This is a genomic window from Clostridium sp. AF36-4 (assembly GCF_003435975.1).
Lineage (GTDB): Bacteria > Bacillota > Clostridia > Lachnospirales > Lachnospiraceae > Eubacterium_F.
Genome location: NZ_QTVH01000012.1, coordinates 1 through 57,671 on the forward strand (window position 1 = coordinate 1; position 57,671 = coordinate 57,671).

Genomic DNA, 57,671 nt, shown 5'->3' on the forward strand with positions numbered 1-57,671 from the left:
TTGGGAACACACCTGCATAGCAGGTGGTTTATTTTTATTGCCAATACAAAAAAAGCCACAAGCCGGCTTTCACCAGCTTGCAGCTTACAATACCTAATATTTCTTATCTTATTCTTCCGGAACATCCTTAATACTGAAACTAATACGTCCCATCTTATCTTTGCCAAGGCAGATTACTTTCACTTTATCACCAAGTGTAAGCTCGTCCTCTACATGATTGATGCGGCGATTTGCAATATTTGAAATGTGAACCATTCCCTCTTTGCCAGGCGCAAACTCGATGAAAGCACCAAAATCTTTAATGCTGACAACGGTTCCCTCAAGGATCTGGCCCTTTTCAAAATCCGTTACAATAATCTCAATGAGGCGAAGTGCTTCGTCCATTGCCTCTTTGTCTGTTCCGCAAACCGAAACAGCACCATCATCCGTAATATCGATTTTAACACCGGTACGCTCAATCAATGCGTTGATTGTCTTACCTCTCTGACCAACAACTTCACCAATCTTAGCCGGATCAATCATAATCTGTTTAATCTTTGGAGCGTAAGCATTTACTTCTTTTCTAGGCTCTGCAATTGCTTTTGCCATAACCTCATCTAAGATGTAAAGGCGGGCTTCTCTTGTTCTTGCAATAGCCTGCTCCACGATTTCTCTTGTCAAACCATGAATCTTAATATCCATCTGGATGGCAGTAATACCTTTTTTCGTACCGGCAACTTTAAAGTCCATATCGCCGAAGAAATCTTCAAGCCCCTGAATATCTGTCAAAATCAAGTAATCATCATCGGTATCACCGGTTACCAAACCAACGGAAATACCAGCAACTGGTGCTTTAATCGGAACACCGGCAGCCATCAATGATAAGGTAGATGCACAAATACTACCCTGAGATGTAGAACCATTGGATTCCAAAATTTCGGATACGGTACGGATTGCGTATGGGAACTCTTCTTCGCTAGGAAGAACAGGAACCAAAGCACGCTCTGCCAAAGCACCATGTCCGATTTCACGACGTCCCGGTCCTCTGGATGGTCTTGTCTCACCAACGGACCATGATGGGAAGTTGTAGTGATGCATATATCTCTTGGATGTTTTTGTAATATCCAAACCATCTAATTTCTGTTTCTCTGAAAGGGGAGCCAATGTTGTAACATTCAGCACCTGTGTCTGTCCACGGGAGAACAAACCGGAGCCATGTACAGTCGGAAGTACATCAACTTCAGCATGAAGTGGACGAATCTGTTTTACCTCACGGCCATCCGGACGTTTGTGGTCTTTCAGAATCATCTTGCGGACTGTAACTTTCTGGAATTTATAAACAGCCTCATCAATAAAGGAAATCCAGTCCTCATGCTCCTCTGCATAACGCTCTTCCAAACGGTCTTTAATACCGCGGATATTTTCTTCACGAACCTGTTTTACATCAGTAAATACAGCTTCTTCCATAGCTTCCGGTGTAATGAAATTAACCATGTCATTCCACATATCTTCCGGAATATCGAAATGCTCATACTCGTGTTTTTCTTTACCACACTCAGCAACAATCTTGTCAAAGAACTCGATAATCTGTCCATTCAACTCATGGGCACCATAAATTGCCTGAATCATCGTCGCTTCATCAACTTCATTTGCACCGGCTTCAATCATGATAACTTTATCTCTTGTGGAAGCAACAGTAAGTGCTAAGTCAGAAACCTCACGCTGTGCGCTTGTCGGATTATAAACAAGTTCACCGTCAACCAAACCAACCTGTGTTGCTGCGGTCGGACCATCAAACGGAATATCCGAAATACTGGTAGCCAGTGCAGAACCAAGCATAGCAACAAGTTCTGGTGCACAATCCTGGTCAACATCCATAACTAAGTTTTCCAGTGTTACATCATTTCGATAATCTTTTGGGAACAATGGACGCATCGGGCGGTCAATTACACGACAAGTCAAAATTGAGTTATCGCTTGGTTTCCCTTCACGTCTTGTAAATCCTCCCGGAATCTTTCCGATGGAATACATCTTTTCATGATATTCTACGCTTAATGGGAAGAAATCAATTCCCTCTCTTGGTTTCTCGGATGCTGTTGCCGTAGAAAGGACAACTGTATCACCATAGCGCATAAATGCAGCGCCATTTGCCTGAGCAGCTACACGTCCAATGTCAACTGACAAAGTACGTCCTGCAAGCTCCATTGAAAATGTCTTGTACATACTTTTTCTCCTTTATTTTTATTTCGAGATGCCGAAACCACTGAAAAACCCACTGTATCAATGAGCTTTTCAGAAGTCTCGGTGTCATCTCAATTTACATACAAAATTCATTATACACAATCTTTGCAAAAAAAGCAACTTTCCTTATTCCGGATAACTGATAGCGTCATCGGGCCACTTTAAAACCTCATCGTGAAACAGCGGCACACGCATCAGACCGGCTCCAAATAAGTACGCACGGTCACGCTCCGCAATCTCTTCTAATGTACGCCATGTCACACCGACAATCGTTTGTTCCGACTCCGATAATTCCGGGTCAATTCCCTTGTGTGGAACCGCATCATCCGGAATTTCTACCAAAAATGTAAAAATCCGACTTTCCAAATCCGGTTTATATTCAATGGCAAGCGGACGCACAATTTTTCCACTCACGCCTGCTTCTTCGTTTAACTCACGCAAAGCTGCTTCTTCCGGTGTCTCATTTTCCTCAATTCCGCCACCTGGCAGATTAAAGAAATCTCTTCCTTTCATTCTGTGTTCTACAAGCAGTAATTTGCCATCCCGGCAAACCATAGCCTGACTGCGATTTCGTTTCATTTTCTCACCTTTTTAAGAAAAATTTTTTTCATAGAAAGAGTGCCTTCAATCAAACAATATCCATTTGACGAAAGCACTCAACTCATACAAATTATTTACGCAAACCAAGTTTTTCAATCAGCGCACGATAACCTTCCAAATCTGTCTTCTTCAGATAATCCAAAAGGCCTCTTCTCTTACCAATCATTTTGTACATACCACGACGAGAATGATGATCTTTCTTATTCTCTTTCAAGTGCTCTGTCAAAGTGTTAATACGCTCAGTAAGAAGCGCTACCTGAACTTCCGGTGAACCTGTATCATCCGGTGTTCTTCCATAAGCTGCAATAATTTCTTTTTTCTTTTCTGTAGTCATCATTGTGACGTACCTCCTAAATATTTTCTTATCACCATTTACTAAGATCCGGTCGGAGTTTCCGTAATCTGAGTAATGGCTATTTGCTATCATAACACAATTTAAGTTCGTTGTAAACCTTTATTTCGTGTCAATCGTAGCAATATCTACTAATGTCAATTCATTTTTCTCAGAATCCTCTAACGCAGTCAAAAGTGCATTTGCCGTATCTAAAGAAGTCAGACAGGTAACACCGGTCTCAATAGAAGTACGGCGGATGAGGAAACCATCGTGGGAATGTTCACCCTGTTTTGGAATATCAATTACCAAATCAATCTCATGACCAAGCAGCAAATCCATCAGTGTCGGGGATTCCTGCTCAATCTTGTTGACACCGATAACCGAAACGCCATTCTCGCCTAAGAACTTAGCTGTTCCGCGTGTCGCATAGATTTCATAACCAAGTGCCTGGAAACGTCTGGCAACGGAAATTGCTTCGTCTTTCGAGTTATCATTTACCGTAAGAATCATCTTCTTGTATTTCGGAAGATTGATTCCGGCTCCCATAAAGGCTTTGTGAAGTGCCTCATTAAATGTTTTTGCGATACCTAAGCACTCACCGGTTGACTTCATCTCAGGTCCTAAGCTGATTTCTGCACCGCGCAGTTTCTCAAAGGAGAATACCGGCATCTTAATTGCGATGTAATCCGATTTTTTCGCAAGTCCCGGTGTGTAACCCATATCCGTGATTTTTTCACCAAGGATTACGCGGGAAGCCAGTTTTACAATCGGAATTCCGGTTACTTTGCTGATATATGGTACCGTTCTTGACGAACGAGGGTTTACTTCAATCACATAAACTTCATCGTTATAAACAATAAACTGAATGTTAATCAAGCCGATTACATGAAGGGATTTTGCAAGTTTTGCCGTATAATCGACTAAAACTTCCTGAACTTCAGGTTTAATGCTCATGGCAGGATAAACAGAGATACTATCACCGGAGTGAATACCGGCACGCTCTACGTGCTCCATAATACCAGGAATCAAAATATTCTCGCCATCACATACAGCATCAACCTCAACCTCTTTACCCATGAGGTACTTATCAACAAGAATTGGATGTTCCTGCACATGGCGGTTGATAATTGACATAAATTCACGAATATCATCATCATTAATCGCAATCTGCATGCCCTGTCCACCAAGTACATAAGATGGACGGACAAGAACCGGATACCCAAGTTCATTTGCTGCCGCTAATGCCTCTTCTGTTGTAAATACGGTTTTTCCTGCCGGTCTCGGAATCTTACACTGCTCTAAGATTTCATCAAACAGCTCACGGTCTTCGGCCGCATCTACATTCTCTGCACTTGTTCCCAAAATCGGAACTCCCATTTTGAGAAGTGCTTCTGTCAGTTTGATTGCTGTCTGTCCACCAAACTGGACAACCGCACCATCCGGTTTCTCAATATCCACGATATTTTCTACATCTTCCGGTGTCAATGGCTCAAAGTACAATTTATCTGCCACATCAAAGTCCGTACTTACCGTCTCCGGATTGTTATTTACAATAATTGTCTCATAGCCGCTCTGCGCCAGTGACCACACACTGTGAACCGAACAGAAGTCAAACTCGATACCCTGACCGATTCGGATTGGACCGGAACCAAGAACCATGATTCGTTTTCTGCCCTTATCTTTGGAAACTTCCGTTTCGCTGCCAAACACGCTGTAATAATATGGCGTACTTGCCTCAAACTCAGCCGCACAGGTATCAACCATCTTAAACGAAGCAACGATTCCATTTTCATGGCGCATATCGTGAATCTCACGCTCTGTCATGCCGGTATAGTTAGCAATAACAACATCCGGGAATTCCATTCGTTTTGCTTCTGCCAAAATTTCCGGTGTCAATTTTTCGTTTTTCAAAGTCTGTTCCATCTCTACCAGATGGGCAATTTTATCAATGAACCACAAATCGATTTTTGTAATGTCATGAATTTCTTCATAGGTAGCACCCTTGCGAATCAGCTCGGCAATAATAAAGATACGGCGGTCATCAACAATGTGGATACGCTCTAGCAGTTCTTCTTTGGAGCGGTCACTGTAACGCCCGATATCCAGACTGTCAATATGCTGCTCCAGTGAACGGAGTGCTTTCATCAACGCACCTTCAAAGTTATCACAGATACTCATAACCTCTCCGGTTGCTTTCATCTGTGTCGTCAAAGTACGTTTTGCCTTGATAAATTTATCAAATGGCAGTCTCGGAATTTTTACAACACAGTAATCCAGTGCCGGCTCAAAACTTGCAAAGGTTTTCTTCGTAATGGCATTTGGAATTTCATCCAGTGTATATCCTAACGCAATCTTTGCTGCTACTTTTGCAATCGGATATCCGGTCGCCTTAGAAGCAAGTGCGGAAGAACGGCTGACACGAGGGTTTACCTCGATAACACAGTATTCAAAACTGTCCGGATGAAGTGCAAACTGCACATTACATCCACCGGTAATACCAAGTTCTGTAATAATATTTAATGCTGAAGTACGAAGCATCTGATACTCTTTGTCACCTAATGTCTGAGACGGTGCTACTACAATACTGTCACCGGTATGCACACCAACCGGGTCAATATTTTCCATGTTACAAACGGTAATACAGTTTCCTGCCGCATCACGCATTACCTCGTACTCAATCTCTTTCCATCCGGCGATACAGCGCTCAATCAAACACTGTCCGACACGGCTCAGACGAAGACCATTGGAGCAGATATCATGCAGTTCTTCTTCGTTATGTGCGATACCGCCGCCGCTTCCGCCAAGGGTATATGCCGGGCGGATAACAACCGGATAACCGATTTCGTTGGCAAATGCAATCGCATCATCCACATGTTCCACGACAATACTTGCAGCAATCGGCTCGTGGATTTTTTCCATTGTCTCTTTAAATTCCAAACGGTCTTCTGCACGCTTAATTGTCTGTGCAGTCGTACCAATCAGACGAACATTTTCCTGCTTTAAAAAGCCGGATTCCTCTAATTCCATCGCAATATTTAACGCAGCCTGTCCACCCAGTGTTGGGAGCACGCTGTCCGGTCTTTCCTTGCGAATCAGTTTCTGAACCACTTCAACGGTCAATGGCTCAATGTAAACACGGTCAGCAATATCTTTATCGGTCATAATGGTAGCAGGATTGGAATTAATAAGCACTACTTCCATTCCTTCTTCTTTCAGAGAACGACAAGCCTGCGTACCGGCATAATCAAATTCGGCAGCCTGTCCAATAACGATTGGGCCTGAACCGATTACTAAAACTTTTTTGATTTCATCCATTTTTGGCATTGTATGTATCCTCCTTACTCTTCCATCATCTTGATAAATTCATCAAACAAAACTTCCGAATCCTTCGGTCCGGCACAAGCTTCCGGATGAAACTGAACCGTGAAGATATTTTTCTGTAAATAACGAAGTCCTTCAACTGTGCCATCGTTGACATTTACAAAGGCAACCTCGGCAATCTCTTTTGGCACCGAAGATTCTTTTACCATGTAGCCATGGTTCTGGGAAGAAATGTATACGCGTCCGGTTTTTAAGTCCTTGACCGGATGATTTGCTCCGCGGTGGCCATACTTCATTTTCTCCGTGTCACAGCCACAGGCAAGTGCCATTAACTGGTGTCCCAAGCAAATTGCAAAAATCGGAATATCCGATGCATACAGTTTTTTCAACTCTTCAATGACTTCTGTGCATTCTTTCGGATCCCCCGGTCCATTCGTCAGCATAATGCCGTCCGGATGGGAAGCAAGAATCGTTTCTGCTTTCGTTTTTGCCGGATAAATTGTAACTTCACAGCCACGTTTTAACAAACATCTGGCAATGTTAAATTTCGTTCCAACGTCAAGAATAGCAACCTTCTTTGTAATAGAAATGTTGCTATCGGTATCTAAATCGCCCGGTTTATAGGAAACAATTTCCTTTGTAGTTACTTTGTCAACTACACCGCGAACGGAATATTTTTTAATTTTTTCAAGAACGGCAGATAAATCCTCAGGTTTTTCTGTGGTAATCATGCCATTCATTGTTCCTTTTTCTCTGAGTCGTTTGGTGAGGGCTCTTGTATCAATTCCTTCAATTCCCGGAATGTCCTGCTCTACAAGAAACTGCTGAATACTTTCTTCTTTTCTGAAGTTGCTTCCAAGTCTTGCCAGTTCTCTTACAATAAATGCATCGGTATTTGACTTTTTCGCCTCTTTGTCTTGATTACAAATACCATAATTACCAATTAACGGATAGGTCATTACTACTGCCTGTCCGGCATAACTTGGGTCCGTGAGCACTTCAAGATATCCTGTCATTGACGTATTAAAAACAATTTCGCTAATGACTTCTTTTTTACTGCCTATGCTTTTTCCGGTAAACACAGTTCCGTCTTCCAGTATCAGATATGCGTTCATGTTATCCTCCTTTAATCGAATGCCAGAATCATCTCCGCAGTTTCCACAAGATTGTTTCCGCTGTCCATACTAAGTTTCTGGATATATTTATGGGCTTCTTCTTCAGACAAATGGTTTCGCTCCATCAGAAGAGCCTTGGCATCATCAATTGATTTTTGTTCTTTTTCGGATCGTTTCCTTGGCTGGTATCTTCTCTTTCTTTTCTCCGCTGCGTAAAGTTCCATTGCCATTGTTTCAATGGTACTTACTAATTCATGCGAATGAATCGGCATAGACAAACACATAATGCTGCCAATTGAGCATTCCTGCAATTTGGCAGGCGATGCTACTAAAAGCATCTGAAATTCCCGCGGCAGATAGCCATACAATTCACTGTAATGCATGTCTGTTAAACGATATCCGCACAACACAATACCGCCGTCACATTCATTGGCGGCTGCAATCACTTGCGATGCACTATTAAATGCTAGTATATCATCATATCCGCTCCGATTCAAAACATTTTTTATTTTTTTCGCATCATCCAGCTTAGGAAACGCTACTATAATGCGCAGAATCGTTCACACCTCCCCGTAGAAAAGTATCAAAATAAGCGGTATCCGGACTAAATTCGGTCCAGATACTTCTCAACTTCCCATGCGGTTACCTGTTCGCAAAATTCATCCCATTCCTGTTTTTTCTTCTGGATGATTATGCGTGACAACTCTTCTCCATATACTTTATGGAAAAATTCGTCTTTTTCAAATGCCTGTACCGCCTCAATCAAAGTTCTTGGCAGAATGTCAAATTCCTGTGCCCCCTCTAAATCATCAATACAGGTTGGTGGCTCGATTTTATTTCGGATGCCGTCTAATCCGGCAGCTAAACATCCTGCTAAAACCAAATATGGATTACAGGAGCCATCCGGACTTCTCAATGCTACACGCGGTCCCATCTCACCGGTACTTGTCATACGCATAAGCGGAGTACGGTTTTTACGTGACCATGTAATATTAACCGGTGCATTGTATCCCGGCACCAAACGTTTATAAGAATTGATAATCGGATTGTTAATTAAAGTAAGCCCTTTAATATGGCGCATAATTCCACCCATGAAATAGTATGCTGTTTTGCTCAGACCATACTCTTCATCCGGGTCACTGAAAATGTTCTCACCATCTTTGCTCAAGAACATGTTAAAGAACATCGCAGAACCTTTTTTACCATAATTTGGCTTTGGCATAAATGTAGCATGAAGTCCATGTCTCTTTGCTACGGTACGAACAGTAAGTTTAAACGTCATAATATTATCGGCTGTCTGAATTCCATCATCAAATTTGAAATCGATATGATGCTGGCACACTTCATTGGAGTGATATGAAGATTCCATCTCAAATCCCATCTCGGACAAAGAAAGCACGATATCACGTCTTGCATTTTCTCCGGCATCAACCGGTCCGATGTCAAAAAATCCACCTTTTTCACTGGTATTTGTCGTTGGCTGTCCATCTTCCGACATATCAAAGAGGAAAAATTCCGATTCTGGTCCGACATTTAACGTATAGCCGTCTTTTGCCGCTTCTTCAATTACTTGTTTTAAAATATAACGGGAATCTCCCATGAAAGGAGTTCCATCCGTATGACGCACATCACAAATAAAACGTGCTACACGGCCTCTCTGCGGTCTCCAAGGGAAAATTGTAAAAGTATCCAAATCCGGAACTAAAACAAGTTCATCCACATGCATCGTATCAAACCCATTAATCGCAGCGGCATCAAACGTGCATCGGTTATTCAAAATAGAGTCCAACTGTTTGGCTGTTACTGCCATGTTTTTCAAAATTCCAAAAATATCCACAAATTGCAGACGGATAAATTCTACATCCTCCTCTTCTACAATACGAATGATATCTTCCTTTGTGTAATGCGACATAGTTTATTCTCCTTTCCATATGAAATCCGGCAGCAGTTCTCTGCCACCGGATAATTGTACCCTTTAATTGAGGTTGGTATAACCCATCAAATCTTTATCAACTTCACGGGCTGCCTCTCTTCCCTCGCGGATTGCCCAGACAACCAAGGACTGTCCACGGTGCATATCGCCCGCTGTAAAGATTCCTTTCTGGCTGGTGCTGTATTCGCCCTGCTTCGTCTGCACATTTGTGCGGTCCGTACATTTTACGGCAAATTCTTTTGTAACATACTCCTCGGAGCCTAAAAATCCTGCCGCAATAAAGACGAGGTCAACATCTAAAATTTGTTCACTCCCCGGAATTTCGCTCATCTGCATGCGTCCGGTCTTTTCATCTTTCTGCCAGTTAAGCTTCACGATTTTGACCTGTTTCAAATCACCTTTATTATCCTTGATAAATTCTTTTACCGTGGTCTCATAGATTCGCGGGTCACTGCCAAAGACAGCGATTGCTTCCTGCTGACCGTAATCGGTCTTAAGAATTTTCGGCCACTCCGGCCAAGGATTGCTTGCCAAACGGCAAACCGGCGGTTTTGGCATCATTTCTAGCTGAACGACACTTTTAGCCCCCTGACGAATTGAGGAACCAACGCAGTCATTTCCGGTATCACCGCCTCCGATAACGAGTACATTTTTATCTTTGGCATTGATATAATCCGTATACTGCGGATTGCGTAAATGCTTGGTTACTCGTTTCAAATAATCAACGGCAAAATAAATACCTTTGGCATCTCTGCCGGGAGCATTGATGTTACGAGGGTTTGAAGCGCCACAAGTCAAAATGACGCGGTCAAATTCTTTTTTCAACTCATCGGCTTTTACATCCACACCGACATTCACACCGGTACGGAAAACAACCCCTTCTGCTTTCATTACTTCTATTTTACGTTCTATTACCGATTTGTCAAGTTTCATATTCGGGATTCCATACATCAAAAGTCCGCCCGGATAATCCTCGCGTTCAAATACGGTCACGCTGTGTCCACGTTTATTCAACTGGTCAGCGGCCGCAAGTCCGGATGGACCGGAACCTACAATCGCTACTTTTTTGCCTGTACGGACTTTTGGAGGTTTTGGTCCCATCAATCCGTGTTCATAACCATATTCGATAATGGCATTTTCATTTTCCTTAATCGTTACCGGTGAATCATTCAATCCACAGGTACATGCAGCCTCACAAGGAGATGGACAGACACGGGAAGTAAATTCCGGAAAATTATTTGTCTTAAGCAGTCTGCCAAGTGCCTGTTCGTATCCGTTACGATAAACCATATCATTCCACTCAGGAATTAAGTTGTTTAACGGACAGCCGCTTGCCATACCACCAATCATCATGCCTGACTGACAGAACGGAACACCGCAGTCCATACATCTGGAAGCCTGCACACTGCGCTCCTCTTCACTCATCGGTACATGAAATTCATTGAAGTTTTTAATGCGTTCAAGTGGCTTTATCTCAAGGTTGTTCTCTCGTTTATATTCCATAAATCCGGTTGGTTTACCCATTGTAATCATCCTTTCTTTCTTCGTTTTCAAAAAATCTTAGCGTGCTTTTTTCAACTGGTAAAATGCTTCAATCTGTGCCTGCTCATTGCTCAGTCCCTTTTCTTCCATCTGGGCAATTGCCTGTAACATTGCCTGATAATCATGAGGAATGATTTTCTTGAATTTTGGCAGGTACTCACTAAAGTTTGCTAAAATTTCTTTACCACGTTCCGAATCGGTTGCTTCTACATGCTCACGAATCATATCTTTCAACTGCATAACGTCGTATTTATCCGTTACTGCATTGGATGATACCAGCTCTTTATTCAGTTTGAGATACAAGTCACTATTTTCATCCAGTACATAAGCGATACCACCGCTCATACCGGCTGCAAAGTTCTTTCCGGTCGGACCTAAGACAACGACACAGCCGCCTGTCATATATTCACAGCCGTGGTCGCCAACACCTTCTACAACAGCGTGTGCACCGGAGTTTCTGACACAGAAACGCTCGCCTGCCATACCGTTGATATAAGCCTCACCGCTTGTCGCACCATACAAAGCAACATTACCGATGATAATGTTATCTTCTGCTTTGTACTGTACATTTTCCGGTGGAAAGACAACCAGTTTACCACCGGAAAGTCCTTTTCCGAAGTAATCATTGCTGTCACCTTCCAACGTAAGCGTAAGTCCTTTTGGAATAAAGGCACCAAAACTTTGTCCGCCGCTTCCGATACATTCTACCGTAAAGGTATCGGCCGGTACATCGTCTCCTAAGTTCTTTGTGATTTCAGAACCAAGAATTGTGCCAAGTGCACGATCCACATTGCTGATTCTTGCACTAATTTTTGCCTTTTCTCCGGTTTCCAGCGCATGCTTAAATTTCTTTAAGAATACTTTCTCATCCATTGTCTTTGACAATTTAAAATCATACGCATCTTTCGGATTATATAAATGTTTTTTATCTTTTGCAAATGGATTATCAATAATTGCGGACAAATCCAGTTTCTTCGTTCTTTCATCATCCTGAATGTCATCACGCACTTTCAATAAATCCGTACGTCCAATCAACTCATCAAGCTGTCTTACTCCAAGTTTTGCCATCAGCTCACGAACTTCTTCTGCGATAAAACACATGAAGTTTTCAACGTATTCCGGTTTTCCTTTGAATCGTTTTCTCAGTTCCGGATTCTGGGTTGCCACACCAACCGGGCAGGTATCCAGATTACATACACGCATCATCACGCATCCCATCGTAACAAGCGGTGCGGTTGCAAAACCATACTCTTCAGCACCAAGCAATGCTGCTACCATAACATCACGGCCGGTCATCAGTTTACCATCTGTCTCAATCACAACTTTTGAGCGGAGTCCGTTCATCATCAGTGTCTGGTGTGTCTCGGCAAGACCAAGCTCCCAAGGAAGTCCGGCATTGTGAATCGAACTTGCCGGAGCTGCACCGGTACCACCATCGTAACCGGAAATCAGGATGACGCCTGCACCGGCTTTTGCTACGCCGGCAGCGACTGTACCAACACCTGCTTCCGATACCAGTTTTACGGAAATTCTGGCATTGGTATTTGCACATTTCAAGTCGTAAATCAACTGTGCCAAATCCTCAATCGAGTAAATATCATGATGAGGCGGCGGGGAAATAAGGGATACACCCGGTGTTGAAAGTCTTGTTTTTGCAATCCAAGGATAAACTTTTCCACCCGGCAGATGTCCGCCTTCACCCGGTTTTGCTCCCTGTGCCATCTTAATCTGAATTTCTTTTGCACTTACTAAATAATGAGAGGTGACACCAAATCGTCCGCTTGCTACCTGTTTAATTGCGGAGCAGCGGTTCAAACCGTCTTTTCCAATGGATAGACGCTCTAAACTCTCACCGCCCTCACCACTGTTGGATTTACCGTGTAAGCGGTTCATCGCAATCGCTAATGTCTCATGTGCTTCCTGTGAAATAGAACCATAAGACATCGCACCGGTTTTGAATCGTTTGACAATGCTTTCAACCGGCTCAACCTGCGAAAGCGGAATTCCCTTTTTCGGGAATTTGAAGTCTAACAAACTTCTCAAATTCATGAAGCGGTCTTCATTATCGATTTCTCTTGAATATTCTTTAAATAATTTATAGTCTTTCTGCCAGGTTGCCTGCTGTAAAAGATGAATCGTCTTTGGATTATAAAGATGATCTTCTTTTCCACTGCGCGACTTGTGCATACCCAGACTATCAAGTGTCGTATCGTTACCAAGATCCAATGGGTCAAAAGCACGCGTATGAAGGTTCTCTACTTGTGTCTCAATATCCTGAAGCGAAATACCACCGATTCTGGATACCGTGTCGGTGAAGTACACATCTGTCACTTCCTTGGAAATGCCAATCGCCTCAAAAATCTTGGATCCCTGATAAGACTGAATTGTTGAAATACCCATCTTTGATGCAATTTTTACGATACCGTGAAGGATGGCTGAATTGTAATCATCCACAGCAGCATAGTAATCTTTGTCAAGCATGTTGCAGTCAATCAAGCGTTTGATGGTATCCAGCGCCAGATATGGGTTTACGGCGCAGGCACCATAACCTAATAAGGTGGCAAAGTGATGAACTTCTCTTGGCTCTGCACTCTCTAAAATCATAGCAACACTCGTTCTTTTCTTTGTGCGTACCAAATGCTGCTGCATTGCGGACACCGCCAACAAAGAAGGAATTGCCACATGGTTTTCATCGACACCACGGTCTGAAAGAATCAATACATTAACACCATCTTTGTAAGCTCTGTCTGCTTCCAAAAACAGTCGGTCAATTGCCTTTTTCAAAGAAGTATTTTTATAATAAGTAATCGGAATAACACCAACTTTGAATCCCGGCACATCCATGTTTTTAATTTTCAACAAATCCGTATCGGTCAAAATCGGATTCTTAATACGAAGCACACGGCAGTTTTCCGGCTGCTCATGTAACAGGTTTCCATCCTCGCCAATGTAAGTTGATGTTGATGTTACTACTTCCTCACGAATCGCATCAATTGGTGGGTTTGTTACCTGTGCGAAACGCTGCCTGAAATAGTTAAACAACGGCTGTGGCTGTTTGCTAAGCATCGGAAGCGGTGTGTCATGTCCCATGGCTGCAATCGGCTCGCCACCATTTTGAGCCATTGGAAGAATGGAATTTTTCACTTCTTCATATGTGTAACCGAATGCTTTCTGAAGTTTTCTCCGCTCCTCATTGCTGTAGTGCTCCACACGGTGGTTCGGAATGTGAATGTCTTTTAATTCTACCAGGTTGCTGTCTAACCACTCACCATAAGGACGGCGGGATGCATATGTCTCTTTCAAAACATCATCATCCACTAATTCTCCTTTTACCGTATCAACCAAAAGCATTTTACCCGGTCTTAAGCGGTCTTTTTTAATGACATGTTCTTCACTGATTGGCATAACACCGACCTCGGAAGAAAGAATCAATTCATCCTCATCCGTAATATAATAACGGGAAGGACGCAGACCGTTTCGGTCGAGCACGGCACCAACCAAATCACCATCTGAGAACAAAATGGAAGCCGGGCCATCCCATGGCTCCATCATCGTTGCATAATATTGATAAAAGTCTTTTTTCTTCTCACTGATATAACGGTTGTTTGCCCAAGGCTCCGGAATTGTAATCATTACGGCAAGTGGCAGTTCCATACCACTCATTACCAGAAATTCCAGTGTGTTATCAAGCATCGCCGAGTCTGAACCGCTGGCATTGATAACCGGAAGTACTTTGTGAAGTTCTCCTTTTAACTGCTCGGATTCCATCGTCTCCTCACGGGCAAGCATCTTATCTGCATTACCGAGAATGGTATTAATCTCACCGTTGTGTACGATAAAACGGTTTGGATGAGCACGCTGCCAGCTCGGCTGTGTGTTTGTCGAGAAGCGGGAATGTACAATCGCAATCGCGGATTCATAATCGACATCCTGCAAATCATCGAAGAATAAGCGAAGCTGCGAAACCAAAAACATTCCTTTATATACAATTGTACGGGAAGAAAGTGAAACTACATAAGTATTTTCATTGGACTGCTCAAAGACACGTCTTGCAATGTATAATTTACGGTCAAAATCCAGTCCCTTTTCGACTTTCTTTGGTTTCTTTACGAAACACTGCATGATATACGGCATACATTCCACGGCACGTTTTCCAAGAATATCCGGTGCAATCGGTACTTCACGCCATGCAAGAAATTCCATTCCCTCTTTGGCAATGATATTTTCAAACATTTTCTTTGCCTGATTTCTTTTTAACTCATCCTGTGGGAAAAAGAACATACCGACACCATATTCACGCTCTCCTCCGATGTCAATACCAAGCTTTTCTGCCACTTTACTGAAAAACTTATGAGAAATCTGTAAGAGAATACCAACACCATCTCCTGTTTTTCCTTCGCCGTCTTTTCCTGCGCGGTGTTCAAGATTGGCAACAATCTCTAACGCATTTTTTACGGTACTATGCGTTTTCTTTCCTTTAATATTGACAATTGCGCCAATACCGCAGTTATCATGTTCAAACCGAGGGTCATACAAGCCAATCGGTTTCCGTTTACATTCTTCTACATATTCACTCATCGAAATTCCTCCTTGTATTTGACGTATGGAATAGTCACTCGTGTTCCCGTCTGTCAAAAATATTTTTTGACTACAAAAGGCGTCAAAAGAGTATAGTTCAATACTCTTTTGACGCCTTTGTCTTTTCACATTATATAACAGGAAAAGTAAAAACGCAAGAAAAATTTTTCAATAAGCAGTAAATAACCGAAAAACGTTTATTCACCTTGTTCTTCTTCCAGTTCCTGCATCACTTCTTTTTCCGCTTCGTCCTTAAAGGTCTCGATTGTTTCCTGATTTAAAATTGGCAAATCATCCAGTGATTCCAAGCTAAAGTAGCGAAGGAATTCTTCTGTCGTACCAAATAAAATCGGCTTTCCCGGGGCATCCAGTCTTCCGGCTTCTGCAATCAAGCCATATTCTACTAATTTATTTACCGCATGACTGCACGATACCCCGCGGATTTTTTCAATTTCCAAACGGGTAATCGGCTGCTTATAGGCAACAATAGATAACGTTTCCAAAAGCACATCCGTCAAAACATGTTTTTTCGGAATATGAGCTACCTTAATCAGATACTCATACATTTCCGGCTTTGTACACAACTGGAAAGAACCATCTAACTCAATGAGATGAATTCCTCTGTCTTCTTCATCATACCTAGTCATCATACTGCGGATAATTTTGCGCACGGTATCTTCATCATGGTCTACGGCAGCAGCCAGACGTTCAATCTCGACAGCCTCTCCCATGGAAAATAATATTGCCTCCACAACGGCTTCTAACTTTTTTATATTCACTGTTCTTCCTCCTGCTCCTTGCCGGGATTATATGTAATGATAATGTCATCAAATAACTTGTCCTGTTCAATCGTAAACTTCCCGGTTTTCATCATTTCCAATATACCTAGAAATGTGACAATCACATAACTTTTTCCGGAACCGTTTTCCAGCACTTTACGAAAGCTGAACTTTTTATGCAGCATCGCATATTCCTCCAAAAAAATCATGTGGTCTTCTATGTTAATTTCTTCTTTTTCAATCTTGCCAAACTCACTTCGGATTGGATCGATTTTGTCCACCTGCTTCTGCATCACGGAATCAAAAATGGTTTGCAGTTTGCGAAGCGTTACATCGGAAAGCAATTCCTCATAATCGACTTCATCTTTATAGTTTTTTATCTCGTCCGGAATCGTAGGTTCTTTAAAAAACACTTTTCCGGCATCTACCTGTCTGTCCTTTAGTTCAAAGGATGCATATTTGTACATTTTATATTCTAAGAGCCGTTCCACAAGTTCTTGCCTTGGATCTTCTTCCTCTTCCTGTTCCTCTTCTTCTGCAGGCAAAAGCATCTTGGATTTGATTTTTACAAGCGTCGCCGCCATCACAAGGAACTCGCTCATGACATCCATATCTTTGGTGTCCATTTTTCTGACATAATCAAGATATTGCTCCGTAATGAGAACAATCGGAATGTCGAAAATATCTACTTTATTCTTTTCAATCAAGTGAAGAAGTAAGTCCAACGGACCATCAAACACTTCTAACTTTACTTGCAGTTCCATCTGTTTTGCCCCCTTAGCAAATGTACACTTTTTTTAGCGTTACCTATCTATAATACCCTATTTAGACTTATCTTGGCAAGTGATTTTTATGACGCTTATCTCCGGGCGGTTAAAAAAACGAAGTTTAATATGGTGAAGTCCCATCCCCCGGCTGAGTATCATCTTTTTCCCGTTTTCCTCAAACTCACCGGAATCATACTTTGGAAAAAATCGAAGGCTCGGCGAAATCACGCCACCAAGCCACGGCAGCCTCATAATGCCACCATGGATATGTCCGCTTACCGTAAGGTCAGCTCCCCATTTTGCATAACTTTTAAAATATTCCGGATTATGTGCAAGCAGAATTGAAAATTTGTCTTTCTTTACACTGCCTAACAATTTTTCTACTTTCTCTTTGGAAAATTCTCTTTTTTGCCAAACTTTATGATACCAATATTCCGGCAAGTCAAGTCCATAAATATCGACTTCACCACAAGACACTGCCTCATTTTTTAGATACTTTATTCCCATTTGTTTTAAGTTCTGCTGATACACTTCATACTCCGGCATACGAATTTCATGATTGCCGGGTGCATAAAAAATAGGTGCCACGGAAATGATTTCTTTCAAAAACGCTGTCACGCTCTCCGTATGGTTTCCGTTTTTCACCGTCATGTCTCCCGCAATCAAAAGAATATCGGGATTCTGTCTCTGTATCATCTGCACATATTTATCTTTTTTGCGCCCCCGGCAGCAGGCATGTAAATCTGTAAGCAGGAGTGCTGTTGTGTCTTCTTTGATTTTTTCTGATTGTATGTGATACTCTTTCGTTATTGGAAAATGATTTTCCAGAATACCATCCAGTAGTAAAAGGACTGCTATCCCAAGCAGAATCATAATAACTGTTAGCATATGGCTGCTCCTAAATTTGTTTTTAAGAGTATTATAACATATTTTAGGAGGATGCGGTGATAGTTTTTTTGAGGTTTGTTTGTATCAAGTGTTTGTTGGCACTTTTTTGTTTTCCGTAATTCCGTAGAAAAGCTTTGCGTCTCGTGGGCGCTTTCGCTCGTTGAGTGCGTAGCGGTATGGGCACTGAAACTACCAGTGCCGCATACCGACGTACTCAAAACCCACGAGTCACAAAGTTTTTCTACGGAATTACTGGAACCCAAAGAAACTGGCAGCGAACGCTTAACACAAACAACAAAAAAACTGGCAGCGAATATTTGTCCCAGTTTTTCTAACAATCAAGTTTCAAAATTATATGTAACAAACGATATTAGTGCTTAGTTAAAAAGAAATTCAATTCGTGAGAGACTATAACGCGAAGCGTTATCCTGTCTCGACACGAATTGAATTTCTTTTATATTTTTATCGTATCTCTTTCGCAGCGGCTACCATGTTCCGCAGGCTGGCGTCTGTTTCTTTGACTCCTCTGGTTTTCAAACCACAATCCGGATTTACCCAGAGTTTATCCGGCTCAATCTTTTCAAGCATTCCTTTTAATGCCGTCACAATTTCCTCGACTGACGGTACACGTGCCGAATGGATATCGTATACGCCCGGTCCAACCTCTGTTTCAAAATGATTGTCACGGAGAGCATCCAAAATCTGCAAATCAGACCGGGATGCCTCAAATGTAATTACGTCCGCATCCATATCGTCAATCGCCTTGATAATATCATTAAACTCACTATAGCACATATGTGTATGAATCTGTGTTTCCGGTTTTACCCCGCTGTGCGTGAGACGAAAAGCAGGGATTGCAAAATCCAGATATTCCGAGTACCAATCCGATTTACGAAGCGGCAGTTTTTCGCGAAGAGCTGCCTCATCAATCTGAATCATACGAATACCATTCTTCTCCAAATCAAGCACTTCATCCCGGATTACAAAGGCAATCTGCATCATGGATTCTTCGATGGAAATATCTTCTCTAGGGAAGGACCAATTTAAAATCGTAACCGGTCCGGTCAACATTCCTTTCATAATTTTATCGGTCTGTGACTGTGCAAATACGGACCAGTCCACGGTTATCGGTTTGTCGCGGTACACATCGCCCCAGATAATCGGCGGTTTTACACAGCGTGTGCCGTATGACTGCACCCATCCGAATTTGGTAAACAAAAATCCCCCTAAAGACTCACCAAAGTATTCCACCATGTCATTTCTTTCATATTCACCATGGACAAGTACATCCAATCCAATCTCTTCCTGCCAGCGGATACATTCTGAAATCTTTTCACGGTTAAAAGCTACATATTCTTCTTTCATTTTCTCGCCTCTACGGTAAGCCGAACGGTTTGCTTTTACATCTTTGGTCTGCGGGAAGGAACCAATTGTTGTCGTTGGGAAAATCGGAAGACCGAGAACCTCTTTCTGTCTCTTCTGACGTTCCTTTCTCGCAGGCGTTCTCACATAATCTTCATCCTTCACTTGTTTTAGGCGATTTTTCACTTCTTCCTTTACGCAGTCTCTTCCTGCCAAAAAAAGACTTTCATTTACCTTTAACAAAACGGAATCTAAAAAGTTCTCATTCTCTGCAAGTACCTTCAAATCACGCAGTTCCGATAATTTTTCTTTTGCAAAAGCAAAGTGCTTTTTATATTCATCGGACAATTCTTTCTCCTGTTCTATTGTGTAAGGAACATGAAGTAAAGAACATGAAGTCGACAACACCGTGTGAATCCCTTTTTCCTTCAACTCTTGCAGTGCCCGGAGTGTTTCTTTATAATGATTTTTCCAAATATTTTTACCATTAACCAATCCGGCAAACAATATTTTATCCTTTGGAAATCCATACTGTTCAATCAATTTTTTCGTCTGTTTTCCTTCCACAAAGTCCAGACCAACTCCTGCAAATGGCAATTGAATCAAATCATGATATACATCACGGACATCACCAAAATAGGTCTGTACCAATACCTGACAGGACTGTGCCGATGGCAGAATTTCAGAATAAATCTTACGAAACAGTGCTAAATCCTGTTCTGTCATATCAAAAACCAAGGACGGCTCATCGAACTGAATCCACGAAACCTCATTTTTATCGCAAAGTTTCAGTAATTCCTTATATGCCAAAATGACATCATCGACAAAATCCTCTGCCGTTTTTGTACCGGTATAACGGCATAATTTCAATAACGTATATGCTCCCGGCACAACCGGTTTTACCAAAATTCCGAGTTCTTTTGCTTCCTCAAACTCACTTAGAAGTTTTTTCCCGGAAAAAGAAATGACCGTATCATCCTCAACCTCCGGAACAATATAATGGTAATTTGTATTAAACCATTTTTTCATTGCCAGTGCCTTTACATCTCCCGCTTCCCCCTGATAGCCACGTGCCATAGCAAAATATGTGTCAAGCTCTGACAAATTCAACTTCTGATAACGCTTTGGGATAATTCCGCACATAACAGCGGCATCCAAGATACCATCATAATAGGAAAAATCATTGCAGGAAATATAATCAATTCCTGCCTCTTTTTGTATTTTCCAGTGTGTTTTTCGCAAGGTTCTCCCTGTTTCTAACAATTCTTCTTCTGTTATTTCATTTCGGAAATATTTTTCCGATGAAAATTTTAATTCGCGCAATGCCCCAATCCTTGGGAATCCAATAACGGCTGTTTTCATAATATCCTCCTTCAAATCATTTTTTCAATCCTAGAATTTAAATTCATTATAACCTCTCATGTTTTGTTTGTATAATACCGAAAACAAGCGCTTTTATATAGTTTCAAACTATAGTCATATTTTTTCCTTCCACGCCATAGGATGTAACAGATTCTTTGAAGACAGGATGAAAAACCAACATGAAACAACTTTTTGGAATTTTTATATTGGCAGTTTTATCACTATTTTTTGCGGTTCCATTTTCCTATGCCCATTCTAAAGCTCCTGCCGGGAGCACCGAATCTTCCAGTGGTCAAGCTGTAAATCTTACTGCCAAAGCGGCTGTTTTGATTGAAGGAAATTCCGGACAAATTATTCTGGAAAAAAATAAGGATACCGAGCTTGTACCAGCCAGCATCACAAAGATTATGACGTTGACCTTGATTATGGAAGCTTTGGAAAAAGGAAAAATTCAACTCACCGATTCTGTCAGTGTAAGCGAATATGCTGCCAGCATGGGTGGCTCACAAGTATTTTTAGAACCAAATGAAACCCAGACAGTAGACACCATGATTAAATGTATCAGCATCGCCAGTGCAAATGATGCCGCTGTTGCCATGGCAGAAAAAATTGCCGGTTCAGAGCCAAATTTTGTAAGGAAAATGAACGAAAAAGCAAAAGAACTTGGCATGAAACACACACAATTCAAAAACTGTACCGGTCTCGATGACGATATCAAATCCGGGCATTTTTCCAGTGCCTATGACGTAGGTCTTATGTCCCGCGAGTTAATTATGAAACATCCCGGCATTTCCAAATATTCAACCGTATGGATGGACACAATTATCCACAAAACCAAAAAGGGTGAATCGCAGTTTGGTTTAACAAATACAAACAAACTTGTACGTTTTTATGATGGAATAACAGGATTAAAAACCGGATCAACCAGCAAAGCAAAATACTGTCTCAGTGCAACAGCAAAGCGAAATGGATTAAATCTGATTGCTGTTATAATGGCTGCACCGGACCATAAAGTCCGTTTTTCAGAAGCCCAGTCATTATTAGATTATGGATTTGCCAACTGTTCTCTCTATCAGGACGATTATTCCGGCATGAAGTTTGACTCTCCTTCTGTCCGTGGTGGAATCCCTGAAAAATTAACGGTGTATCCAAAACAATCATTTTCACATACTTTTTCCGCTGCTTATGAAAAAAATAAAATCAAGAAGAAGATAACATATCAGGAATTAAAGGCTCCAATCAAAAAAGGAACTGCCGTGGGATTTATCACTTATTCCTATCAGGGAAAAACGCTTGGCAAAGTTCCCCTCCTTGCTATGCAGGACATAAAAAAAGCCGGCTACACCGACTATTTACTGATGGCACTTGACCGGCTGCTGATGGCGGGGTGATGGAAAAAAAATCAATTTGTGAGAGACGGGATAACGCTTCGCGTTATAGTCTCCCACAAATTGATTTCTTTATTTCTAATAATCTATTATATTCTTTTGCTGTTGTTATAATATTTTTGAGTTTTCCCTACATCTGCTCAATATATTTGTCATGGCCAAGTTTATCCAGTTTCTCTGCCTTTGCCATAACGCCATCTTTCATTTCTTTCTTATAATCTTTTAACTTAGCCCGCAAATCTTTATCCGAAATTGAAAGCATTTTAGCTGCTAAAATAGCGGCATTTGCTGCTCCATCGATAGCGACAGTAGCAACCGGAATACCGGATGGCATCTGTACAATCGAATACAAACTGTCGACACCGCCAAGGCTCTTTGTATGAATCGGGATACCAATAACCGGAAGGTCAAATAACGCCGCACACATACCCGGAAGATGAGCAGCACCACCGGCTCCTGCGATAATCACTTCAACGCCACGCTCTTCTGCTTTTGTTGCGTAGTCAACAAATACATCCGGCATACGGTGAGCCGAAATAATCGTCATCTCATATTCAATTCCAAATTTCTCAAGCATATCTGCTGCTTTTTTCATAACCGGAAGGTCTGAATCACTTCCCATTAAGATACCTACTTTTGCCATCTTGCAATTCCTCCTGCATTCATTCATTTTAATCTAAAACTTCATTCAGACGTTCTGTTCCCGGAAGAACAAACCGTCCATTCCTTATCAGTGTAACGGTTTCACCCGTTTTTGTAAAGACAATTATATCACCAAGTTCATCATACGGAATCGTAACATCTGTGTGGCAGTTAAAATATGCCTTGGAAATATCCGTATTTCTGAGAGCCGAGCACTCGTTTTCTTTTGCAATAATTTCTTTTCCGTCCGGGTTGTGCAAAACCACATCTTCACTCATAGAATAACAGGTATCACCAAGAGCAAAATGCGGTCCTGTCTTTTCTGCAATCAAAATCGGCAGTTTTGCCTCAATGCCAAACTTTCTTCCCATCACATAGGCTGTCGTATTCGTACCAATGGCAAACTCGCCAATTGGCAGTGTCTCACGGTTATGAAGAATATTTTCCTTGATATATTTTCTGCCCTCTTCTTCCTCTTCGTAATTCGAACAGGAATACGAAGTAACCATACCATCGGTAAAGGAAAACTCCAAATTTTCATAACGCAATTCATTTAGATAAACCTGTGTCACATGAAGTACGCCATTCGTTCCGGCCAGTTGAGGCGAAGTAAACACCTCGCCAACCGGAATATTTACATCTGCGAGACAATTTTCAAAATTTGTCTGTTTCGCAGGCTCCGTCAATTCATGTAGAGAAATCCAAATATCCGTGTGGTTTTTACCTCGTCCTGTCACATGAACTTTTTCGCCCAAATCCAGTGCATCAATTAAGTGCTGCTGAATTTGTTTGTATTCTTCCATGTCCAGTGTATTGACCTTTACTGTTTCCTCAAAAATATCTTCGAAATCCTCACCAATTTCCGGAATCGGATAGGCGATAATCGTGAAGCTGTAAGAGTCTTGAGGAATATACCGGTTTTGGAGCAAAGAATAATCTCTGCGGTAAGAAACCGAAAGCTCCTCCTGCTCTTTTTTATACGCCGGACTTTCCTTTTTCACTTTCGGAGAAAATAATTTCTCCCCAAACACTTCAATCACTGCCGGTCCGGCATACAAAGAAGCCTCTTCCCGATACGATTCAAATACTTTCTCAGAGATTTTTAATCTTTCCTGCACCAGTGCATGATTCAGATATAAAGCATCGTCAAAACGATGATCATACTGATACTGTTTATTCGGCGATGTGCTGACAACACCAACAGCCTGCGTATTTGTCTTTCTTGTAAATACTGGCTTTAATCCCATTTTCTCAAACTGTAAAACCGCCTGTCTTACCATTGGCTCAAAACCAATATGATAACGAATCTGCACGGTCTTTTTCTTCATCAAATCAATCCCCGCAATTTCAAAGCCCTTGCGATAGCCTTCCGTATAAGTAGACGCCATGGCTGAAAGTTTTTCGATTGGCATTTTCCCTAAGAACTCCGCCATCCGAATTTCATTCTCCGTAACGTATTCCCCATAGCGGTACAAATAATCGGTATTTGCAAAATCACTTTTCATCACAATATTGTAAATCAGAGTTTCCTCCGGGCAAAGCAAATCATGAATGTTTTTCTCAATGCGGTCCTCTGCATAATCATGAACATCGTAGTAAATCGTCTCTTTCAGGTAGCGCTCGGTTTCCTCCTCCAAAGATAATACAGAAACCACCTGCAAAAACAACTCCATGCATCTTGTTACTTCTTCTTCGTCCTCTTCAAACGCCGCTACAATACTGTCACGGAATCTGGCATAAAACCAGCACAAATACTGTCCGGTCTTTTCGCCGAATTTCTTAACACAATATGCCGGATTTGCGTACGAAGTTTCATAATTATCCCCCGCTATTTCTTCGTAAAGACTGTCTGTCCATTCTTTTCGCTGTTTTGCGTCTTCTGTACCATCCATTACATGAAAAATCGTCACAAATAAATGTGCCGCTTCCTTGATATAATTGCCAAATGCGCCGTCAATCTCCGTCTCCAGTTCCATAATACGATTTTTTGCAAGTTCGTATCGCTCCATCTTTTTATTCTCCTTTATTCCAATAATTCAAAATTCAAATTCAGCAAATGCTCATTAATTTCCATAACACTCATTTTTCTGCTGATTCCGTATAAAATAATGCTGTCCCGCTGATTACGCGGATACAGGACCGGCAGTTTCCATGACCGAAGCAGCCTCTGCGTCTGCTCCACGGTAAGTTCAAATGCAATGCAGAGTGCTATCACTTTGCCCTGCGACGGATTTTTCCGCTCACCATTTAAAATATGATACACATAAGAGCGTTCCAAACCACTCCGCCTGATAATATCCGTAGGCTGTAAATTTTTCATGTTCAAAAGACGATTCAAATAGTCTCTACTATCAAACTCGTCAAACTCATCCTTGTTTTCATTGGCAAACGACTCAAAATCCTGTTTCGTCGTCGCAATTTCATGTAACAGTTCTCCTGTCGATTTCTTCGATTTCACCTTGGTATTCTCCCCAATTCTTCCACAATTTAACAAACAAATTATAGTACACAAATGAGAAATAGTCTATAGTTATAATTTTTTTTTGCCGAAATGTGTTTTTTGTGATAAAATATATATAAAATTTTTAAGTAATGAAATGAAGGGAATGGTTTTTATGGAACTTAAAGAATTTATGGACGTATCCAAACTGCAAAAAATTCAGGACAATTTTTCCGACGCTACCGGCCTTGCTGCAATTGCTGTCGGAAATGACGGACAATATTTAACAGAGGGCAGCAATTTTACTGAGTTCTGCATGAAGTACACACGTGGTTCAAAAGAAGGAAACCGCCGCTGTGTCAAGTGTGACAACGAAGGCAGTGGAACTTACTTCTGCCATGCGGGACTTATGGACTTCTCAGTCGATATTAAAGTAGGCGATGAAAAAGTGGGTGCAATTATCGGAGGACAGATTCTTCCGGAAGCCCCGGATGAAGAAGCTTTCCGCAAAACAGCAAGAGAACTTGGCATTGATGAGGACGAGTATATCGCCGCACTTAATAAAGTGACAATCAGTTCCGAGGAAAAAATCCGAGCTGCCGCCAATCTTTTAGAATTAATTGTAAACCAGTTAGTCAATCTGGAATACTACAAATACACAAATGCTTCCATGCTTCATGCATTGCAGAAAAAAACACAGGAGTCAGCCTCCTTTGTCGATGTCATTAACAAGGACACCAGCCAGTTGAAAGCAATTTCCAGCAAACAGCGTATGCTTTCTCTGAATGCAAGTATTGAAGCTGCCAGAAATGGCGAAGCCGGTGCCGGATTTGCCGTTGTTGCAAACAGCATGCAGGATTTAGCCGAACAGTCCGCTGCCATTTACAATAACATTGAAGAATCCGTTCAGGGAATCACAGACACATTCTCTGAGTTAATTAACATTTTTAACGACTAATCGTGAAAAAGTACATAATCCGGCAAGCAGTAATACCGGAAAAACAATTGCAGTTAATATTCCCAGGCGCAGATTACCGGAAAACGCACTGGAAACAAATCCAACGAGGGTCGGTCCTCCGGAGCATCCTAAGTCTCCGGCAAGTGCAAGCATTGCAAACAGGATCGTCCCTCCTCTTTTTATGGCTGCCGATGCCTTACTGAAAGTTCCCGGCCACATAATTCCCACAGAAAATCCACAGATAGCACAGCCAATCAGTCCAACTATCGGAACCGGCACAAGAGAAATGCACAAATACGAAGCAACACACAATACACAGCTTCCTTTCATAAATCGGTCTAAATTAAGTTTTTCACCGTATTTTCCATAAATCAAACGCGACAATCCCATCAAAACAGAAAACATCATCGGTCCGACCAAATCCCCCACTGTCTTCTGGATATGAAGTCCTTTTTCAGCAAATGTGGATGCCCACTGGCTCACTGCCTGTTCTGATGCACCGGCGCAGAGCATCATCGCCATCAAAAGCCAAAACACCTTTACTCGAAACAGTTCAGAAATTGACATCCCACTCTCCCCTTCTTCATGAAGGCTGTAAATAGGAACTTTCGTAAACAAAATTAAATTAGCTGCCGGCAAAAACACCCAGATTAGGGCAAGAATCTTCCAATGCGATGTTCCAAACAAAGCAAAAAAAAGTGTGGACAACAAAACAACACCGGTACATCCCCAACAGTAAAATGAATGTAACAAACTCATGGCTGATTCTTTATTATCCGTCGGACACGCTTCCAAAATCGGACTAATCAAAACTTCAATCAAACCGCCACCGATGGCATAAACCATAACGGCAAGCAAAATGCCGTAAAATTGATTTGAAAACAATTCCGGTAAAATCGTAAGCAGAAAAATACCGGTTCCCGCACAAGCGTGCGCAATAATAGCCGATGCCCGATATCCGATTTTATCAACAAAACCGGCTGACAATAGATCAACCACTAATTGAATCACGAAATTCACCGTGATTAACAGCGTAATTTGTGTCAGTGGAATATGATACTCCGTCTGAAAGGTCACAAATAAAAGCGGGACAAAGCTATTCACCACCGCTTGCACGATATAACCAATAAAGCAGGCATACATTGTCATTTTATAATTATTTTTCATTCCACACACCTCATTTATCATCTGAACTAATTAAACCATTTACACTCGATTTTTGCAACCATTGATTGACGTGTTCCTGCAAATTATGAGATAATACAAGAGCTGAATAAAATAATACAAATACGACAATAGGGAGTTTTTTATGGAAACAAAAAAAACGGCAAACGAAATCGTCATCGCGAAATTAAATACCGCCTCTGACCGCCTGACAGAACTTGTAGAACAGGACGGGTTTTATTATGTGCGAAAGGAAATCACGCCAGAACAGTATCCTGTCATAAAACAGTTCTATGAGTACCAGCAGCACTCCCCCTCTCCTGCCATTGTTACAATTTACTCCGTCTACGAAAAAGAGGGACACTTCTATATCAATGAAGAATGGATTCGTGGGGAAAGCGTGGAAGAACATCTTTATCTGCAAGGTCCATTTTCAAAAGATGAAGTAATCCGTTATGCAATGGATTTATGCCAGGGTTTGCAGTGGTTTCACAAGCACAATATGATTCACCGCGATGTCACCCCCGCAAATGTTATCATTTCAGATGACAAAAAGGCATACCTCATTGACCCTGGAATTTTACGCGAACTAAAAAAAGACAAACCAAGTGACACACAGATACTTGGCACTCCCGGATATGCAGCCCCAGAGCAGTTTGGCTTCACGCAATCGGATGCCCGCACCGACATCTATGCACTCGGTGTACTCATCAATCAGATGACAACCGGAAAAATGCCAAAAGAGGCGCTTCCAAAAGACAGACGTCTGCGAAAAATTGTAACCAAGTGCACACAGATTTCTGCCAAAAAACGATATGTAAACTGTCATCAGATTTACAAACAACTCGATGCCGTTTTACCGGAATACACCCCTGCTGACATCCGTTTTCTCAGAAAAATTCCGGGATTTCGCAGCGCTACTTTGTGGAAAATGATTCTGGCAGTGTGCCTCTATCTTTTTGCCCTGCTCGCCTTTTTATCACTTGCCTAATAAAAGTCGACTGTCAGGACACCACAGACGAAAGAAAATTTCATATCCTTATTCTTGTAAAATACATGGTTCTTTGCAAGGAAATTTATGTTGTATTTTTCAAGGAAATATTCTCATGTAAATACTCATGCAAATGTGCTACTCTATGTTACATGGGATAATAAGGAGGAAAAAAATGGAATATGCAACAGAAGCACTTTCCGATGAGGCGAGCGAAATTACACCAAATGACCTTGCCGGCGATTATGCGTGTATCGCCGAAATCATTGGAATTGAAAATACGATTTTATTACATAAGCACTATCGCGGTCAGCAAATCACACTTCCTCAACGTCTATATTCTGTTCAATATGTCGTAAAAGAAGTGGAACGGCAGCTCGGCACTCATTCACTCTCTGATTTGGCGAAGAAATACGGATATACTGAACGCCGGTTGAGACAATTAATTAAGGAGGATTCAAAATTATGATGTGGATTTATTGTTTTTTAGCTTTTATTGTTTTTCTTATCTTACTGATCATTTACTTGTTCCGTCACAAACGAAAAAAAAACATTTCAAAACCACTTCGTATAATTGTGTGGGGTACGGGCATTTTGACACTAGCTCTTTTGGCAATTTCCTGTTTCTTGCCACAAGATACGCAATCGAATGAAATCAATCAGAAAGAACAAACGGAATTTTTCCGTATTTCCAACGCCATAAACAATGGCAAATTTGACCATATTCTTTCTGACATTGATACGCTGTTTCCACCTACCAAAAATTTGGATTCTACCAGACAAGACAATCGCTTTATTCTTCTTCGTTTGTATTACGAAAAAACCGGTGATACAAAGAAAGAAAAACAGTTGCTTGAGGAAACCCAAAAAGACACATCCATGATGAGTGATGAAGTGATTAAAAAAATCGTAGAAAACCGATTGAACGAACTTCAATAATAAAAGAGGAAGCGCCTTGCGGGGTTGCTTCCTCTCTTTCTATTACTGCACTGCCTCACCTTTAATAATGCTTTTTACAAGTTCATCTTCTTTATCAATTTCAGGATTGTTTTTAGCTTCATTGATTAATTCTTTTGCCTTCCTTGTATCACCAATCTTTTTATAATAATTCCATAGAAGTACAAAACGGTTACTTACGTCCATTCCTTTCACTTCATCCTTCTTCGGATAAAGTTTATCAATATCCTCAAGCACATGGTCAACTTTATTGTTTTGTATGTTTTCTGCTATTCTGGCTTGTTCTTTTGCTTGATTTAAGTCAATTTTTTCTGATTCAACACCAAAGAAATGACCTAATATAAAAAATCCAATTGTTGCTAAAACAAATATTCCGGAAATCACCAATAATATAATTGGTTTTCTCTTTTTTACCTTATACCTAATCAAAGTAATAACGATAAAAATAATTGCTAAAACTAGCATTAATATCGCAAACGATGAATAGTCAAAAACGTATTGAATTGTTGATTGTTCATTCATATTATTTTACTTCCTTTTTATTCTTTAATTAAGATGTGAAAATTGTATCCAAAATAGATGGCCAATCGTTTAAATCCTGTTCATTTCCATCAAATTCATAATACTTAACTTCAAACGTTCCCTCTTGCATATCTAGTTTGAACATAATCTCACAATTTACATCTTCACCATCATAAGTACACTGACCTGTGAAATCAATAATTTGTTCTCCGTCCATTTCTACATATGCCCAATGCGGATTATTAAAGAAATCCTCAAATGCTTCCCCATAAGTTTTATCCAGATAATCCGTCGGAGTTGCTGTTTTGATTAATTGAACATAGTAATCCTCGTCCTTTTTTTGCGTGCTATCTTCTGACGATGTTGTCGCGTCCTCACTTGTTGGTTCTTCTGTCACTTCTGGCGTTGCTGTTGCTTCATCCGATGAATGACTATTATACTTCTCCTTATACGCCTGATTATATAAAATATCCTCTTTCTGTGTCTCATCTAATGTAATCCCATTTTGAGAAGCATATTTCTCGAACATAGTAAATAAAATTTCTTTCATTGTTGATTCTTGTTCTTCTTGTGATTTTCCAAATCCAAGAAAGCTGACCTCCATCGGTGAGTTTACATCAATGTCAGAGATTGGAGCATACGAATCCGGATAATTAAACTGAATGGTAATGTCGTTTTCTACATCTCTATAGGTATATTTCGCATTAACTTCAACAATTAAATGTTGACCATCCTTATTTGAAAATGAATTAAAATACCCCCAATTGACATCTGTACATGCAGCCTCTATTGCCTGACCATACGTAATATTGGGAATACTAGCCGGTGCTGATATCATCGTATCAGATGATAAGTCATTTGCCGTTTTTTCATAAACAATAGGAATTGCACATGCAATTATTGTAACTATAATAGATTCCACAATTGTAGTAATAATACGGAACGTAGAATAATTCAATTTTATTCTATGTCTTACAAAAAGAACACCAAATATAGCAAATCCTACTGGCAAAAACCTAAGCAACCATTTTATCCAAGTCATATTTTTCCTCCTAAAACTATGTGCACGACTAACAGAAATATAGCCCAGCATACATATTCATTTTACTCACTCTTCCATTCAACTTCGTATTCATCCATTAATCTATCACGTTCTTTTTCGTATTTATCATAAACAGAATCTGCATCTTCAATAAGTTCATTTGCTTTTGATATTCTATCTTCATCCTGAGTATCAACAGCATCTACCATTTTATTATATGCTTCTAATTTTTTTGTCAAATATTGAATAAGTAATGACTTCATCTCATTAAATTCAGTATATTCACCAAAATCCACATTGCTTGCCTGTTTAACCATCTTTTCGTAATTCGGAATAACTGTATCCTGCAAAACCTGCTTAAATTCAGCATCCCCACTATTTTCATCTTCTTTCACCTTGGTATACGCATCATTTGCTTCTGTCTCTAGTTCCTTTGCTTCTGACAAATCCACGTTAATAAACTGAAGTAACCGGTCCTGTTTATCCGAATCCACACAACCGGTAACACCAACCATCACAACAAGTGTCATACACATCACTAATATTTTCTTTAAAGTTTTCATATAAAGTCATCTCCATTTTCTTTGTTAAAATTATAATTTTGTTTTCTAGTAAGAACCAAATTTGTCATTTGCCGACATTATAACAATCTTATGACCTCGAATTGATTTTTCATCACTAAATCTACTAATCAACGCAAGGATTAATCCCATAATATCGGCACCATACGTACCCGAACCCATCATAAACATTTCTTCACTATTTGGCGGAAAACTGTTTACATACCACGAATTTGGTGGCGACATAAAAGATAATTTATAAACATCTTCATATGCCACACTATGAATACGCTTGTTATAATAAAAAATAATTCGTTCTGAAGTTAATGCAACAAACTTTTTAGGCGGATTTGCACAACGCAATGCAGAATTAATCGCCAAAATTATTTTTTCATCTGCTCCTATTGCATTTGACAAAACCTGACACACACCGGAATAAAACGTATTATTCTTTTCCGGATAGGTAAAATCACTATTACTGCTGCATTTTTCATACAAACTGTTTATTAACTCGTCTGTTGTCTTTCCACTGCATAGTTCATCTACCATGATGTTCCAGCTTTCTTTACAGGTTTTACTCATATCCATGTCACGTTGAATAAACAAACGCTCCACAATGTTTTCGCTTTCTCTCTCATCCGCAACTAAAAACTCTCCGGAATTTGCCCGTTCAACGGTTTGACGGAGCGCATCCGTAAAATCCTGAAAAGTCTTTGGTGCCATCAGTGTAACAAAAGAATATTCAGCTCCTGATTTTGTTGTGATAACCAGTTTACTGCCAAAAACACTCCAAAAAAGAATTAAGTCAATAATCAAAGTAGCACCCACAGTAAAAAATGATGCAATCGCAAGCAAGCTGAGTAAAATAATATTACAAACACTCATATGACGTTTTACATTAACAGACGCTATATCCTTGTAACGAATCTCCCTTACCTTTTCATAGTTTTGTGGAGCCGTTCGTATAATCAATCTATCCTCTGCAAAATCTAACATACTTGCAATTCTAGTATTAAGAAAACCAAACTTTTCTCCTGTTGCTGAACGAAATAAAATTTGTTGACCTAATAAATCATTGTCAACATAAATTTCCTGTTCATTCATAATTTACACCTCCTCTTTTTATATTTGTAAATAAAATTACTAAATACACTTTAATTGATAGGAACAGAAATATCATTGGAAAAATACAAGATTATTTTCCTTTTCAACTCCGCACCCACACAAAAAAAACACCCTTCCGGGTGCTCTCCATCTACCTTCAAATCCATTGATTCAATTCATATGAGCAGCACGATAAGCCGAGTTCTGTCGTTGAGTGACCATCTATCTGGACCTGCTGTTGCCAACAGGCTCTAGCGACCTACCCGGAAACACGACGGGCCGCCGTATTGCTTCCTGTTCGGTCTTGCTTCGGATGGGGTTTACATATGCCCTCCCTGTTACCAGAGAGGCGGTGAGCTCTTACCTCGCCATTCCAACCTTACCACGGGCAAAGCCGTGGCGGTATATTTCTGTTGCACTAGCCTGGGAGTCGCCTCCACCGGACGTTATCCGGCATCCTGCCCTGCGAAGCTCGGACTTTCCTCACCCATTCCCTTTCGTCTGAATGGGCGCGGTCACTTGTGCTGCTCATAATGAAATCACCCTAATAATATACCACCACCGATAAATTCGCGCAAGATGGAATTCAGTGGAACATCATGTGGGTCAATTGGCAAGAAATAATCCAAAAACTTAAGCAGACGCTGTGCCTCCGCATATTCCGGACAATCCTTAGTCACCTGGAACAGTAACGGATCTGCATAAAGTTTCATAGCGGCCAGTTCGTAAATCAGTGCCGAGTTAAACATCGCGTCTGCCTCTTCCTGATAAGGGAAAATATTCTGGCTCTCGCCGCGGCGGACGGAATCCCACATAGAAATCGTTTTCTGAGCTGTATTACCACGGGTTCTTGCGTCTCTGATAATTCGGCGCAAAAGCCGTCCTTCCGTCGTTGGAATACGATTGTGGTGATCGATATTTAATGTCGTCAGTGCACTGATATAAATCTTGTATTTATCCTTTTTCGGGATGGAATATGTCAGTTTATCATTCAAGCCATGGATTCCCTCTATAACAAGGATATCCTCACTGCCAAGCTGCATAACCGGTTTATCGTATTCTCTCATACCGCTGATAAAATTATATGTTGGCAGCTGAACCGGTTTGCCGGCTAAAAGATTTGTCAAATCTTCATTAAACTGCTTCGTATCAATGGCACCAAGGCACTCATAGTCGTATTTTCCATTGGCATCTCTTGGTGTATCTTCACGATTTACAAAATAATCGTCTAAACCAATCGGATGAGGTTTCAGACCAAGGGTGCGAAGCTGAGTCGACAAACGATAAGAAAATGTTGTTTTACCGGATGACGAAGGTCCTGCGATTGTCACGATACGGCAGCCGCGCTCCGCAATCTGCACCGCAATATCTCCAATCCGTTTTTCGTGCAGTGCCTCCTGTGTCAGCATCAACTCCTGAAAACCACCATTCACAATGATTTCATTTAACTCGCCAACTGTAGAAACCTGCATTTTTTCACTCCACTCATTTGCCATCTGCATCGTGTGGTACTGTTTTATGCTTGGTTTAAATTCAGGCATTGTAACAGGTGCCTCTTTTTTCGGAACCACAAAGACAAAACCATCTTCAAAAAGTTCCAGACGAAAATGAGTCAAAATACCGGTACTGTATGGCATGGCACCATAATAATAATCTGTAAAATCGCCTAAATGATATACCGTCATGCGTGAATTTCTGCGGTATTTTAACAGATTGCTCTTATCTGACATATGCTTTTTTTCAAACATCCGTCTGGCATCTCTGGTTCGCATCACAACTTTTTCAAAACGGATATCTTTTTTTACATCTTCACGCATCCGCTTTTCCAAACGGTTAAGCAGTTCCTTTGTCGGTTTTTCTTTTGAATTTAAATGGCAGTAATAACCACTGTCTAAACAAAAATCAATCGTTATCCGGTCCTCTTCCTTAAATGCCTTTTCTTCCTGAATTGCCTTCAGCAAAAGCATTGACATACCACGTATGTAAGCACGCTTGCCATCACTGTCTTTTGTTGTACAAAAGGAAACCGTCGTTCCATCAATCACTTCATGGTATAATTCCTGAATCACACCATCCACTTTTGCGACAATAATCGGAAACTCATATTCTTTTTCCACCTGTTTACTTATATCAAACAGCGTAGTTCCTTCTTCGCATGTTATTGTTTTATCTCTCCATGTGATTTCCATGGCAATTCCTCCCTTCCGTTAGGAAAACAAATTAGAATTTGTTTAAAATCCAGTTAAGCCCCGTAATCTCTTCTGTCAATTCTTCCACACGGGCACCGGCACCGGATGTCTTTTGCATATTTAATGTTTCCTGCAATTTCATTTTTTTATCTCGTTCATCCAGTAAAAACTTACGATAAGCGGTATCGCTCACTTCCGGCAAAAGCCGTCCGTATTCATACTCAGCCGGCTCATAAGGAGTTTTTTCCTCTCCTCTTACTGCACGCATCGCAAGATACGGTTTACCGGCATCCATACAAAACTTTTCCTTTTCAATGAAAAAGCCTATCTTATGAATCATCTTTCTGACTTCGTATAAATCGGACTGCGCCTGAATTACAAGCGTGGAAACCTCCTGCATAACTTCCGGCGACTGCTCAAGAATCCGGCAGACTAACATACCGCCCATACCGGCAATCAAAACGGTATCGACCTCTCCTTGATTTAACGCCTGCATGCCATCACTCAAACGGCAGTCAATGCAATCACTAAGACCTGCCTTTTCAATATTTTCCCTTGCATGAGCAATTGGTCCCTCATTGATATCCATGGCAATAATTTTTTTACATGCTTTTTTTGAAGCAAGATAAAGAGAAACATAACCATGGTCACAGCCGACATCCGCCACTTTTGCTCCATCAGGTACAAGTGAAGCATTCATTGCCATACGGGCAGACAATTCTATTGTATGCTGCATTAGTCCAAATAATCCTTTAATTTACGGCTGCGGCTCGGATGACGGAGTTTACGGAGTGCCTTCGCCTCAATTTGGCGGATACGCTCTCTTGTTACGTCAAATTCTTTGCCGACTTCTTCAAGTGTACGGGCACGTCCATCCTCTAAGCCAAAACGTAGACACAGAACTTTCTGCTCTCTCTCAGTTAACGTTCCAAGAACCTCCACAAGCTGCTCTTTCAAAAGAGTAAAGGCTGCTGCTTCTGCCGGCACCGGTACATTATCATCCTGAATAAAGTCACCCAAATGACTGTCTTCCTCTTCACCGATTGGTGTCTCAAGCGAAACCGGCTCCTGTGAAATCTTCTGAATCTCACGCACGCGCTCAACCGGAAGTCCCATCTTTTCCGCAATTTCTTCCGGATACGGCTCACGTCCCAATTCCTGCAAAAGCTGGCGCTGAACACGGATTAATTTATTAATTGTCTCCACCATATGAACCGGAATACGAATCGTTCTTGCCTGGTCGGCAATCGCTCTTGTAATCGCCTGACGAATCCACCAGGTAGCATAGGTACTGAATTTGTAACCTTTGCGGTAATCAAACTTTTCAACCGCTTTAATCAGTCCTAAGTTTCCCTCCTGAATCAAATCCAAAAACAGCATACCACGTCCGACATAACGTTTGGCGATGCTGACAACCAGACGCAGGTTTGCCTCTGCCAGACGTTTTTTTGCCTCCATATCACCGGCTTCCATTTTCATTGCCAAATCTTTTTCCTCCTCGGCGGTCAAAAGCGGCACTTTACCGATTTCTTTCAGATACATACGAACCGGGTCCTCAATGCTGACACCATCCGGAACTGCCATTTCGATATTTTCCAGTTCTTCCTCGGTTGGCTCATCTTCAACATCCAGAATAATGTCATCCTCAGTGTCACTTTCCGGCACCATTGCAACAATTCCTTTATTTTCCAAATACTCGAAAACTTTTTCGGTCTTGTCATCATCAAGTTCCATTCCCTGGTCTGCGAACACCTTCTCAATTTCACTGAGTTCCAGTACATTTTCCTTTTTCTTGCCCAATTCAACAAGCTCATTCATAATTGTCAGCATTTTCTGCTGTTCGTCTACATTTGTATTTTCCTTATCCATCTTTTCCTCCATTTCTGTTGTCAAACAACGGCTCTTTTAAAATGAAATCTGTAATGTCTGTAACTTCCTTTTCTCTTCCATAAGAGTCTGTAGTTCTTTCATGTCCGTCACATGCCTGCTCCGGTATTCCAGACTGTACTTTTTGATACTGTGCACAACTTCATTCAGTGCTTTCTGCTGTTCGGTATCTTTACTGATTTCTTTTAATTCTTTATTAAAAATTCCGGCTACCAGAGACTGCTCCTCTTTGCTTTGGAATTTACTGATAATCATGGCCGGCTCTACTTTGCCGGTAGTTTCATACTGCTCATAAATCATCTGCGCCACTTCGTGATACGGCTCATCCACAAAATCTTCGGCGGATAAAATTCCTTTTGTCTTTTCAAACAAAACCGGGTCATTACTAAGCCATGTAAGAAATACACCTTGGCTTTTTGCAATGCCGTCTTCCTTTTGTCCTGCCGTTTTCACCATGCGCTCCTGCCGCCTCTTCTCATAATCAATGCCAACCATTCTGGCACTGTGATAGGCAACCAGTTTTTTGAAATCCTCGGTTCTTACGCTATATTCTCTGCAAAATGCCTCCATGTAATTCGTCCGCTCGATTTCATTATCAAAGGTTAAACATTTTTTTGCCACTTCATTCATAAATGACGTTTTGGATTCCGGATCATTCATGTCATATTCTTTCATCAGGTTGTCCACCTCATAAAAGAAACTCGATTTTGCCTGTTCAATCCTCTCCTTAAACGCCTCCGGCGAAAGACCTTTCATAAATTCATCCGGATCTTTATACGGACGCATATTAATTACCTTGACACGAATCCCCGCTTCTTTCAGCATCGGAATCGCACGCATCGCCGCTTTCACCCCGGCGCCGTCACTATCGTAGCACAGATATACCAAATCCGTATACCGCTTTAACAAACTACAGTGCTGACTCGTAAATGCCGTACCAAGGCTTGCTACCGCATTTGTGAATCCTGCCTGATGAAGTGCAATCACATCCATATAGCCCTCACAAATAATCATGCCTTCACCCTGCTTGCCGTGCACAAAATTTAACCCATACAGATTTCGGCTTTTATCAAAAACCATTGTTTCCGGCGAATTTAGGTACTTTGGTTTGGCATCCCCCATCACTCGGCCGCCAAAAGCAATTACGCGGTTATTCCTATCTAAAATAGGAAACATCACACGGTTCCAGAACTTATCATACACGCCACGCTTTTCATCATAAGTGAAAAGTCCGGTTTCTTTGAGAACCGAATCCGGATAGCCTTTGGATTTTACATACTGGTAAAGAGGACTTCCGCCTTTTCCTGCAAATCCAAGTCCAAACCGCACAATAGTCTCCGGCTTTAACTCACGTTTTGTCAGATATTCATAACCAATCTTTCCCTGCTCACTTTTCAAACAGGCAAAATAATAATTGGCTGCTAACTTGTTGACTTCCAGTATCGAATCCCGCAAATCCCGGCGTTTTCTGTCGTTTTCCGAATTACCTTTTTCCGGAAGTTCCATCCCTGCCTGCTCGGCAAGCCGCTCTAAAGCTTCCACAAACGTAAGGTTTTCATATTCCATTAAAAAAGTAAATACATTGCCACCGGCGCCACATCCAAAACAGTAATACATCTGCTTTGACGGGCTCACGGAAAAGGATGCTGTCTTTTCATTATGAAACGGACAAAGACCAACATAATTGCTGCCGGTCCGTTTCAGATTTACATAGGAAGAAATAATATCGACAACATCACTTCTTTGTCTCACTTCTTCCACAAAATCTTCTTCGTAATACATGCCCATCACTCCGTTACTTTTCTTCCCTACAACACAGACCATGTGCGAGGAATTGTCAAACTCTGGTATGTCGCTACCGCATACCGGTCGGTCATTCCTGCGATAAAATCACAGACCACACGCTCAACGGATGCCTCTCCGGATTTTAACATCTTGCCATATTCTTCCGGGAGTTTTTCCACATGGTCAATATAGTATTTATATAACTGGCCAATCATATACTCGGCTTTTCCCTCTTCCGCTTTTGCAACGGAATTGACATACACATTTTCAAACATAAAAGCACGGAGACCGGTCAGCGCTTCCCGCATTGTGTCCGATTGAATAATATCATTTTTATCCATGCTGTTACGAATCAAATCGTGTATCAGCGTATTGAGACGCTCTCTAAGAGTATTTCCCAAAATCTCGGTATATCCACGGGGAATATCCTCTTCTTTAATGACCTTTCCCCGGATTGCATCGTCAATGTCTGAATTGACATACGCAATCTTATCACAGAGTCTCACAATTTTTCCTTCCAGTGTCGATGGATTTCCGGAAGTCGAATGATTCCGGATGCCATCCCTTACTTCAACCGTAAGATTTAATCCCTCGCCATCCTTTTCAAGGCACTCCACCACACGGACACTCTGCTCCTGATGACGAAATCCCTCGGAATATATTTCATTCAGAATCCGCTCACCGGCATGTCCAAACGGTGTGTGTCCCAAATCATGTCCAAGTGCGATTGCCTCCGTCAAATCTTCATTCAGACGAAGTGCTTTTGCAACTGTTCTCGCATTCTGCGACACTTCTAAAGTATGCGTCATTCGTGTGCGGTAATGGTCTCCTTCCGGTGCAAGAAACACCTGCGTTTTCCCCTTTAACCGCCGAAACGATTTGGAATGAAGAATCCGGTCACGGTCTCTTTGATAAACCGGACGCAGGTCACATTGCTCTTCGTATGTATCGCGCCCCTTAGACTCATCACTAAATGCCGCATAAGGACTTAGTATGTCATGTTCTCTTTTTTCTAAATTTTCACGTATTGTCATATCCACTCTTTCCTGCCTTTCGGGATTAAGCAAAAAACAACTACATTAAAAGAATTACAACATAAGGATATTATTTCCTTTTTTTCGTAAAAAGTTTTTGCAGATTTCTAAAAAATAGTGTATGCTAAAAGATGGATTTCGATTACATAAGGAGGTGCATCATGGCAAGAGGAGCAGGAAAAAACGGTTGGGCACTCTTTTTACTGATTTTAGCAGGTGTTGTTCTTGGCAGCTTTATCAGCCAGCTGACAAGCGGAGTTGCCGGCCTGTCGTGGCTGAATTTTGGAAAAAGTTTCGGATTAGCAAAACCACTTACCTTAAACTTAGGCGTATTGGTTCTGACTTTCGGACTGACAATCAAATTCACCATTGGCAGTATCATCGGAATTATTGTTGCCGCTATTATTTACCACTTTATCTAGGATTTTATCATTCCCGCTTTTTCAGATTGGTAAAAGGTACCGTCTTTGCGTATCAAAATAATCTGAATCTGCGGGTGTTTTTTTTGAAAAGCAATTGCCTTTTCTTCTCCCATAACTGAAAGTGCGGTCGCATACGCATCCGCCATCGCCCCATTTTCCGCAATTACCGTAACCGATGCCAGATTATTATCTGCTGGCATACCGGTTCTTTTATCCATGATATGATGATACAGTTTTCCGTCTTTTTTGAAATTTCTCTGATAAATCCCACTGGTAATAACCGCCTTATCCTTTACCTTTACTGTGCCATAAATACTGCTTCCATCGGATGGGTCCGTAATTCCTACCGTGTATTCTGTGTCATCCGGTTTCATGCCGATTGTCTGCACATTTCCACCTAAGGAAAGAATACAGGAAATAACTTTTTTCTCTTTGCAAAGATCAATAATTTTCTGGGACAGATAGCCTTTTGCCGCCGCTCCCAAATCAATTGCCATGCCGGATGGAATCCGCACCTGGTAATCCGAAAGAAGTTCTATCTTTTTATAATCAATCTTTTTTATAATAGCATCTCTTTCGGCTTTGTCCGGCACATGATATTTCTCTGTCGTAAATCCCCATAACTTCACAAGCGGGTAAATTGAAATATCAAACAACCCATCCGTATCATTTCCATATTGAATACAAGCAGAAAGTAAGTCATATGTTTCCTTCGAAACTGTGACTTTTTTCCCACCTGCAGCATTAATCTTTGAAATCTCACTGTCTGCTTTGGTAACGGATAAAGTTTTCTCTAACTGCTGAATTTCGGAAACAGCCGCTGTCATCGCCTGTTCTCCGTTTTCTCCGTAAAAAGTCAGATTCATAATCGTGTCCATGGCAAAAATTTCACGCTCTGTCTTCTTTTCCTCAGAAGCTGCACATCCGGGAAGAAGAATGATGACACACAAAAAAAGAGAAATCCATTGTTTCACTCGCATCGCATGTCCTCCTTTGCCTTTTTTGAAAAACGACAGCCACAAAAATCCTGCCGGTACAAATCGTATTCTCTTGACAGTTCAATACTTCTTTTATACCCATTTTTCTTCTTAAAATCCGATGGCAGATAGGGAACGCCGTAATTTTCAGAAAGTTCTTCTCCAATCTGCATTAATAAATCCGCATTTTTATGAGGGCTGATGGAAAGTGTCGTACAAAAATAGTCATACGTACCCTCTTTTGCGTATTTTGCGGTTTCCTCCAACCGGAGTCTGAAACACTTTGCACATCTTGGCCCCCGCTCCGGATCATTCTCATGCCCTTTTGCCATTTTTTCAAAAAGCTCCGGTTCATAATCGGCATCCTGCATATGAATTTCTTTTCCAAAAGGCACTGTCTGCAAAAAACGCTTTAACTCCTCTTTTCTTTTTTGATACTCACTCGCTTCCGAAATATTCGGATTATAAAAAAATACCGTAATATCAAAAAAATCATGCAGGTATTCTAATACATAACTGCTGCATGGTGCACAGCAGCAATGAAGAAATAATCGTTTTTTTTCTGAAAACGATGCCAATAATTCATCCAGTTCTTTCTGATAATTTCTGCGGTTCAAGGTCTCATTCTCCTTCCATTAAAGTTATGACGCCTGCTAAATTTCCCCGTCTGCCACCGGTCGCACGGTGGGAAAACAGCCAGTCGAAATGACAGCAGGTGCATACGCCACTCACCTCAATCTGTTCTTTCGGGATACCGGCTTCTTCTAATATAATTTCATTTACCCGCCATAAATCGAGCTGATATTTATGTGCCGGTTTCTCTTCTAAAATCTCCTGCCACTGCTCCTCTTTAAATTCTTTCTGAAAAGCAGCCGCAACATCTTCGCTCACTTCGTAACAGTCTTTGCAAATTGATGGTCCGATTACCGCAAGGATATCTTTGGGATTGGAGCCAAATTCCTCTTCCATGCGGCGCACCGTTTTTTCCCCGATTCGCTTTACACTTCCCCGCCAGCCGGAATGACTTGCCCCAATTGCTTTTTTTACCGGGTCATAGAAAAACAACGGCACACAGTCCGCAAAAAAAGTCATCAAAACTACTTTTTTATCATTCGTAATCAATCCGTCGATGCCAATGATATCCGATTCTCTCACAACACCTTTGCCACAGTCTTTTTCATCAACGCGTAAAATTTTTGTCTCGTGTACCTGATTACTAAGCACCACATTTTTCACCGGATAACCGACGGCTTTTGCAAATCTTCTATGGTTTTCAAGCACGGCCTTCTCATCATCGCCTCTTGTAAAACTTAAATTCATAGTCGCACAGTCTCCCACACTGACACCGCCTAATTTCGTAGAAAAACCGTGTTTGATTCCCGCCTTTTCAAAAAGAGGGAACGTTAAATATACCACACCATTTTTTTCATTTTTTATCATTTTCTCGCACATATTTTCCTCCTGTCTGGTATACTTATAAGTGAAATTTGTAATGCTAATTTCATACATGGAAAGGAGATTTTGATTATGCCTTGTATTTATGCCCATAATTCCTTTGGCAAAGAAGTACAAAAAATACTTCCCAAACCACTTAAAAATACCATTCGCCGACACCCTGCCGCATTCCGTATCGGATTGCAGGGACCAGATTTTTTATTTTTTTATCATCCCTTATTAAAATGTAAAACCAACCAATTAGGCTATCACCAGCACAGTCATGCGTTCGATGCCTTTCTTGCTTACGAACAGCCCATCATCCGAAAACTTGGTACAGACTCTGCCGCCTATGCCTATTTGCTCGGCTATATCTGTCATTTTGTGCTAGACAGTGAATGTCATACCTATATCATTCCAAAATCTACGGAAGCCGGAAAAAATCATCTGGTAATGGAAAATGAGTTTGACCGGTTTCTGCTGAAAAAAGATGGTTACAATGCCATCTCTTATCCTATCTGGCACATGATACCAAACGATAAAGCCACTATCCATGCCATTTACGAAGTATACCGCCCATTTGCTCTATCAAAACATAAAATCAAACGAGCTCTTTCGGGCATGCGTTTTTATAAGAAACTTCTAACCTGTGGCTGCTCTTTGAAACGGTTTGTGATTCGTCTGCTTATGAAAATCACATTCCACTACAAACAGCTTGAGGGACACATGATGACACTCTGTGCCAAATCCTACGCAAAACACACCAACGCCGTCCTCTTAAAACACTATAAAAAATCGATTTTTTTGGCAAATGAATTGATTTTGGATTTTCACAAAAGTGTGACGCAGGGAAAACCACTTCACAAGCGGTTTCACACGACACTCAAAAGTAACGAGCCGCTTGACTAATCCATCAAACCTAAATCCCTGCGGTACTGCCTCAAAAATTCATACACAAGCGTTCTCTTTTCATGCCAGAAACGCTTGCCGGGTGCTGTCACAAAATCCATCTGTTTCATATGACGGTAGGTATATTTTTCAAAATGCCTGCAAACCTCATTAAACGATGGATTTTCTTCTTTGGATGTAATCCACGAATCGAGTACAATTCCCATTGCTCCGGTATCATCTAACATATCCGCTTCCATCAGAACAACCAACTCCAGTGGCGTTGTTTTCTCATGCAAAAGCCGTTTATTTGGGTGTTCTAATATCAAATAGCAGATAAAATCAATCTGCTCGGGCGTATACGGACGCCGTTCCAAATAATCTCTGCAAATAGCGGCACTTTCTTTGGCGTGTCCTTCATCTCCCTGCACGGCATATCCTACATCATGGAAAATTGTTGCAATCTTTAAGGATTCAACATCTAAACTGTCATCCTTTAACTCTCTCGTAATGCGGAGCATCCACTGATAAACCCGCAGTGTGTGGGCGTATCGGTCATATTCAATTTTGTTCTTACTCTTATCGCCCTTTCTGCGGTCATAGCTGTAAAGCATTTCTTCCACATACTGGAACATCTTACGATGCTGTTTCATGATTTGCTCCATTTCCAATGTGTTTTTTCTGATTTTTCTTCCAAATCAGTATTATAGCACAGCTTTCCCCATTTGTGCAAAGAAATCAATACCAATGTTTGACAAAAGACCGATTTGTATGTTACAGTAGGCAATACGATTTGATTTAAGGAGTTTAGTATGAAAATTCAGTTATCCGAACATTTTACTTATAATAAATTATTACGTTTTGTCTTTCCTTCCATCGTCATGATGATTTTCACATCCATCTATGGCGTAGTGGATGGTCTTTTTGTGTCCAATTATGCCGGAAAGACAGCGTTTGCCGCAATCAACCTCATTATGCCGTTTATTATGGCACTCTCCGCCCTTGGTTTCATGGTCGGAACCGGCGGCAGTGCCATTGTAGCAAAAACTTTAGGCGAAGGAAAAGAAAAAGAAGCGAATCGGTACTTTTCCATGCTCATTTATCTGACGATTTTTGGTGGCATCGTTTTAAGTGTCCTTGGAATTTTACTTGCAAGACCGGTCAGCATCGCACTTGGCGCCTCCGGAGACCTTTTAGACTATTGTACCCTGTATGGGCGCATTACGTTTTTATCATTAACACCGTTTATGCTGCAGAATGTATTTCAGTGCTTTTTTGTCACGGCGGAAAAGCCAAAACTTGGTTTACTCGTCATTGTTCTTGCCGGTGTTACGAATATGGTACTGGACTACCTGTTTATCGCTGTGTTTGGCATGGGACTTGTCGGAGCTGCCATTGCAACCGTCTGTGGCGAATGTATCGGTGGCTTTGTACCATTAATTTATTTTGCTGCCAAAAATTCAAGTCCGTTTTGCTTAGGAAAAACCAAATGGTATCCTTTTATCCTGAAAAAGACTTGTACAAATGGCTCCTCGGAGTTGATGACAAACTTATCCAGTTCCATTGTAAACACACTATTTAATTTCCAGCTTATGCGCTTTGTCGGCGAAAACGGTGTAGCTGCTTACGGAACAATTATGTATGTTAATTTTATTTTTGTTGCGATTTATTTTGGATATTCGATCGGCAGTGCTCCTATTGTCAGTTACCATTATGGCGCACAAAATCACAAAGAATTAAAGAATTTGTTGAATAAAAGTCTGCGTTTTACCGGTATCTGTGGCATTTTCATGTTCATACTCGCCCAGTTGATTGCGACACCCCTTGCCCGCATTTTTGTTGGATATGATGTGGATTTGTTTGAATTAACCAGACATGGCTTTCGAATTTACTGCACAACATTTCTTGTGTGTGGACTTAATATTTACGGCTCCTCATTTTTCACAGCCTTAAATAATGGACTATTATCGGCGCTGATTTCTTTTTTGCGAACCCTTGTATTTCAAGTCAGCGCTGTCCTGATTCTGCCCATTTTCTTTGCGATTGACGGTATCTGGTCATCGGTTCTTTTAGCAGAACTGCTTACCTTAGTCGTCACTGCCATCTGCATCATTAAAAAGCGCTCCCGCTATCATTATTTCTGATGTTCGGCAAAGATTTTATCTACCGCCTGCATCGCATTAAGAACGGTCTCATCCATTTTGTAGCAATAATGAGAACCGTTTCTGCCAATCGTATATAAATTTTTTATTCCATCAACAAAAGAAAGTAATTCTCCCTTCTTTTCGTAGCTGCCGGCATACGCCGGATAAGCTTTCGGAACATACTCTCTATGATAGCAGACTACTTCTCTGCCCGATTCAATAAATCCAATTTTTTTCAACTCGGACACGGCAATTTTCGCACACTCATCCTCCGACAAATTCCAGAAGTCGTCTCCTTCTTTGCAGAAAAATTCAAGTCCCAGCCATAACTCATTTTTCTTTTTCACAAGATACGGCGACCAGTTGTTATAGACTTGAATTCTGGCAAGTTTTATTTTCGGATCCTGCACATAAATCATACGCTCCGGAATGTTTTCCATGGAAAATGCCCCATTCGACAATTCCGGCCACTTAATACACAGTCCCATAATCACACAGTCTCGGTATTTTAATCCGTTAGCAATCATCCGCAAAGAGATTGGAACACTTCCCGTCATATTGGCAAACAATGTATTTAAAGGCATAGTTGAAATGACAACATCCGCCTCCTCAAATACTCGTTTTCCGTTTGATTTTATATAACTGATTTTTTTCAGCATATTATTATCTAAAACAAGTGAGTCTACCATTGCTCCCAATTCAATAATTCCACCTCTTTTTTTTATCTTCTCTGCAACCTCCTGCCACATTTGACCGGCTCCCAATTTGGGATAGAGAAAATATTCTGTCTGAACTCGATTTTCCCCATGCATTGTTCCCTGCTCACAGGAAAGATTTTTTAGAGATTCTCCCCAACATTTTTCCATATAATCCTGCAGAAAGGTTTGATAAATAGTTTGTCCAAACCGATTCATGTAGTAATCTTCTAATGTATGTTCTTTCCTCTTCTTTATTTTACTTTTTATTAAGCCACATATACATTTTAAAGTACAAAAGCTGCCAACCTGATTTCTGAATTTTCGGTCAAACAAAATCGGATGACTAACATAATTCCCTTTATAATACAGTTTTAATTTTTGTTTTCTCTGAAACATACGCTTGATATAGTTTACTCCTCTTGAAGGCAAAAATTGATTCCACCAATCTAAAACTTTTTCATTCACCATAAGAAAACGATGTCCTCCCAAGTCCATTCGATAATCTTGGAAGTCTACCGTTTTTGCTAATCCACCAATTTGATTTTTTTCCTCTAATACAAGCACCTGGCAGGAATCCGTCCGGTTTAGTATCTCATACGCCGCCGTAAGTCCTGCCGGGCCCGCCCCTATAACGATTACTTTTTTCATATAGTTTATTTTCTTTCTTTATGTAATATTTTGTCATAATTATATCACTATTAGATAACTATTTCAATGTTTTTTTTATTTTTCCTAGCGAAATTATATAAAATGTATAAAGATATTAAAAAGATTAGTATGTGTGTGCTTGTGTCAAGGGTTTGTTGCCACTTTTTTTATTTTCCGTAATCCAAAGGAACTGGCAACGAACAATTAATGCTTTGAATGTCTTCCACTCTAATCAATCACTTTTTTATTTTAGACAAGAGAACCACAGTTTCAACGGTACTTTCATTTTCCCAACTTATATCATCTATCACAGTACCATTATAATATACTGGGAATCTGAAGTGTATATGTTTTAGAAACTTGCCATTTTCAAGGCGTTCCGGATAAAGCTCAATGCTTTCCACGAAAGTTCCCATGAATTCCTTCTTCTCTGCATCTGATAATTTATCATATAACTTATCAAAGGCAATTAGGAAATTGTAGATTCTGTCCCCTGACAACTGCTTTCTTCGAATATGTGCCAGGCGACTCTGTATTTCATCCATATGATTTTCTGTCAGAGCCATTTCATCATATTTATCATAAAAACGCTTTTGCAGGTCATCATATTTCTTCTCATACATGGAATCTGTCACATCAAGATTATCCATCTGGATAGCTATCTTGTCCTTTGACACCTCAAGCTGCCTCATTTTCTTCTTTAATCCATCAAGCTCTTGCTCCAGTTCAGAGGTATCAACTCTGGCTGCAATCTTCTCTCTGATACCCTTTTCAAAGTCCGGAGAAGTAACTATTTTCTTAATCAGCTCAGCTACTGCATCATTTACAATATCCTGTCCCCATTGCTTATGGTAATCGCACTTATGTCCCGTGGTCCCAGTAGGATGCTTACAGGCATAATAGAAATAATCTCTATAAGTGCCACCTTTTGGATGTCTCTTACGATTTACATTACCATACATATTGGCACCACATCCAGGGCACTTTAAAATACCGGTCAAAATATGTTCGTGTTCAAGGCTATGCGTCTTAACGCGCTTCACTCCCGTAGTTTTTCTCTTATCCTGAGCCGCCTTCCATTCTTCTGCACTGATAATTGCTTCATGTTCTCCGTCTACAACCATGAATTCATCTTGTTTTACAACATGAAACTCATTTCTTTTTCCCTGGACCTTCTCTGTTTTTCTTCTTCCATAGGCTAATTTACCGCAGTAAACAGGATTATCAATTACACCTTTGACAAAGGATGCCGCAAAGCCATCAATCGTATTATTCTGGCGTTTCTTTTTCACATAACCACTTTCGTTGAGAAACGCAGCAATTGCTGCTACTCCCATAGTTGTATTGATATATTTATCAAAGATAATTTTTATTACTTCCACTTCATCTTCCGCAATAAATAATGATCCATCCACAAGCTTATATCCATATGGAGCAAAACCACCATTCCATTTTCCTTCTCTGGCCTTCTGCTTACGACCTTCCATAGTCTGAACAAGAATATTGTCTCTTTCAATTTCTGCAACAGCTGATAGAACCGAAATCATAAGCTTGCCGGCATCCTTAGAAGAATCAATGCCATCCTCAACACAGATCAGATTGACTCCGAAATCCCTGCATCTTTTGCAGTGAGCTAAGTACATCAGCGGCATTTCTTCCAAAACGAGAAAGCTTAAAAACAAGAACATAGTCAATATCATCTGTGCCTGCTTCAATTAGTTCAAGCATTTCCTTAAACTGTGGACGGCCATCAACATTTTTACCGGATTTACCTTCATCAGAAAACTCTCTAACTACAACCATGTCCTGATAATCAGCATATTTCTTAAGTTTTTCCTTCTGAGCATCTAAACTGAACCCATCGACCTGCATGGCAGTAGATACTCTTGTATATATGTAACATCGTTGCTTTTTCAAATAATCACTCCTCCAAAATATATATCAACCATTTTGCCAATGCCGACAAAATGGTTGAATACTATTGTTCCTCAATCCTATTGCTGATTTTTTCAGCCTCATTTAGGACTCGAAGTTGATACTCTGCAATCTCCTTCAACGCTTCGAATCTATCTTTCTTATCCATTCCCTCTCGAATCATTTGTGCGTTATGCGATTCAAGATTCGATAGAACAGTTAATTCATTTATTGTTGCATAATCCCTAACATTACTCTTTTTTGCAAGCTCTGGATTAGCCTCTCTCCAAGCTTTTGCAGTAAAACCAAATAATGCTACATTAAGTAAATCCGCCTCTTCTGCATAAGGAAGCCACTGTAAATCCTCACGATAATTGCATACAGGAATCAAATAATTCTTAACCGCATCCGTTTGAATTAAATAATTATTCTTGGATAGAAATCTCTTTGCATCCCATTCCAACTTCTGCAAATCATTTTCAGCTTCCTTTAGTCTTTGGAACTCTTTGATCAGGTACAATTTGAACACCGGACTGATAGCAGAAGCAAATTCAAATGCAATATCCTTATGCGCAAATGTTCCGCCGTATTTTCCACGTTTAACATACAGTCCAACTGCATTAGTTTTTTCTACCCATTCTGATACGCTTGGTGTAAACGTAACAAGTCCTGCCTCTTTTTTAAAGTGTTCAGATTCGAACACTTTAAAATTCGGATTATATATTTCTTCCCATGTTGATAAGAATTCCAAAGTGCTTCTATTTCTTAACCAATTTCGAATAACATCCGCAGCTCGCGAATTATCCGATTTAGCAGCTGCTATATCTGTAATACAGATATAGTCATCTATGTCTTCATACGATACCGTAACCGGTATTCCCTGAACTGTAATAACTCTATTCTTAGCCATTATTCTGTTCCTCCTTCGCCTTATTCATCTGCTCTGCCTTCACATAATACTCAAGCAGTCGCAGAAAGTACTTAGGAACACGCTTCTTTCCATGCTCCCAGTCACTAACTGTCATATAGGGAATTTCAAAGTACTCACAAAACTGATGCCTGTTCATGCCGGTACTTTCCCTTAGTTCAATTAAAATATCTTTTGCGTCTCTATCATCATTCATAATATAATCTGCCATATCTTTGCTCCTTTCACGCTAAGCGTCAATATTATATTATCACGCAACACGTGAATATTCAAGATTAAGTATATAATCCTGCCTGTCTCCAGGCGCATTAGTCCACTCATATATCAATGCTACTTTCTGCGCGGTTCCAAGTTCTATGCTATCTCCATATTTCTCAATCATTCTTGCTAAAAAATCACAGCAGCGATTAAAGTCTCCCTGCTGTTGTCTTGTCATACTAATCATTATTTTCCTCCGTATTTTCTAATCAATGTTCTAAAAAGTCCGCTCATCTTGCTCACACTGCTCCATATATATCAGGCTGAGCAGCATGAGCAGGTATTTTACCTATATCAGTCAAACGGTGTTTTGCCGGCAACCGGCGTAAACTCCGCTTTGCATACATTGTGAAAGCCTCGACGATTACCAATACATTTCGCATCATAAATAAGTCCATATCTTTTCTGATTCTCCTTTATATAATGCAAAAAGCCGGCAGAAGCCCTCGATTTTTCAAGGTTATCTTCACACCAGCTTACATAGATATTATAAAAATCCGTTGATGAAATCTTCTTCCCGATTTCAAATTGTAGATAACCTTCAGACTTCATAAATGCCAGGATATTATTTCCCTCCTCCTGTGCATCTAGTGAATCCCCAAATTGATTACTATAAAATGCTTTTTCAATTTCTTCAAATGAAAATCGTCTTTCAGGTCTTACCCCATCTGCACCGGCAATGTTATATCCTTGATACATGTCCCAGTACACATTCATGAAACTTCTGCTTGGATCAATATGTTCAGCTGCATCAACATCAAATGATCTGTCATTGTGTCCAGCCTTAAAAACGCCATTTTCACCTTTACGACCATTGTGCCTGGTCGCTCTTACTTTTTGTTTTGCCATTAAATAATTCTCCTTCCTCGCACAAAAAAAGGAACCGATTTTATTCGATTCCTCTTAATATGCCACTATTCATTTTTTATTTTTTCTAAAAAGATTAACTTGCTTTTCCCGGCGAAGCCGTTAATTCTGCGCAGAGCGTTACAGATAATAACCCAATACTAAGTGTCGCGTCCAACACTTTATTGGGCCAAGGTTGTCACCCTGGACGGACTAATGGGCGTTGCCCCTTAACCCCACAATACGTTTCACCCTTGACCAGACCGGACCTTGTCCTGGACCTACCAGGCTTTCCACCTGGACCCGAGCGGGAACTCTCCCTGCACCCAGGCAAAGGCTCTGCCCTTGCATCCTGGCGGAGTCTTGCTCCTGCACCACTCAAAATTACATCGCCTTCCTCACAAATAAAAAAAGCAACAAATCATTATTGTGCACGGTAATGATTTATTGCTTTATATTTGTTTTTATCTGCAAGCTATATCTCTTGCGAGTATAACAATATCACACCTTTTTTCTTTTGAAAAGGGACAAATGGTGTCGACTTTGTGTCGTCGATGTGTTGTGTCGTTAATTATGCCACTTTCCCTTCTTCCAGAAAACTCAAAGTTCTTTCCTTCAATAGCTTCTTTAAATCTCTAATTTTTCCCTTTGCAGTCTCATAAGCAATTGTCCGTTCTGTAGCAATTCCCTGAAGATCAATTTCTCTCATAACATACCTGCGAAGCAATTCTTCATCTTTACCGCCAATGCTATTAAGCGCGTTGGCAAAAATTCGAAAATCGACTCTCATGGCTATGTAGTTCTTGTAAGAATCTAAAATATATTCCGGAAGTTCTTCATCCCCAAACACAAAATCTATTGCCTCTCCCTTGCTCATGCATTCAGAGATGCGAGTTATCAGGCTATTTTTGTTTAAGCTGTTATAATACTTACAATACTTCTCCCAATGATTCTTCATCATAAAACTTTCAATCATATAAATAACGCAGTGTCTCTCACAGCTTAATATATTTTTGTAATTATGATAATACTCATATAGAAATTCAAACCTATCTGAACTACTGGCAGTACAATAGGTTGACATTATATCTCTTCGTCTCAATCTCTCTCACCCACCAAATCGAATATTTGTTCGAATAATATAATAATATAATTTACTCGAAATGTGAAGTGGAAGAAAAAAATACTACAACTTTGTCAAAAGAAGATAATCCTCTTTTGTAATGGCCATTTCAATAATGTTGTCTCTCTCATGTGGAACAATCTCTTTGTCAACAAAGCCAACTTTTTTATAACAGCTATGAGCTATATCATTATGTTCAAATACACCAATTGTTACAGTATGGACTCCTAGGATGTTAAAAGCGTAATACAATCCTGTTCGCAACATACTTGTTCCATAACCTTTTCCTCGGATGGAGTCGTCAACTATAACCCAGCCAAAACGAAGAACTTTGTTATTCCCATGAATATATCTCATGATAAAATGCCCGATAACGCCGTCCTCATCTGTAAATGCAATCCAAGGATAGAAGTTATCTTCCTCTTTGCAATCGCCGTTATCGTTCAAATATTTGTTATCTATAATCTCAGCGCTAATAGGATATAAACCAAAATGATCTCCGCCCCACTTAAGGAAAACTTCCTCATCTTTTATCCAGCTAATAATCTTTTTTGCATCGTAGCTCTTATATGGTCTCAGTCGCATTTTCCATACCTCCGTAACACTTATTTTATCTTTTCTCGTAATTTACCAATGTCATCTTATCGTTTATAATATGTTCTTCACCAACTCGCACAAAACCACATTTTTCATACAGGTGGCAGTTTCCGGATTCTTGAAGAATTGTATCAAGCTTCCATACCTTAGTGTCAGGATACAATGCGAAAGCTTTTTGAATTGCAACATATCCGATTCCCTGCTTCTGATATTTAGGAAGAATGAAAAGAGGGCTGATGTATAGACAGGGTTCTTCTGGGTCGGATAGTCTTTTGCCGATATTGATGGCTCCGACTCTTGCTCCATCCTTAACAATAAAATAATACTTTCTATTTTCCTGTGAAGCCCTGTCTCTTACTCTCTCTATAGATTCAATTGCAGGTGATCCCTCATCATGATATTTTTCATATAGCGACATAAAACTCTTAATCTGCATGTCATAAAGCTGCTCTATTTCATCTTCTCGGACTCCTTCAAGCTTCACCCTATTCATCAGTTCAGTTACACTAATTCCCTGTAAGTTGAATCTCTCCTTTATCATAAGAGCAACCTCTGAAGGCTCAAGATTCGTATTATCAATCTTCATATAATTTTCGAAAGGAATCTCACCGTCATTACTTACAAGTCGATATTTTGTCTCCTCACGAAGCATACGATCTTCTGATACCACAATATCCCGCTTAGAAGCCTTGTTCTTTAAGCGGTTTTCCGTTTTGTTTCGTTCTATTCTAACTGCCCTGTCCGCAACAAGCTCCACATAATATACATTTCCACCGGTACCCTCGAATTTATCTGTAACCGACTTTATATAATCCCAATCTGACTGCATATCAAAGGCCCACATATAAGTAAATATTAATCCACTATAGTCAGTTTTTAGAAAGGCATCAAAGATATCTTCCCGAAGTTTGCCTACCACTGCTCCATCAAATTTACCAAAGATCTCGATTACCGGCTCTATCATATGATGATTATGAAAGAGTCTATAATCTGTTATTTTCATCAATTCCCGGCCCACGGTCATCTTACCAACCGCACCACTTCCTATAAGTACTATAAGATTCATTTTTATCACTTCCTCCGTACAAAACAATAATTAATCTACAAATATGTTGCAGCCTCCAGAGCTATCAATGCTTTCCCAACATTATGGTTAGCATCATGCAGTCCTTCAAACTCATATCCGCTGTCTCCCAATACATCTCCTGCTTCCAGAAAATCATAAAGTTCTAACCCGTAAAAATCACATATTGCCTGAACACCTGCAAGCTCCATTTCTACTGCTATGCACCCTTCACCTTTTCTTTTTGCCACTAGTCCCTTCGTTTCACGGAGCATAGAATCAGTTGTCCATACACGGCCTTTAACATACGGAGCTTTTATTTTTTCAAATACCTCTGCCAACACATCACAATTTTTAATAGTAATGTAGTCAGAAGATGGTGCGTAATAATGGGATGCTCCCTCTCCTCTATAACTTTCAGTTGGGATAATGAACTTACCTCTGGTTGTTTCTTTATCAAGACTTCCACAAGAACCAAACATAATATACTTTGTTGCACCAATAACATGATGGCTTTCATAACACATAGAGGATGCAACAGCAGAACCTATTCCCGTCAGATAAAAAGCTATTTTCTCTCCCTTGTAATCCAGACAATAGATTGAAATGTTTCCATTACAAGCGCCAATTTCACCTATAATTTCACATTTATAATGTGACACTAAATATGTATGTATCTCCTTAGAAAAGATAATCATACATTTGTCTGTAATATGCTTTCCGGCTCCATAAATAACATTTAAATCAATTAATGCCTCTGTCTCTTTGTCAAAAAAATCACTCTGTAGCATAATATCGCTCACTCTTTCTCTTCAATTATTGTAACTACTTTATTCGGATAAAAAAGACCACCTACCTGCAAAGATAAGTGGTCAGCATATACTATATTCTAATTATTGAACCATTTTCTCATCTTAGCAATTCAAATATTTACATACGCAATTAAGACCATACACGTTCATAATGTGCATAGCATAAATTTCAGTATATGAATATCCGACTGCAAATCTATTCATGAGAAAACTCCTTTCAAAAATTATTATGTTAAGATTACTCTTGTTTGTAACGCTTGTCAATCATTTTTATCTGTGGATGTACATTCTTGTCATTTTGGGTTCATCATCACCTTGAACCATACATAAAAATTCCCATCCATATCGTTCATAGAAGCCAATATGATCCGTCACCAAATATAAAGGCGTTACTCCTTTATTTCTCATATCATCAACAACTTTGTTTAGCAAATTCCCAGCTAGTCCCTTTTTTCGATGTTCTTCTTCAGCATATACGGCGCATACATTTGGAGTCAAATCCTTTCTATCATGAAAGTCATTTTCTATTACCCCAAGTCCTGCGACAATGGATTCATCATATAAGCATATATACCAACCATACTCGGTTTTTCCTGATAAATACGCTTTCATACACTCCAGGTATGCCTCTGCCGGCACACCCCATTTACTATGAAACCACTCAGCTGCAATAGCTACTAATTCCGGCCGTTCTCTTAATGTTATAATTCTATAATTGTTCATATTGTTAATATCCTCCAATAATATGAAAGGCAGGCTAAAATAGCCCACCTTATCTCTAATTCTTAATCAAATTCAGCACTATTATATCTTAAAAATCCCACTTGCACTTTTCTTCACAACTTGCCAGATTTTCTCTTTCCTTCGCGAACGATTCTTTGAATACTTTTCTCCGAAAGTGAAAACTGCATGGCAAGACTGGCAATAGAACTACCACCTTGATATTTCTGGCTAATCTCGTGATTTCGCTGTATCAGATATTGTCTTGTATCAGTATGACTTCCCCACTCCTTTTTAGATGTGCTGGGAATATATATTGCTTTTCCATTTACATATTGCTGAATAGTTTCTATTAATTCTTTTGGCAGAACCTCTTCTGCTCTAATATAACTCATAGTATCCTCCTAAATATAATTTCTTAGGATTCATCTGAGCTTAACTATTCTTTTTATTTTAAGCTCAGACTACTGAGCAAAAACATATCTTTTTTTCATAAATAAAATGCCCCTTTCCTTTATTAAAAAGACTTCCCCAAGCAATTAACATCACCATTATTTAGTCCGCATTTTTTATAAAACTCTAGATTATCATTTATAGAAATAAGTTCTACTGTATGAATATCCTTTACTTTAAGTTGCTCTTCTAAGGCACTAAGCAGCTTACGCCCTACTCCTTTTCTCTTCCACTTTGGAGCAACAAAAATTTCTGAAACAAAGAACATATCATAGTCTGCATAAGGATCCACAAATCCCAAAAGACCACCTATAATTTCACCGTCTTCTACTGCAGCTAAACCCAGGGCTTCAAATCCACACAAAATGGACTGCACTCTTCTTACTGCCTTTTCCTGAACCCAAGCCTCATTCCAAGGCTCCTCTGAATATGCCTGTCCCATTACTCCGGCAAGCTCCTCGATATCATTATGATTAACTACTCTTATCTCCATTTATTTATCCTCCTGGCCTCGTATTACATAAAAGCGATACAATTCTTCTTTTTCATCATCAATATCTTTGTACATTTTCTTTTCTATTAAGTTGAAACCAGATTTCTCTGCTACTTTCCATGATGGTGTATTCGCATCGAGAGTAGTTGCTATTATTTCAGACTCACTATATTGTTTAAAGAAAAACTGAACATATGCATTTATCGCCTCTGTCATATATCCTTTTTTCCTAAAAGGTGTTCCTATAAAATAACAAATACCAACCTTATCCACATCTTCATAATATGTAGAACCAACAGAGCCTATGACCTCTTCTGTTTCTTTTAGTATAACAGTGCAAGGTATATAATTTTCTCTTGGATTATCATTATTTGTTAATTTTAAAGCCTCTTCAATCCAATCATTGATCCACTCTGAACAATTAGCATCAAACCCAACTTGACTAAGACTCCCATCTTGAGACATACCAGAAAAGATAATCTCGTCTCCGCGCTGTATGGAGCGAATAATCAATCTATTAGTTTCTAGCCACATTTAAATCACCTCTTCTGATTAAGTATAAGTTCCATCCTAATATATGAAAACCTCAATTTTAATTATAAATAAACTTGCTCCAGTATGTTTATATCATCTGAAACGCCTTCAGTGCCTCCACAATTGCCTCTTCCTTCTCCTTCGGGCACCGTGGCTGTCTAGCATCCTCCGACTTTGGCAAATTGAAATTCTCAGCCAATTCAATACCACATTTCCGTTTTACCTGAGCAATATAGAGATTCGAAACCTTCATCCCATCATTATGCTCTGCAACATACTTCTTTATCTTTTCATAGGTTGCCTTTGTCTCTGCTGAAGTACCTTCCAATTCAGCAACATCAATATCCACATCAATATAATCATCCGGCTTCTGACGGAGTTGGGAAAGAAGAACAACCGTCTCTATCCCGCGTGTCCACGGAAACATATCTACACATTTTGCCCTAACCGGCTGATATCCATATTCCAAAAACACTTCTAAATCTCTGGCAAGCGAAGTTGGCTTACAGGAAATATAAACAAATGAGGATAATCCATAATCTAAAATTTTACGAATTGCTTTTGGGTGGATGCCCTCTCTTGGTGGGTCTAAGACAATTGCGTCCGGTGCCTCCGTCAGTTCATCCAACACCGTCAACACATCTCCTGCCAAAAATGTGCAGTTGTCCAGCTGATTTTCTTTGGCATTTTCTGCCGCTGCATAAACTGCCTCTTCCACGATTTCAACTCCTGTCACCTCTTTTGCCACCGGTGCCAGTACCTGCGCAATCGTTCCGGTTCCGCTATAAAGGTCATATACCTTTTTCCCGGTCAAATCACCAATGTATTCTCTTGCCAGCGAATACAGTTTCTCTGCTCCGGCAGAATTTGTCTGGAAAAAGGAAAACGGCGTAATGCGAAAACGCAGTCCCAAAAGTTCATCGTAAAAATAATCTTTTCCATATAAAATATCTACCGCATCTGCTTTCACCACATCCGAAAGACTATCATTTGTCATATGCAGAATACCGGCAAACGTCCCTGTCGTCTCTAACGCAAGAAGCGTATCTTTATATTTCTCAAGTAACTGTTTCCCTTCCGTAGAATCGATTCCTCCCTGAGAAGATGTCACCAGACAGATTAACATTTCCCCGGTTTTTAATCCCTTGCGTACAAGTAGGTGGCGAAGCACGCCCTCATGGCGCATTTTATGATAAAAGTCAATGCTTTTTCCACCCAGTTTCGCATTCCGGAAAAAGTCCTGCGTTGTCTTTAA

54 protein-coding genes and 1 other RNA gene (1 of these 55 running past the window's edge) are annotated in these 57,671 nt (G+C 40.4%); 8 read left to right on the plus strand and 47 right to left on the minus strand.

What is annotated here, in order from left to right:
• Window positions 1-108: 108 nt before the first annotated feature.
• The 13 genes from DW005_RS07825 to metE form a co-directional block, all read right to left on the minus strand.
• The gene (locus DW005_RS07825; RefSeq protein ID WP_117478835.1) at window positions 109-2,202 is read right to left on the minus strand and encodes a polyribonucleotide nucleotidyltransferase; all 2,094 of its coding nucleotides are present in this window, start codon (window positions 2,200-2,202) and stop codon (window positions 109-111) included.
• A 144-nt stretch (window positions 2,203-2,346) separates the two neighbouring features.
• Entirely contained in the window at window positions 2,347-2,799 is a 453-nt protein-coding gene (locus DW005_RS07830; protein WP_117478836.1) for an NUDIX domain-containing protein, read from the minus strand.
• Window positions 2,800-2,890: 91 nt separating this feature from the next.
• A complete protein-coding gene (gene rpsO, locus DW005_RS07835; protein ID WP_022376940.1) occupies window positions 2,891-3,157 on the minus strand; it encodes a 30S ribosomal protein S15 in 267 nt (88 codons plus the stop codon).
• 117 nt (window positions 3,158-3,274) lie between these two features.
• Window positions 3,275-6,478: a carbamoyl-phosphate synthase large subunit gene (gene carB / locus DW005_RS07840; protein ID WP_117478837.1), complete on the minus strand. Its 3,204-nt coding sequence runs from the start codon at window positions 6,476-6,478 to the stop codon at window positions 3,275-3,277.
• Window positions 6,479-6,492: 14 nt separating this feature from the next.
• Window positions 6,493-7,590, minus strand: coding sequence for a carbamoyl phosphate synthase small subunit (locus DW005_RS07845; RefSeq protein ID WP_022376942.1), 1,098 nt, complete (start codon window positions 7,588-7,590; stop codon window positions 6,493-6,495).
• Between the two features lie 11 nt (window positions 7,591-7,601).
• A complete protein-coding gene (locus tag DW005_RS07850) occupies window positions 7,602-8,087 on the minus strand; it encodes an ANTAR domain-containing protein (protein ID WP_022376943.1) in 486 nt (161 codons plus the stop codon).
• Window positions 8,088-8,194: 107 nt separating this feature from the next.
• Complete coding sequence (locus DW005_RS07855; RefSeq protein ID WP_117478839.1) at window positions 8,195-9,502, minus strand: glutamine synthetase family protein; 1,308 nt, start codon at window positions 9,500-9,502, stop codon at window positions 8,195-8,197.
• A 63-nt stretch (window positions 9,503-9,565) separates the two neighbouring features.
• Window positions 9,566-11,047 carry a glutamate synthase subunit beta gene (locus DW005_RS07860; protein ID WP_117478840.1) on the minus strand — a complete coding sequence of 494 codons (1,482 nt, stop codon included), beginning with the start codon at window positions 11,045-11,047 and terminating at the stop codon, window positions 9,566-9,568.
• 36 nt (window positions 11,048-11,083) lie between these two features.
• Window positions 11,084-15,643, minus strand: a complete 4,560-nt coding sequence (gene gltB, locus DW005_RS07865; protein ID WP_117478841.1) for a glutamate synthase large subunit — start codon at window positions 15,641-15,643, stop codon at window positions 11,084-11,086.
• A 197-nt stretch (window positions 15,644-15,840) separates the two neighbouring features.
• Window positions 15,841-16,422 (minus strand): SMC-Scp complex subunit ScpB, encoded by a 582-nt coding sequence (gene scpB / locus DW005_RS07870; RefSeq protein WP_022377651.1) that lies wholly within the window; start codon window positions 16,420-16,422, stop codon window positions 15,841-15,843.
• The gene (locus DW005_RS07875; RefSeq protein ID WP_117478842.1) at window positions 16,419-17,186 is read right to left on the minus strand and encodes a segregation/condensation protein A; all 768 of its coding nucleotides are present in this window, start codon (window positions 17,184-17,186) and stop codon (window positions 16,419-16,421) included. Before DW005_RS07875 ends, scpB begins: the two co-directional genes overlap by 4 nt.
• Window positions 17,187-17,243: 57 nt before the next feature.
• On the minus strand, window positions 17,244-18,077 hold the full coding sequence (locus DW005_RS07880; RefSeq protein WP_117478843.1) for a metallophosphoesterase: 834 nt from the start codon (window positions 18,075-18,077) through the stop codon (window positions 17,244-17,246).
• A 462-nt stretch (window positions 18,078-18,539) separates the two neighbouring features.
• Window positions 18,540-20,801, minus strand: coding sequence for a 5-methyltetrahydropteroyltriglutamate--homocysteine S-methyltransferase (gene metE, locus DW005_RS07885; RefSeq protein WP_117478844.1), 2,262 nt, complete (start codon window positions 20,799-20,801; stop codon window positions 18,540-18,542).
• Window positions 20,802-20,980: 179 nt separating this feature from the next.
• Here metE and DW005_RS07890 point away from each other — a divergent pair, with 179 nt between their 5' ends.
• On the plus strand, window positions 20,981-22,192 hold the full coding sequence (locus tag DW005_RS07890) for a D-alanyl-D-alanine carboxypeptidase family protein (RefSeq protein ID WP_117478845.1): 1,212 nt from the start codon (window positions 20,981-20,983) through the stop codon (window positions 22,190-22,192).
• A 127-nt stretch (window positions 22,193-22,319) separates the two neighbouring features.
• Here DW005_RS07890 and purE read toward each other — a convergent pair whose 3' ends face one another.
• Genes purE through DW005_RS07905 form a run of 3 tightly spaced genes read right to left on the minus strand, consistent with a single transcriptional unit; the run spans window position 22,320 to window position 25,289 of the window.
• Window positions 22,320-22,832, minus strand: coding sequence for a 5-(carboxyamino)imidazole ribonucleotide mutase (gene purE, locus DW005_RS07895; protein WP_022377644.1), 513 nt, complete (start codon window positions 22,830-22,832; stop codon window positions 22,320-22,322).
• Between the two features lie 28 nt (window positions 22,833-22,860).
• Window positions 22,861-24,840, minus strand: coding sequence for an aminopeptidase (locus tag DW005_RS07900; RefSeq protein WP_117478846.1), 1,980 nt, complete (start codon window positions 24,838-24,840; stop codon window positions 22,861-22,863).
• Window positions 24,841-24,854: 14 nt separating this feature from the next.
• The gene (locus tag DW005_RS07905; RefSeq protein WP_117478847.1) at window positions 24,855-25,289 is read right to left on the minus strand and encodes a helix-turn-helix transcriptional regulator; all 435 of its coding nucleotides are present in this window, start codon (window positions 25,287-25,289) and stop codon (window positions 24,855-24,857) included.
• 157 nt (window positions 25,290-25,446) lie between these two features.
• Here DW005_RS07905 and DW005_RS07910 point away from each other — a divergent pair, with 157 nt between their 5' ends.
• On the plus strand, window positions 25,447-26,229 hold the full coding sequence (locus DW005_RS07910) for a PocR ligand-binding domain-containing protein (RefSeq protein ID WP_117478848.1): 783 nt from the start codon (window positions 25,447-25,449) through the stop codon (window positions 26,227-26,229).
• On the opposite strand, the gene DW005_RS07915 is transcribed toward DW005_RS07910, so the two are convergent.
• Complete coding sequence (locus DW005_RS07915; protein ID WP_117478849.1) at window positions 26,206-27,396, minus strand: MFS transporter; 1,191 nt, start codon at window positions 27,394-27,396, stop codon at window positions 26,206-26,208. The genes DW005_RS07910 and DW005_RS07915 overlap by 24 nt on opposite strands.
• A gap of 142 nt (window positions 27,397-27,538) precedes the next feature.
• Here DW005_RS07915 and DW005_RS07920 point away from each other — a divergent pair, with 142 nt between their 5' ends.
• The 3 genes from DW005_RS07920 to DW005_RS07930 all read left to right on the plus strand — a co-directional run bounded on the left by DW005_RS07920 (window position 27,539) and on the right by DW005_RS07930 (window position 29,323).
• Window positions 27,539-28,384: a serine/threonine-protein kinase gene (locus DW005_RS07920; RefSeq protein ID WP_117478850.1), complete on the plus strand. Its 846-nt coding sequence runs from the start codon at window positions 27,539-27,541 to the stop codon at window positions 28,382-28,384.
• 175 nt (window positions 28,385-28,559) lie between these two features.
• On the plus strand, window positions 28,560-28,853 hold the full coding sequence (locus DW005_RS07925; RefSeq protein ID WP_117478851.1) for a Mor transcription activator family protein: 294 nt from the start codon (window positions 28,560-28,562) through the stop codon (window positions 28,851-28,853).
• Window positions 28,850-29,323, plus strand: coding sequence for a hypothetical protein (locus DW005_RS07930; protein WP_117478852.1), 474 nt, complete (start codon window positions 28,850-28,852; stop codon window positions 29,321-29,323). Before DW005_RS07925 ends, DW005_RS07930 begins: the two co-directional genes overlap by 4 nt.
• 42 nt (window positions 29,324-29,365) lie before the next feature.
• Here DW005_RS07930 and DW005_RS07935 read toward each other — a convergent pair whose 3' ends face one another.
• From DW005_RS07935 to DW005_RS07980, 10 genes are all read right to left on the minus strand, one after another.
• Window positions 29,366-29,863: a hypothetical protein gene (locus DW005_RS07935; RefSeq protein ID WP_117478853.1), complete on the minus strand. Its 498-nt coding sequence runs from the start codon at window positions 29,861-29,863 to the stop codon at window positions 29,366-29,368.
• Window positions 29,864-29,891: 28 nt separating this feature from the next.
• Complete coding sequence (locus DW005_RS07940; RefSeq protein ID WP_117478854.1) at window positions 29,892-30,905, minus strand: hypothetical protein; 1,014 nt, start codon at window positions 30,903-30,905, stop codon at window positions 29,892-29,894.
• Window positions 30,906-30,967: 62 nt separating this feature from the next.
• The gene (locus DW005_RS07945; protein WP_117478855.1) at window positions 30,968-31,468 is read right to left on the minus strand and encodes a hypothetical protein; all 501 of its coding nucleotides are present in this window, start codon (window positions 31,466-31,468) and stop codon (window positions 30,968-30,970) included.
• Between the two features lie 45 nt (window positions 31,469-31,513).
• On the minus strand, window positions 31,514-32,569 hold the full coding sequence (locus DW005_RS07950; protein WP_117478856.1) for a hypothetical protein: 1,056 nt from the start codon (window positions 32,567-32,569) through the stop codon (window positions 31,514-31,516).
• Between the two features lie 177 nt (window positions 32,570-32,746).
• Window positions 32,747-33,100: RNase P RNA component class A (gene rnpB, locus DW005_RS07955), an RNA gene on the minus strand.
• 8 nt (window positions 33,101-33,108) lie between these two features.
• Complete coding sequence (locus DW005_RS07960) at window positions 33,109-34,758, minus strand: nucleoside kinase (RefSeq protein ID WP_117478857.1); 1,650 nt, start codon at window positions 34,756-34,758, stop codon at window positions 33,109-33,111.
• 31 nt (window positions 34,759-34,789) lie between these two features.
• A complete protein-coding gene (locus tag DW005_RS07965) occupies window positions 34,790-35,494 on the minus strand; it encodes a class I SAM-dependent methyltransferase (RefSeq protein ID WP_117478858.1) in 705 nt (234 codons plus the stop codon).
• Window positions 35,494-36,627 (minus strand): RNA polymerase sigma factor RpoD, encoded by a 1,134-nt coding sequence (rpoD, locus tag DW005_RS07970; protein ID WP_117478859.1) that lies wholly within the window; start codon window positions 36,625-36,627, stop codon window positions 35,494-35,496. Before rpoD ends, DW005_RS07965 begins: the two co-directional genes overlap by 1 nt.
• Window positions 36,628-36,663: 36 nt before the next feature.
• Window positions 36,664-38,427 (minus strand): DNA primase, encoded by a 1,764-nt coding sequence (dnaG, locus tag DW005_RS07975; protein ID WP_117478860.1) that lies wholly within the window; start codon window positions 38,425-38,427, stop codon window positions 36,664-36,666.
• Between the two features lie 26 nt (window positions 38,428-38,453).
• The gene (locus DW005_RS07980; RefSeq protein WP_117478861.1) at window positions 38,454-39,464 is read right to left on the minus strand and encodes a deoxyguanosinetriphosphate triphosphohydrolase; all 1,011 of its coding nucleotides are present in this window, start codon (window positions 39,462-39,464) and stop codon (window positions 38,454-38,456) included.
• Between the two features lie 161 nt (window positions 39,465-39,625).
• On the opposite strand from DW005_RS07980, the gene DW005_RS07985 reads away from it, so the two are divergent.
• Window positions 39,626-39,886 carry a DUF4321 domain-containing protein gene (locus DW005_RS07985; protein WP_022377897.1) on the plus strand — a complete coding sequence of 87 codons (261 nt, stop codon included), beginning with the start codon at window positions 39,626-39,628 and terminating at the stop codon, window positions 39,884-39,886.
• On the opposite strand, the gene DW005_RS07990 is transcribed toward DW005_RS07985, so the two are convergent.
• From DW005_RS07990 to pgeF, 3 genes are read right to left on the minus strand one after another with little or no spacing between them, the layout of a single operon-like run.
• Window positions 39,883-40,866, minus strand: a complete 984-nt coding sequence (locus tag DW005_RS07990) for an FAD:protein FMN transferase (RefSeq protein WP_117478862.1) — start codon at window positions 40,864-40,866, stop codon at window positions 39,883-39,885. The genes DW005_RS07985 and DW005_RS07990 overlap by 4 nt on opposite strands.
• Entirely contained in the window at window positions 40,857-41,480 is a 624-nt protein-coding gene (locus DW005_RS07995; protein WP_117478863.1) for an epoxyqueuosine reductase QueH, read from the minus strand. The genes DW005_RS07990 and DW005_RS07995 overlap by 10 nt, the downstream gene beginning before the upstream one ends.
• Window positions 41,481-41,484: 4 nt before the next feature.
• The gene (gene pgeF, locus DW005_RS08000; RefSeq protein WP_242989389.1) at window positions 41,485-42,315 is read right to left on the minus strand and encodes a peptidoglycan editing factor PgeF; all 831 of its coding nucleotides are present in this window, start codon (window positions 42,313-42,315) and stop codon (window positions 41,485-41,487) included.
• Between the two features lie 75 nt (window positions 42,316-42,390).
• Between pgeF and DW005_RS08005 the strand changes: the two genes are divergently transcribed.
• Complete coding sequence (locus tag DW005_RS08005; protein WP_117478864.1) at window positions 42,391-43,206, plus strand: zinc dependent phospholipase C family protein; 816 nt, start codon at window positions 42,391-42,393, stop codon at window positions 43,204-43,206.
• On the opposite strand, the gene DW005_RS08010 is transcribed toward DW005_RS08005, so the two are convergent.
• Entirely contained in the window at window positions 43,203-43,838 is a 636-nt protein-coding gene (locus DW005_RS08010) for an HD domain-containing protein (RefSeq protein WP_022377902.1), read from the minus strand. The two genes, DW005_RS08005 and DW005_RS08010, sit on opposite strands and share 4 nt — an antisense overlap.
• 159 nt (window positions 43,839-43,997) lie before the next feature.
• Between DW005_RS08010 and DW005_RS08015 the strand changes: the two genes are divergently transcribed.
• Window positions 43,998-45,329 (plus strand): MATE family efflux transporter, encoded by a 1,332-nt coding sequence (locus DW005_RS08015; protein ID WP_117478866.1) that lies wholly within the window; start codon window positions 43,998-44,000, stop codon window positions 45,327-45,329.
• On the opposite strand, the gene DW005_RS08020 is transcribed toward DW005_RS08015, so the two are convergent.
• The 16 genes from DW005_RS08020 to rlmD all read right to left on the minus strand — a co-directional run.
• The gene (locus DW005_RS08020; RefSeq protein ID WP_117478867.1) at window positions 45,320-46,675 is read right to left on the minus strand and encodes an FAD-dependent oxidoreductase; all 1,356 of its coding nucleotides are present in this window, start codon (window positions 46,673-46,675) and stop codon (window positions 45,320-45,322) included. The genes DW005_RS08015 and DW005_RS08020 overlap by 10 nt on opposite strands.
• A gap of 236 nt (window positions 46,676-46,911) precedes the next feature.
• A complete protein-coding gene (locus tag DW005_RS08025; RefSeq protein ID WP_347461551.1) occupies window positions 46,912-48,318 on the minus strand; it encodes a recombinase family protein in 1,407 nt (468 codons plus the stop codon).
• Window positions 48,260-48,592 carry a recombinase family protein gene (locus tag DW005_RS14410; RefSeq protein ID WP_347461553.1) on the minus strand — a complete coding sequence of 111 codons (333 nt, stop codon included), beginning with the start codon at window positions 48,590-48,592 and terminating at the stop codon, window positions 48,260-48,262. Before DW005_RS14410 ends, DW005_RS08025 begins: the two co-directional genes overlap by 59 nt.
• A gap of 61 nt (window positions 48,593-48,653) precedes the next feature.
• The gene (locus DW005_RS08030) at window positions 48,654-49,499 is read right to left on the minus strand and encodes a KilA-N domain-containing protein (protein ID WP_055264007.1); all 846 of its coding nucleotides are present in this window, start codon (window positions 49,497-49,499) and stop codon (window positions 48,654-48,656) included.
• Window positions 49,492-49,728, minus strand: coding sequence for a transcriptional regulator (locus DW005_RS08035; RefSeq protein ID WP_226947549.1), 237 nt, complete (start codon window positions 49,726-49,728; stop codon window positions 49,492-49,494). The genes DW005_RS08030 and DW005_RS08035 overlap by 8 nt, the downstream gene beginning before the upstream one ends.
• Before the next feature lie 39 nt (window positions 49,729-49,767).
• Window positions 49,768-49,962 (minus strand): hypothetical protein, encoded by a 195-nt coding sequence (locus DW005_RS08040; protein WP_117478868.1) that lies wholly within the window; start codon window positions 49,960-49,962, stop codon window positions 49,768-49,770.
• A gap of 107 nt (window positions 49,963-50,069) precedes the next feature.
• A complete protein-coding gene (locus tag DW005_RS08045; protein ID WP_117478869.1) occupies window positions 50,070-50,624 on the minus strand; it encodes a hypothetical protein in 555 nt (184 codons plus the stop codon).
• A 568-nt stretch (window positions 50,625-51,192) separates the two neighbouring features.
• The gene (locus DW005_RS08050) at window positions 51,193-51,723 is read right to left on the minus strand and encodes a hypothetical protein (protein WP_147324427.1); all 531 of its coding nucleotides are present in this window, start codon (window positions 51,721-51,723) and stop codon (window positions 51,193-51,195) included.
• Window positions 51,724-51,807: 84 nt separating this feature from the next.
• Window positions 51,808-52,329, minus strand: coding sequence for a GNAT family protein (locus tag DW005_RS08055; protein WP_117478871.1), 522 nt, complete (start codon window positions 52,327-52,329; stop codon window positions 51,808-51,810).
• 25 nt (window positions 52,330-52,354) lie between these two features.
• Complete coding sequence (locus tag DW005_RS08060; RefSeq protein WP_117478872.1) at window positions 52,355-53,407, minus strand: GNAT family N-acetyltransferase; 1,053 nt, start codon at window positions 53,405-53,407, stop codon at window positions 52,355-52,357.
• A gap of 35 nt (window positions 53,408-53,442) precedes the next feature.
• Window positions 53,443-54,195, minus strand: coding sequence for a nucleoside phosphorylase (locus DW005_RS08065; protein WP_117478873.1), 753 nt, complete (start codon window positions 54,193-54,195; stop codon window positions 53,443-53,445).
• A 291-nt stretch (window positions 54,196-54,486) separates the two neighbouring features.
• Window positions 54,487-54,939 (minus strand): GNAT family N-acetyltransferase, encoded by a 453-nt coding sequence (locus DW005_RS08070; RefSeq protein WP_117478874.1) that lies wholly within the window; start codon window positions 54,937-54,939, stop codon window positions 54,487-54,489.
• 113 nt (window positions 54,940-55,052) lie between these two features.
• On the minus strand, window positions 55,053-55,331 hold the full coding sequence (locus DW005_RS08075) for a CD3324 family protein (RefSeq protein WP_055264019.1): 279 nt from the start codon (window positions 55,329-55,331) through the stop codon (window positions 55,053-55,055).
• Between the two features lie 122 nt (window positions 55,332-55,453).
• Entirely contained in the window at window positions 55,454-55,882 is a 429-nt protein-coding gene (locus tag DW005_RS08080) for a GNAT family N-acetyltransferase (RefSeq protein ID WP_117478875.1), read from the minus strand.
• Window positions 55,883-56,416: a GNAT family N-acetyltransferase gene (locus DW005_RS08085; protein ID WP_117478876.1), complete on the minus strand. Its 534-nt coding sequence runs from the start codon at window positions 56,414-56,416 to the stop codon at window positions 55,883-55,885.
• A gap of 88 nt (window positions 56,417-56,504) precedes the next feature.
• Window positions 56,505-57,671, minus strand: partial view of a 23S rRNA (uracil(1939)-C(5))-methyltransferase RlmD gene (gene rlmD / locus DW005_RS08090; RefSeq protein WP_117478877.1) — the 3' portion only. 516 nt of this gene lie beyond the right edge of the window; 1,167 of the gene's 1,683 nt are visible here — the last part of the coding sequence; its start codon lies off the right edge, out of view; its stop codon occupies window positions 56,505-56,507.

Bases quoted from the DNA above. Each gene is read 5' to 3' on its own strand.
- DW005_RS07915 (WP_117478849.1), bottom strand. From the start codon at position 27,396: ATGAAAAATAATTATAAAATGACAATGTATGCCTGCTTTATTGGTTAT.
- DW005_RS07990 (WP_117478862.1), bottom strand. From the start codon at position 40,866: ATGCGAGTGAAACAATGGATTTCTCTTTTTTTGTGTGTCATCATTCTT.
- DW005_RS07950 (WP_117478856.1), bottom strand. From the start codon at position 32,569: ATGAATGAACAGGAAATTTATGTTGACAATGATTTATTAGGTCAACAA.
- metE (WP_117478844.1), bottom strand. From the start codon at position 20,801: ATGAAAACAGCCGTTATTGGATTCCCAAGGATTGGGGCATTGCGCGAA.
- DW005_RS07935 (WP_117478853.1), bottom strand. From the start codon at position 29,863: ATGAATGAACAATCAACAATTCAATACGTTTTTGACTATTCATCGTTT.
- DW005_RS08045 (WP_117478869.1), bottom strand. From the start codon at position 50,624: ATGGCAAAACAAAAAGTAAGAGCGACCAGGCACAATGGTCGTAAAGGT.
- DW005_RS08080 (WP_117478875.1), bottom strand. From the start codon at position 55,882: ATGGAGATAAGAGTAGTTAATCATAATGATATCGAGGAGCTTGCCGGA.
- DW005_RS08015 (WP_117478866.1), top strand. From the start codon at position 43,998: ATGAAAATTCAGTTATCCGAACATTTTACTTATAATAAATTATTACGT.
- DW005_RS07880 (WP_117478843.1), bottom strand. From the start codon at position 18,077: ATGCTAACAGTTATTATGATTCTGCTTGGGATAGCAGTCCTTTTACTA.
- DW005_RS08075 (WP_055264019.1), bottom strand. From the start codon at position 55,331: ATGAGTTATATTAGAGCAGAAGAGGTTCTGCCAAAAGAATTAATAGAA.
- DW005_RS07985 (WP_022377897.1), top strand. From the start codon at position 39,626: ATGGCAAGAGGAGCAGGAAAAAACGGTTGGGCACTCTTTTTACTGATT.
- DW005_RS07930 (WP_117478852.1), top strand. From the start codon at position 28,850: ATGATGTGGATTTATTGTTTTTTAGCTTTTATTGTTTTTCTTATCTTA.
- DW005_RS07845 (WP_022376942.1), bottom strand. From the start codon at position 7,590: ATGAACGCATATCTGATACTGGAAGACGGAACTGTGTTTACCGGAAAA.
- DW005_RS07945 (WP_117478855.1), bottom strand. From the start codon at position 31,468: ATGAAAACTTTAAAGAAAATATTAGTGATGTGTATGACACTTGTTGTG.
- DW005_RS07965 (WP_117478858.1), bottom strand. From the start codon at position 35,494: ATGCAGCATACAATAGAATTGTCTGCCCGTATGGCAATGAATGCTTCA.
- purE (WP_022377644.1), bottom strand. From the start codon at position 22,832: ATGGCAAAAGTAGGTATCTTAATGGGAAGTGATTCAGACCTTCCGGTT.
- carB (WP_117478837.1), bottom strand. From the start codon at position 6,478: ATGCCAAAAATGGATGAAATCAAAAAAGTTTTAGTAATCGGTTCAGGC.
- DW005_RS07860 (WP_117478840.1), bottom strand. From the start codon at position 11,047: ATGGGTAAACCAACCGGATTTATGGAATATAAACGAGAGAACAACCTT.
- DW005_RS08020 (WP_117478867.1), bottom strand. From the start codon at position 46,675: ATGAAAAAAGTAATCGTTATAGGGGCGGGCCCGGCAGGACTTACGGCG.
- DW005_RS08030 (WP_055264007.1), bottom strand. From the start codon at position 49,499: ATGGCTAAGAATAGAGTTATTACAGTTCAGGGAATACCGGTTACGGTA.
- DW005_RS08035 (WP_226947549.1), bottom strand. From the start codon at position 49,728: ATGGCAGATTATATTATGAATGATGATAGAGACGCAAAAGATATTTTA.
- DW005_RS08070 (WP_117478874.1), bottom strand. From the start codon at position 54,939: ATGAACAATTATAGAATTATAACATTAAGAGAACGGCCGGAATTAGTA.
- DW005_RS07925 (WP_117478851.1), top strand. From the start codon at position 28,560: ATGGAATATGCAACAGAAGCACTTTCCGATGAGGCGAGCGAAATTACA.
- DW005_RS07980 (WP_117478861.1), bottom strand. From the start codon at position 39,464: ATGACAATACGTGAAAATTTAGAAAAAAGAGAACATGACATACTAAGT.
- DW005_RS07910 (WP_117478848.1), top strand. From the start codon at position 25,447: ATGGAACTTAAAGAATTTATGGACGTATCCAAACTGCAAAAAATTCAG.
- DW005_RS07825 (WP_117478835.1), bottom strand. From the start codon at position 2,202: ATGTACAAGACATTTTCAATGGAGCTTGCAGGACGTACTTTGTCAGTT.
- rpoD (WP_117478859.1), bottom strand. From the start codon at position 36,627: ATGGATAAGGAAAATACAAATGTAGACGAACAGCAGAAAATGCTGACA.
- DW005_RS07900 (WP_117478846.1), bottom strand. From the start codon at position 24,840: ATGGAGCGATACGAACTTGCAAAAAATCGTATTATGGAACTGGAGACG.
- DW005_RS08010 (WP_022377902.1), bottom strand. From the start codon at position 43,838: ATGAAACAGCATCGTAAGATGTTCCAGTATGTGGAAGAAATGCTTTAC.
- pgeF (WP_242989389.1), bottom strand. From the start codon at position 42,315: ATGTGCGAGAAAATGATAAAAAATGAAAAAAATGGTGTGGTATATTTA.
- DW005_RS08060 (WP_117478872.1), bottom strand. From the start codon at position 53,407: ATGAATCTTATAGTACTTATAGGAAGTGGTGCGGTTGGTAAGATGACC.
- DW005_RS08065 (WP_117478873.1), bottom strand. From the start codon at position 54,195: ATGCTACAGAGTGATTTTTTTGACAAAGAGACAGAGGCATTAATTGAT.
- DW005_RS07890 (WP_117478845.1), top strand. From the start codon at position 20,981: ATGAAACAACTTTTTGGAATTTTTATATTGGCAGTTTTATCACTATTT.
- DW005_RS07830 (WP_117478836.1), bottom strand. From the start codon at position 2,799: ATGAAACGAAATCGCAGTCAGGCTATGGTTTGCCGGGATGGCAAATTA.
- DW005_RS08040 (WP_117478868.1), bottom strand. From the start codon at position 49,962: ATGATTAGTATGACAAGACAACAGCAGGGAGACTTTAATCGCTGCTGT.
- DW005_RS08085 (WP_117478876.1), bottom strand. From the start codon at position 56,416: ATGTGGCTAGAAACTAATAGATTGATTATTCGCTCCATACAGCGCGGA.
- DW005_RS07920 (WP_117478850.1), top strand. From the start codon at position 27,539: ATGGAAACAAAAAAAACGGCAAACGAAATCGTCATCGCGAAATTAAAT.
- DW005_RS08055 (WP_117478871.1), bottom strand. From the start codon at position 52,329: ATGCGACTGAGACCATATAAGAGCTACGATGCAAAAAAGATTATTAGC.
- gltB (WP_117478841.1), bottom strand. From the start codon at position 15,643: ATGAGTGAATATGTAGAAGAATGTAAACGGAAACCGATTGGCTTGTAT.
- DW005_RS08025 (WP_347461551.1), bottom strand. From the start codon at position 48,318: ATGTACTTAGCTCACTGCAAAAGATGCAGGGATTTCGGAGTCAATCTG.
- DW005_RS07855 (WP_117478839.1), bottom strand. From the start codon at position 9,502: ATGTCGCATTACACAAAGGAAGATATCATTCGTATTGTAGAAGAGGAG.
- DW005_RS07960 (WP_117478857.1), bottom strand. From the start codon at position 34,758: ATGGAAATCACATGGAGAGATAAAACAATAACATGCGAAGAAGGAACT.
- DW005_RS08005 (WP_117478864.1), top strand. From the start codon at position 42,391: ATGCCTTGTATTTATGCCCATAATTCCTTTGGCAAAGAAGTACAAAAA.
- dnaG (WP_117478860.1), bottom strand. From the start codon at position 38,427: ATGTATTACGAAGAAGATTTTGTGGAAGAAGTGAGACAAAGAAGTGAT.
- rpsO (WP_022376940.1), bottom strand. From the start codon at position 3,157: ATGATGACTACAGAAAAGAAAAAAGAAATTATTGCAGCTTATGGAAGA.
- DW005_RS07875 (WP_117478842.1), bottom strand. From the start codon at position 17,186: ATGGAACTGCAAGTAAAGTTAGAAGTGTTTGATGGTCCGTTGGACTTA.
- DW005_RS07940 (WP_117478854.1), bottom strand. From the start codon at position 30,905: ATGACTTGGATAAAATGGTTGCTTAGGTTTTTGCCAGTAGGATTTGCT.